The 57,393-nt window shown below is 67.8% G+C and carries 55 protein-coding genes and 2 CRISPR repeat arrays (2 of these 57 only partly in view); of the genes, 28 read left to right on the top strand and 27 right to left on the bottom strand.

Going from position 1 to position 57,393, the window contains the following annotated elements; genetic code table 11:
- The 5 genes in view from ABD808_RS30620 to ABD808_RS30600 are tightly spaced (at most 59 nt apart) and all read left to right on the top strand, a layout consistent with a single transcriptional unit that may run on beyond the window.
- Positions 1-354, top strand: the final stretch of a protein-coding gene (locus ABD808_RS30620) for an ABC transporter substrate-binding protein (RefSeq protein WP_344904065.1). Its footprint begins 1,047 nt before the window's first position; only the last 354 of its 1,401 coding nucleotides appear in the window; its start codon lies off the left edge, out of view; the stop codon is at positions 352-354.
- A 59-nt stretch (positions 355-413) separates the two neighbouring features.
- Positions 414-1,421, top strand: coding sequence for an ABC transporter permease (locus ABD808_RS30615; RefSeq protein WP_344904061.1), 1,008 nt, complete (start codon positions 414-416; stop codon positions 1,419-1,421).
- 21 nt (positions 1,422-1,442) lie between these two features.
- Complete coding sequence (locus ABD808_RS30610) at positions 1,443-2,318, top strand: ABC transporter permease (RefSeq protein ID WP_344904058.1); 876 nt, start codon at positions 1,443-1,445, stop codon at positions 2,316-2,318.
- Positions 2,315-4,105: an ABC transporter ATP-binding protein gene (locus ABD808_RS30605; protein WP_344904055.1), complete on the top strand. Its 1,791-nt coding sequence runs from the start codon at positions 2,315-2,317 to the stop codon at positions 4,103-4,105. The genes ABD808_RS30610 and ABD808_RS30605 overlap by 4 nt, the downstream gene beginning before the upstream one ends.
- Positions 4,102-4,665, top strand: coding sequence for a carboxymuconolactone decarboxylase family protein (locus tag ABD808_RS30600; RefSeq protein WP_344904052.1), 564 nt, complete (start codon positions 4,102-4,104; stop codon positions 4,663-4,665). The genes ABD808_RS30605 and ABD808_RS30600 overlap by 4 nt, the downstream gene beginning before the upstream one ends.
- A 608-nt stretch (positions 4,666-5,273) precedes the next feature.
- On the opposite strand, the gene ABD808_RS30595 is transcribed toward ABD808_RS30600, so the two are convergent.
- Both ABD808_RS30595 and ABD808_RS30590 read right to left on the bottom strand, forming a co-directional pair.
- The gene (locus tag ABD808_RS30595; RefSeq protein ID WP_344904049.1) at positions 5,274-6,077 is read right to left on the bottom strand and encodes a phosphotransferase family protein; all 804 of its coding nucleotides are present in this window, start codon (positions 6,075-6,077) and stop codon (positions 5,274-5,276) included.
- 351 nt (positions 6,078-6,428) lie between these two features.
- Entirely contained in the window at positions 6,429-6,791 is a 363-nt protein-coding gene (locus ABD808_RS30590) for a hypothetical protein (RefSeq protein WP_344904046.1), read from the bottom strand.
- 428 nt (positions 6,792-7,219) lie between these two features.
- Between ABD808_RS30590 and ABD808_RS30585 the strand changes: the two genes are divergently transcribed.
- Positions 7,220-7,735, top strand: a complete 516-nt coding sequence (locus ABD808_RS30585) for a hypothetical protein (protein WP_344904043.1) — start codon at positions 7,220-7,222, stop codon at positions 7,733-7,735.
- Between the two features lie 106 nt (positions 7,736-7,841).
- Here ABD808_RS30585 and ABD808_RS30580 read toward each other — a convergent pair whose 3' ends face one another.
- Complete coding sequence (locus ABD808_RS30580; RefSeq protein ID WP_344904040.1) at positions 7,842-9,134, bottom strand: helix-turn-helix domain-containing protein; 1,293 nt, start codon at positions 9,132-9,134, stop codon at positions 7,842-7,844.
- A 172-nt stretch (positions 9,135-9,306) separates the two neighbouring features.
- Between ABD808_RS30580 and ABD808_RS30575 the strand changes: the two genes are divergently transcribed.
- The 5 genes from ABD808_RS30575 to ABD808_RS30555 all read left to right on the top strand — a co-directional run bounded on the left by ABD808_RS30575 (position 9,307) and on the right by ABD808_RS30555 (position 13,019).
- Positions 9,307-9,438, top strand: coding sequence for a hypothetical protein (locus tag ABD808_RS30575; RefSeq protein WP_344904037.1), 132 nt, complete (start codon positions 9,307-9,309; stop codon positions 9,436-9,438).
- Positions 9,439-9,510: 72 nt separating this feature from the next.
- Positions 9,511-11,013 carry an MBL fold metallo-hydrolase gene (locus tag ABD808_RS30570; RefSeq protein ID WP_344904034.1) on the top strand — a complete coding sequence of 501 codons (1,503 nt, stop codon included), beginning with the start codon at positions 9,511-9,513 and terminating at the stop codon, positions 11,011-11,013.
- Positions 11,010-11,894 (top strand): hypothetical protein, encoded by an 885-nt coding sequence (locus tag ABD808_RS30565; protein ID WP_344904031.1) that lies wholly within the window; start codon positions 11,010-11,012, stop codon positions 11,892-11,894. The genes ABD808_RS30570 and ABD808_RS30565 overlap by 4 nt, the downstream gene beginning before the upstream one ends.
- 74 nt (positions 11,895-11,968) lie before the next feature.
- Entirely contained in the window at positions 11,969-12,331 is a 363-nt protein-coding gene (locus ABD808_RS30560) for a VOC family protein (RefSeq protein WP_344904028.1), read from the top strand.
- A 19-nt stretch (positions 12,332-12,350) separates the two neighbouring features.
- Entirely contained in the window at positions 12,351-13,019 is a 669-nt protein-coding gene (locus ABD808_RS30555; protein WP_344904025.1) for a GNAT family N-acetyltransferase, read from the top strand.
- Between the two features lie 35 nt (positions 13,020-13,054).
- Here ABD808_RS30555 and ABD808_RS30550 read toward each other — a convergent pair whose 3' ends face one another.
- From ABD808_RS30550 to ABD808_RS30515, 8 genes are all read right to left on the bottom strand, one after another.
- A complete protein-coding gene (locus ABD808_RS30550; protein WP_344904022.1) occupies positions 13,055-13,846 on the bottom strand; it encodes an SDR family oxidoreductase in 792 nt (263 codons plus the stop codon).
- 28 nt (positions 13,847-13,874) lie between these two features.
- Entirely contained in the window at positions 13,875-14,978 is a 1,104-nt protein-coding gene (locus ABD808_RS30545; RefSeq protein WP_344904019.1) for an ABC transporter substrate-binding protein, read from the bottom strand.
- Positions 14,979-15,040: 62 nt separating this feature from the next.
- Positions 15,041-16,201, bottom strand: coding sequence for an acyl-CoA dehydrogenase family protein (locus ABD808_RS30540; protein ID WP_344904016.1), 1,161 nt, complete (start codon positions 16,199-16,201; stop codon positions 15,041-15,043).
- Entirely contained in the window at positions 16,201-18,294 is a 2,094-nt protein-coding gene (locus tag ABD808_RS30535) for an acetate--CoA ligase family protein (RefSeq protein ID WP_344904013.1), read from the bottom strand. Before ABD808_RS30535 ends, ABD808_RS30540 begins: the two co-directional genes overlap by 1 nt.
- Positions 18,291-19,079, bottom strand: coding sequence for an enoyl-CoA hydratase/isomerase family protein (locus ABD808_RS30530; RefSeq protein WP_344904010.1), 789 nt, complete (start codon positions 19,077-19,079; stop codon positions 18,291-18,293). Before ABD808_RS30530 ends, ABD808_RS30535 begins: the two co-directional genes overlap by 4 nt.
- A 99-nt stretch (positions 19,080-19,178) precedes the next feature.
- Complete coding sequence (locus tag ABD808_RS30525) at positions 19,179-20,321, bottom strand: ABC transporter ATP-binding protein (protein WP_344904007.1); 1,143 nt, start codon at positions 20,319-20,321, stop codon at positions 19,179-19,181.
- Entirely contained in the window at positions 20,318-21,214 is an 897-nt protein-coding gene (locus ABD808_RS30520; protein ID WP_344904004.1) for an ABC transporter permease, read from the bottom strand. Before ABD808_RS30520 ends, ABD808_RS30525 begins: the two co-directional genes overlap by 4 nt.
- Complete coding sequence (locus ABD808_RS30515; protein ID WP_344904001.1) at positions 21,211-22,107, bottom strand: ABC transporter permease; 897 nt, start codon at positions 22,105-22,107, stop codon at positions 21,211-21,213. The genes ABD808_RS30520 and ABD808_RS30515 overlap by 4 nt, the downstream gene beginning before the upstream one ends.
- Positions 22,108-22,354: 247 nt before the next feature.
- On the opposite strand from ABD808_RS30515, the gene ABD808_RS30510 reads away from it, so the two are divergent.
- From ABD808_RS30510 to ABD808_RS30460, 11 genes are all read left to right on the top strand, one after another.
- Entirely contained in the window at positions 22,355-23,641 is a 1,287-nt protein-coding gene (locus ABD808_RS30510; RefSeq protein ID WP_344903998.1) for a PucR family transcriptional regulator, read from the top strand.
- Positions 23,642-23,763: 122 nt separating this feature from the next.
- Positions 23,764-25,215, top strand: a complete 1,452-nt coding sequence (locus ABD808_RS30505) for an aldehyde dehydrogenase family protein (RefSeq protein WP_344903995.1) — start codon at positions 23,764-23,766, stop codon at positions 25,213-25,215.
- Positions 25,216-25,226: 11 nt separating this feature from the next.
- On the top strand, positions 25,227-26,876 hold the full coding sequence (locus ABD808_RS30500) for a thiamine pyrophosphate-binding protein (RefSeq protein WP_344903992.1): 1,650 nt from the start codon (positions 25,227-25,229) through the stop codon (positions 26,874-26,876).
- Between the two features lie 75 nt (positions 26,877-26,951).
- Positions 26,952-27,581: a PadR family transcriptional regulator gene (locus ABD808_RS30495; protein ID WP_344903989.1), complete on the top strand. Its 630-nt coding sequence runs from the start codon at positions 26,952-26,954 to the stop codon at positions 27,579-27,581.
- Between the two features lie 46 nt (positions 27,582-27,627).
- Positions 27,628-29,250, top strand: a complete 1,623-nt coding sequence (locus ABD808_RS30490) for a urocanate hydratase (RefSeq protein WP_344903986.1) — start codon at positions 27,628-27,630, stop codon at positions 29,248-29,250.
- Positions 29,247-30,410 carry a CaiB/BaiF CoA transferase family protein gene (locus tag ABD808_RS30485; protein WP_344903983.1) on the top strand — a complete coding sequence of 388 codons (1,164 nt, stop codon included), beginning with the start codon at positions 29,247-29,249 and terminating at the stop codon, positions 30,408-30,410. The genes ABD808_RS30490 and ABD808_RS30485 overlap by 4 nt, the downstream gene beginning before the upstream one ends.
- Positions 30,411-30,415: 5 nt before the next feature.
- On the top strand, positions 30,416-31,567 hold the full coding sequence (locus ABD808_RS30480) for a GDSL-type esterase/lipase family protein (RefSeq protein WP_344903980.1): 1,152 nt from the start codon (positions 30,416-30,418) through the stop codon (positions 31,565-31,567).
- A complete protein-coding gene (locus ABD808_RS30475; protein WP_344903977.1) occupies positions 31,564-32,787 on the top strand; it encodes a M20 family metallopeptidase in 1,224 nt (407 codons plus the stop codon). The genes ABD808_RS30480 and ABD808_RS30475 overlap by 4 nt, the downstream gene beginning before the upstream one ends.
- The gene (locus tag ABD808_RS30470; RefSeq protein ID WP_344903974.1) at positions 32,780-34,048 is read left to right on the top strand and encodes a M20/M25/M40 family metallo-hydrolase; all 1,269 of its coding nucleotides are present in this window, start codon (positions 32,780-32,782) and stop codon (positions 34,046-34,048) included. The genes ABD808_RS30475 and ABD808_RS30470 overlap by 8 nt, the downstream gene beginning before the upstream one ends.
- Entirely contained in the window at positions 34,045-35,508 is a 1,464-nt protein-coding gene (locus tag ABD808_RS30465; RefSeq protein ID WP_344903971.1) for a flavin-containing monooxygenase, read from the top strand. The genes ABD808_RS30470 and ABD808_RS30465 overlap by 4 nt, the downstream gene beginning before the upstream one ends.
- The gene (locus ABD808_RS30460) at positions 35,505-36,188 is read left to right on the top strand and encodes a carboxymuconolactone decarboxylase family protein (RefSeq protein ID WP_344903968.1); all 684 of its coding nucleotides are present in this window, start codon (positions 35,505-35,507) and stop codon (positions 36,186-36,188) included. The genes ABD808_RS30465 and ABD808_RS30460 overlap by 4 nt, the downstream gene beginning before the upstream one ends.
- On the opposite strand, the gene ABD808_RS30455 is transcribed toward ABD808_RS30460, so the two are convergent.
- Positions 36,168-37,733, bottom strand: a complete 1,566-nt coding sequence (locus ABD808_RS30455; protein ID WP_344903964.1) for a bis-aminopropyl spermidine synthase family protein — start codon at positions 37,731-37,733, stop codon at positions 36,168-36,170. The genes ABD808_RS30460 and ABD808_RS30455 overlap by 21 nt on opposite strands.
- A 288-nt stretch (positions 37,734-38,021) precedes the next feature.
- Between ABD808_RS30455 and ABD808_RS30450 the strand changes: the two genes are divergently transcribed.
- Together ABD808_RS30450 and ABD808_RS30445 are read left to right on the top strand one after the other, a co-directional pair.
- Positions 38,022-38,483, top strand: coding sequence for a hypothetical protein (locus ABD808_RS30450; RefSeq protein WP_344903961.1), 462 nt, complete (start codon positions 38,022-38,024; stop codon positions 38,481-38,483).
- A gap of 139 nt (positions 38,484-38,622) precedes the next feature.
- On the top strand, positions 38,623-39,249 hold the full coding sequence (locus ABD808_RS30445; RefSeq protein WP_344903958.1) for a hypothetical protein: 627 nt from the start codon (positions 38,623-38,625) through the stop codon (positions 39,247-39,249).
- 78 nt (positions 39,250-39,327) lie between these two features.
- On the opposite strand, the gene ABD808_RS30440 is transcribed toward ABD808_RS30445, so the two are convergent.
- The 3 genes from ABD808_RS30440 to ABD808_RS30430 all read right to left on the bottom strand — a co-directional run bounded on the left by ABD808_RS30440 (position 39,328) and on the right by ABD808_RS30430 (position 40,414).
- On the bottom strand, positions 39,328-39,636 hold the full coding sequence (locus tag ABD808_RS30440) for a hypothetical protein (RefSeq protein ID WP_344903955.1): 309 nt from the start codon (positions 39,634-39,636) through the stop codon (positions 39,328-39,330).
- Between the two features lie 251 nt (positions 39,637-39,887).
- Positions 39,888-40,151 (bottom strand): hypothetical protein, encoded by a 264-nt coding sequence (locus ABD808_RS30435; protein ID WP_344903952.1) that lies wholly within the window; start codon positions 40,149-40,151, stop codon positions 39,888-39,890.
- The gene (locus tag ABD808_RS30430) at positions 40,139-40,414 is read right to left on the bottom strand and encodes a hypothetical protein (protein ID WP_344903949.1); all 276 of its coding nucleotides are present in this window, start codon (positions 40,412-40,414) and stop codon (positions 40,139-40,141) included. The genes ABD808_RS30435 and ABD808_RS30430 overlap by 13 nt, the downstream gene beginning before the upstream one ends.
- A gap of 156 nt (positions 40,415-40,570) precedes the next feature.
- Here ABD808_RS30430 and ABD808_RS30425 point away from each other — a divergent pair, with 156 nt between their 5' ends.
- Entirely contained in the window at positions 40,571-41,377 is an 807-nt protein-coding gene (locus ABD808_RS30425; protein WP_344903946.1) for a helix-turn-helix domain-containing protein, read from the top strand.
- A complete protein-coding gene (locus ABD808_RS30420) occupies positions 41,374-41,565 on the top strand; it encodes a DUF397 domain-containing protein (RefSeq protein ID WP_344903943.1) in 192 nt (63 codons plus the stop codon). The genes ABD808_RS30425 and ABD808_RS30420 overlap by 4 nt, the downstream gene beginning before the upstream one ends.
- A 222-nt stretch (positions 41,566-41,787) precedes the next feature.
- A CRISPR array of direct repeats spans positions 41,788-43,035; the repeat unit is 29 nt; unit sequence CGGTTCACCCCCACGGGCGTGGGGAGCAC.
- 18 nt (positions 43,036-43,053) lie between these two features.
- On the opposite strand, the gene ABD808_RS30415 is transcribed toward ABD808_RS30420, so the two are convergent.
- The 5 genes from ABD808_RS30415 to ABD808_RS30395 form a co-directional block, all read right to left on the bottom strand.
- A complete protein-coding gene (locus ABD808_RS30415) occupies positions 43,054-43,260 on the bottom strand; it encodes a type I-E CRISPR-associated endoribonuclease Cas2 (RefSeq protein ID WP_344903940.1) in 207 nt (68 codons plus the stop codon).
- Complete coding sequence (cyaB, locus tag ABD808_RS30410) at positions 43,254-43,811, bottom strand: class IV adenylate cyclase (protein ID WP_344903937.1); 558 nt, start codon at positions 43,809-43,811, stop codon at positions 43,254-43,256. The genes ABD808_RS30415 and cyaB overlap by 7 nt, the downstream gene beginning before the upstream one ends.
- Before the next feature lie 6 nt (positions 43,812-43,817).
- Positions 43,818-44,954 (bottom strand): aldo/keto reductase, encoded by a 1,137-nt coding sequence (locus tag ABD808_RS30405; protein ID WP_344903934.1) that lies wholly within the window; start codon positions 44,952-44,954, stop codon positions 43,818-43,820.
- A gap of 134 nt (positions 44,955-45,088) precedes the next feature.
- Positions 45,089-47,104 carry a B12-binding domain-containing radical SAM protein gene (locus ABD808_RS30400; protein ID WP_344903931.1) on the bottom strand — a complete coding sequence of 672 codons (2,016 nt, stop codon included), beginning with the start codon at positions 47,102-47,104 and terminating at the stop codon, positions 45,089-45,091.
- Between the two features lie 58 nt (positions 47,105-47,162).
- A complete protein-coding gene (locus ABD808_RS30395; protein ID WP_344903928.1) occupies positions 47,163-47,480 on the bottom strand; it encodes a hypothetical protein in 318 nt (105 codons plus the stop codon).
- Between the two features lie 171 nt (positions 47,481-47,651).
- On the opposite strand from ABD808_RS30395, the gene ABD808_RS30385 reads away from it, so the two are divergent.
- Entirely contained in the window at positions 47,652-48,983 is a 1,332-nt protein-coding gene (locus tag ABD808_RS30385; protein WP_486303660.1) for an NsdA family TPR-like regulatory protein, read from the top strand.
- A gap of 9 nt (positions 48,984-48,992) precedes the next feature.
- Positions 48,993-49,373 (top strand): hypothetical protein, encoded by a 381-nt coding sequence (locus ABD808_RS30380; RefSeq protein WP_344903925.1) that lies wholly within the window; start codon positions 48,993-48,995, stop codon positions 49,371-49,373.
- Between the two features lie 191 nt (positions 49,374-49,564).
- Positions 49,565-49,838: direct repeats of the CRISPR family, unit length 30 nt; unit sequence CCGGTCCACCCCCACGGGCGTGGGGAGCAC.
- Positions 49,839-49,856: 18 nt separating this feature from the next.
- Here ABD808_RS30380 and ABD808_RS30375 read toward each other — a convergent pair.
- The 7 genes from ABD808_RS30375 to cas3 all read right to left on the bottom strand — a co-directional run.
- Positions 49,857-50,420, bottom strand: coding sequence for a type I-E CRISPR-associated endoribonuclease Cas2 (locus ABD808_RS30375; RefSeq protein ID WP_344903922.1), 564 nt, complete (start codon positions 50,418-50,420; stop codon positions 49,857-49,859).
- Positions 50,417-51,052: a type I-E CRISPR-associated protein Cas6/Cse3/CasE gene (gene cas6e, locus ABD808_RS30370; protein ID WP_344903919.1), complete on the bottom strand. Its 636-nt coding sequence runs from the start codon at positions 51,050-51,052 to the stop codon at positions 50,417-50,419. Before cas6e ends, ABD808_RS30375 begins: the two co-directional genes overlap by 4 nt.
- Positions 51,049-51,798: a type I-E CRISPR-associated protein Cas5/CasD gene (gene cas5e / locus ABD808_RS30365; RefSeq protein WP_344904568.1), complete on the bottom strand. Its 750-nt coding sequence runs from the start codon at positions 51,796-51,798 to the stop codon at positions 51,049-51,051. Before cas5e ends, cas6e begins: the two co-directional genes overlap by 4 nt.
- Entirely contained in the window at positions 51,798-52,952 is a 1,155-nt protein-coding gene (gene cas7e / locus ABD808_RS30360; RefSeq protein WP_344903914.1) for a type I-E CRISPR-associated protein Cas7/Cse4/CasC, read from the bottom strand. The genes cas5e and cas7e overlap by 1 nt, the downstream gene beginning before the upstream one ends.
- On the bottom strand, positions 52,949-53,602 hold the full coding sequence (casB, locus tag ABD808_RS30355; protein WP_344903911.1) for a type I-E CRISPR-associated protein Cse2/CasB: 654 nt from the start codon (positions 53,600-53,602) through the stop codon (positions 52,949-52,951). The genes cas7e and casB overlap by 4 nt, the downstream gene beginning before the upstream one ends.
- Complete coding sequence (casA, locus tag ABD808_RS30350; protein WP_344903908.1) at positions 53,599-55,146, bottom strand: type I-E CRISPR-associated protein Cse1/CasA; 1,548 nt, start codon at positions 55,144-55,146, stop codon at positions 53,599-53,601. Before casA ends, casB begins: the two co-directional genes overlap by 4 nt.
- 161 nt (positions 55,147-55,307) lie before the next feature.
- Positions 55,308-57,393 carry the 3' portion of a CRISPR-associated helicase Cas3' gene (gene cas3, locus ABD808_RS30345; protein ID WP_344903905.1) on the bottom strand. Its footprint extends 848 nt past the window's final position, so only the last 2,086 of its 2,934 coding nucleotides appear in the window; its start codon lies off the right edge, out of view — the gene reads right to left on this strand; the stop codon is at positions 55,308-55,310.

Here is a 57,393-nt window from a genome sequence, read left to right as displayed (position 1 = left end):
GAGCTGGGCGCCTACCTGGAGAAGTGGGGCAAGCGGACGTTCTACACCGGCTATGACACGCGCCCCTACCTGGAGGGCGTCCCGGAGATCATCAGCAAGGACGACGTGCTCAACCACACGCACTGGCACGACCCGGAGTTCGAGGCGCTGGCCAAGAAGCTCTACGCCACGTCCGACAAGCAGGAGCAGTGCGAGACCGAGAAGAAGATGAAGGCGATCGAGTACGAGCGCGGCGCCAGCATCCTCACGGCGACGAACCCCACGGTGAGCGTGTACTCCTCGAAGGTGCACGGGCTCGTCCCGGAGTTCCCCTCGGGGAACCTGTACGACTTCACCAAGGTCACCATCAGCTGAGGAACGGATAGGGCGGTGTCACCCGAGGACGACCGGCCACGTTGAACGGGATTGTTGCGATGGCTATTGAGACGACTACCGACAACGCGGTCAAGGCCGCCCCGACACCGAAACCGTCCCGGCGGGCCACCCTCGCGTGGCCCATCGCGCGGCGCGCGCTGACGGGCCTGGTGACCCTGTGGTGCATCTCCGTCATCGTCTTCGTGGCGACACAGGCGATGCCCGGCGACGTCGCGCACATCATCCTCGGGCCCGGGGGGACCGCCGACCAGGTGGCCCAGCTGAACAAGAACCTCGGTCTCGACCAACCGCTGGTCAGCCAGTACTGGGACTGGCTGACCAGCGTCCTCACCGGGGACATGGGCAACTCGCTGGTCAGCGGTCAACCCGTGTCCGAACTCCTGTCCGAACGCATCTTCAACTCCGCGACGCTGACCGTGATGGCGATGGTGCTGATCCTCCCGCTGTCACTCCTGGTCGGCCTGCTCGCGGCCGTCTTCCGCGACCGGTTCCTGGACCGGACCTACCTGGGCACCTCGCTCATCGTGACGGCGACGCCGGACTTCGTCCTCGGCAGCCTCGTGATCGCCCTGTTCGGCACCGTCGTCTTCAAGGTCCTTCCGCCCGTCTCGCTGCTTCCGCCGGGGGACGAGCCCTGGCAGCATCCGCGGCAGCTCGTGATGCCGCTCGCGGTCATGACGCTCGTCGGCGTCACCTACCTCTCGCGCCTCGTGCGGGTCTCCTTCATCGACGTGCTGGAGAGCGAGTACGTCCAGCTCGCGATCATCAAGGGCCTGTCGATGCGCCGGATACTGTTCCGGCACGCGCTGCCGAACGCGCTCGCGCCCAGCATCCCGGCGGCGAGCATCATGGCCGCCTACACCATCGCGGGCTCGGTCGTGATCGAGTACCTGTTCGCGTATCCGGGCATCGGGTCGGCGCTCGTGGACGCCGTCGCCGGCCACGACCTGCCGATGATCCAGGCGATCATCATGCTCATGGCGGCCGCGTTCTTCTGCTTCAACCAACTCGCCGACGTTCTCGGAACCCTGAACAAGTCCCGCTGACAAACAAAGGAGCGTGCGGCCGTGATCCGAACGCGCCCCACGGAGCAGGGGGACCAGGCTCCACCCAGTAACCTCACCCGCCGCGTGCTGACGTCCCGGCAGACCCGGCTCGGACTGATCATGCTGATGGCGATGATCCTGTTCGCGGTCATCGGCCCGTTCCTCACGCCGCACTCGCCGACCGCGATCATCGCGAAGCCCTACGCGTCGCCGGGCGACGGCCTGCTGCTCGGCGCCGACTCGCTGGGCAGGGACATCGTCTCGCGCATCCTCAGCGGCGGGATCAACCTCACCTGGATGGGCCTCGCCGCCACGGCGCTCGGCGTGACGCTCGGCACCACCATCGGCCTGGTCGCGGCCTTCGCGGGCGGGATCGTCGAGACGCTCCTGATGCGGGTCGTGGACGTCCTCCTGACGTTCCCCACGATCATCATGGCGATCCTGTTCATCTCCATGGTCGGCCCGAGCCGGCCGATCCTGGTCATCCTCGTGGCCATCGGCCTCACCCCCGGAATGGCGCGCGTGATGCGCGGCGCGGCACGTCCCGTGATGCGACGCGAGCACGTCATGTGGGCGCGGACGATCGGGCTGCCGTCCCGCCACATCCTCATGCGCGAAGTGTTGCCGAGCGTGACGTCCCCGCTCATGGTGGAGATCGGCCTGCGACTCATGTGGTCGGTCGTCGGCCTCGCCTCGCTGAGCTTCCTCGGCTTCGGCGTCCAGCCGCCCGCCTCCGACTGGGGCCTCATGGTCAGCGAGAACAAGGACGGCCTCGCCATCCAGCCGCTCGCCGTCCTCATCCCCGCCGCCTGCGTCGCCCTCTTCACGATCGGCGGCAACCTCTTCGCCGAGGGCGCCGCCCGCGTCATCGCCCGCACCGAAGGGACCCGCAAATGAAGGCGGTCGAAGTCACCGGGCTCACCGTCGCGCTCGACGACGGCAGCGTGATCGCCGACGGCGTGTCGTTCAGCCTGGAGAGCGGCCAGGTCATGGGCCTCGTCGGCGAGTCGGGCTCGGGTAAGAGCACGGTCGCGCTCGCGCTGCTCGGCTTCGCCAAGAAGGGCGCCAACATCACCGGCGGCAAGGTCGTGGTGGGCGGCGTCGACCTGCTCGCGCTCGCCCCGAACGACCTGCGCGAGGCGCGCAAGAAGCTCATCGGCTTCGTGCCCCAGGACCCGGCGACGGCGCTGAACCCGGCGATGCGGATCGGCACCCAGATGGCCGAGGGGCTGCTCGGCGCCACCAAGAAGAACCTGCCGAGAATCCGCGAAGTCCTCGAAGCCGTAGGCCTGCCCTCAGACGACGCCTTCCTTCGACGCCACCCCCAGGAACTCTCGGGCGGCCAGCAACAACGAGTGGCGATCGCCATGGCGGTCGCCAAGGGACCGAAGCTGATCGTCTTCGACGAGCCCACCACCGGCTTGGACGTCTCCACCCAGGCGAGGGTCCTGGAAATGGTCGCCCGCCTCTGCGCGGACAACGGCATGGCCGCCGTCTTCGTCTCCCACGACCTGGCGGTAGTCGGCGCCGTCGGCGACCTGGTGACCGTGATGTACGCGGGCCAAATCCTGGAAACCGGCACCCGCGAAGAAGTGTTGCTCTCCGCCGCACACCCCTACTCGATCGCACTACTCGAATCGGTACCGTCAACCCGCCAACGGCTACCCCTGGTCTCCATTCCCGGCCGGACACCAGCCCCCGGAGCCAAGTTCGACGGCTGCGTCTTCGCGGACCGCTGCGCGTTCGTCGAGGACGCTTGCCGCGAATCAGCGCCCCCGCTGGTCACCACGCCCACGGGCAGCACGGCACGCTGCGTCCGCGTCGACCACGTCCGCCAGAACCAGACATGCCTGGTCAAGGAACCCCTGCACCACGCCGAAAACAGAGCGGCAGACACCAAGCCCGTCCTCAGCGTGCAAAACCTGGACGCCTCCTACGACCAAACCCAGGTCCTGTTCGACCTCTCCTTCGACGTCGCACCGGGCGAGTGCCTGGCGGTCGTAGGCGAATCAGGCAGCGGCAAAACAACCATGTCCCGCTGCCTGATCGGCCTCCACGAAAACCAAACCGGCAATTACGAACTGGATGGAAAACCACTCCCCCCACAACTACGGGACCGCTCCAAGCCGGTCAAGCAACAGATGCAGTACGTCTTCCAAAACCCGTACGGCTCACTGAACCCCCGCGACACGATCTCAACCGCGGTGACAGTCCCGCTGAAGCACTTCTACGGCCTGAGAGGCAAAGCCGCCCGCGAAAAGGCGAAAGAAGCCCTAGAACGCGTAGAAATTCCCTGGCGCCTAGCCGACCGCTACCCAGCCGAACTCTCAGGCGGCCAACGCCAACGCGTAGCCATCGCCCGCGCCCTCGCCTGCGACCCGTCCCTCCTGATCTGCGACGAGGTCACCTCGGGCCTGGACGTCTCCGTCCAGGCCTCCGTGGTCGAACTCCTCCGCACACTCCAGGACGAGGGCCTGAGCATGGTCTTCATCACCCACGACCTGGCCGTCGTCCGCAGCATCGGCGACCGCGTCATCGTCCTGAGCCAGGGCCACGTAGTCGAATCAGGCGCCGTCGAAGAAGTCCTCACCACACCCCAACACCCCTACACCCAAGGCCTCCTGGCCGACACCCTGGAAGTAGACCGCGAGGTCCGAACGAGCACCAAGGAAAGCGCGTCATGACCGAGCCCCGCATCGCCCCCCTCGACGTCGACGCCTACCACCAGCTGGAACGCGACCTGTTCGGCCCCGAGGCCCTGACCGGCGACTGGCACGTCTCCCGCACCTGGGCGAACAGCCCCGGCCTGACCAAGGCACAACGCCCCCTCCAGAACTACCTGCTGGGCGAGTCCCCACTCCCCCCACGCGACCGCGAACTGGCCATCCTCCGCGTCGCCTGGCGCGGCCACTGCGAATACGCCTTCGGCCAACACGTCCGCATGGGCGCCGCCGCGGGCCTCACCTCCGACGAGATCAACCGCGTCCCCCAGGGCCCCACCGCCGACGCCTGGACGCCCTTCCAGTCAACCGTCCTACAAGCCGTAGACGAGCTCTACGACACCGGCCACCTGACCAACGAAACCTGGTCAGCCCTAGCCACCGAGTACAACAAGGCCCAACTCCTAGACCTCATCGCCGTAGTAGGCCGCTACTGGACCGTAGCCGCCATGCTCAACACCGTCCGCGTAAACCCAGAACCCGACCTCCCCACCTTCCCCACCAGGACCAACAAAGACCGCTAGGCCCCCCTCCCCACGACCAGCGACCAGCGACCAGCGACCAACGACCAGCGACCAGCGACCAGCGACCAGCGACCAGTACAACGAACGCCCCTTCGTATCGCCCCACTATGGGGATATCGCAGGCGGCCTGATCCCCCGCAACAACCCAGCCCCCGGCCTCGTCCTCGGCCGGGGCTTGTCTCGCGTCTTGGGCTAGTTTCTTACATGTCCGCTAGGTGTGCAGCGGCCTTGCCGATGTGCTCCCTGGGGAAGGTAATCGAGATCCAGCGCTCGGGGTCACTGTCCTTGACGACCGGTAGCAGTCTCCAGTCATCCGGATCTCCCAGAGACCCACAGAGGTCGAGAAACCTGGGCCGTCCTCTCGTCTGACGATGAGCCAAGCCCGCCCCATCAGCCGAGCCGAAGCTCGTGGGCAGTCGGCCTTGGCGGTCCGGGTTCCACCTTCCCGGACGGCTTCCCCGACGTCCTGGCACGCGACCTTGGTCTGGAATCCGAGCCGCCACAGCTCTTGGACGAGGGGAACCATCTCAAGGTCGATGTTGGCCACTCGTCCGTCCGGGGTCGTGAGCGTTTGTGTGGGTGGTGTTGCGTCCAGTCCGTCATGAGAGCTACCGCCTCAGCCGGTACGCCGCCCAGCGCGCGGTCAGGTCAGCGTGCAGCCGGACCCAGGAGTCTTCACGCTTGTCGCTGGCCGTTCGCCACTGATTGGCGAACGCTGCGGTGAACATGTCGATTTCGGTTGCGGGTGCCTCGGCCCACGAGGGGAACTGAGAGATCCACTCGTCTGCGGCCTGCGGCGCGTGCCCCGCCTTGAGCAGCCACGGAATCAGCAGGCCCAGTTCCAGCCATGCGACGCCCCGTGACACGAACGCCCAGTCCACCACGTAGGCGCGACCGTCCGGGGTGATGATGAAGTTGTCCTCGTTCAGGTCGGTATGGAGCAGCGCGTTGCCCGAGAGCCCGGAGATGTCGTCGGTGTATCGCTGCCAACGTCGTTCGACCAGCAGCCGTACCGCGTCGGGACATGAGGCGTTCTGAATCGAGTGGATGGTCTTGGCCAGCACGTCAAGGTCGGGTGATGCCGGAGAGAAGTCGGCGGGGCGGCCTTCCACGTGGTCGAATCCGAGTGCGAGCCACTCCCCGGCCTCGGCTTGCCACTGAAGCCGGGGAGCAAATTCGGACACGACGGGGTTGACGGAGGCTTCGCGGCGCAGCGACATGACCTCGGGCCCGTCCCTGTCCTCCAGCTTGCGGGCGGCCTTGACGAAGACTCGGCCGTTCGCGGCGTGGAGGGTGGACGCGACGTCCGCGTGGTTGCCCTTGGGGGCCGGTTCGATGCGCTCGATCTGACCTGTTTTGGCCTCGATCCCGCTTCGCAGTCCCTCAGGCAGGTCGGTCCAGTCGGTACGCACTCGCGCCTCTCTCGACGTCAGATGCGGATGCTGATCGGTGTGCCCTGGGGGACGAACTCACTCCAGTCCACCAGGGAGCGCCAGTCTCGGCCGCTCTGGTCATTGCATTCGGGTGGGATCGAGTACGCGAAACAGCGACGACGGGCTCCGAGCCGCCTTAAGCCTCGATCCACGAATGATTGATCACGCAGGTCCCGGAAGTGCAAAAGGGATGCCCCGTGGCCTGCGATGACGGCTTGTCTAGAGTCCGGCAAGGCAGGAACAACGAGGCATCCCGTAAGTGCAGTCCTCTCATGCGGTCTCGGCGGTTGGTGTCACGTCGATGAACCGGGCCTGAACCCGGCGGTCGTCTTACAGGTATTCGAGCAGCCAGCCGACTGGGGCGTTGTCGACTATGTCTCCGCCGTTCTTCTTCACCCGCCCGATGCTGACCTTCTGGATTCCCGCGGGGAGCTTCTCGGCGAGCCGGCCGTCGCCTGCGATGATGTCCCAGTTCTTGACGACGGACCAGGTGGTGCCATTGTGCAGGGCCACCCGCAGGCGCACGTCGGCCCAGTCGGAGCCGAAGCTGAGGTAGCCGTCGCCCCAGACGGTACCGTTGCCCTGGTTGGGGTTCGGGATGGCTAGGACGATGGCGTGCTTGTAGTGGATGAGACCGCCCGACTCGTTGAAGGCGAACCCGTGGGGGACCTTGCCGTTCTGGAAGACGGACATCGTGCTCTCCTTTGGTCTGGTGCAGTGCCATCAAGCGACGGCACGCTGACACCTGGGGGCGCGGTAACCGTTGGCCGGCCACGGACTCGTGGTCCTCGCCCAGCCACACATCAAACGTAGTCAAGCGACTACACAAAGTCTCGACATGGGGCCGTACCTGGCAGGACTCGCCAGGTATCTGTCACCTATGAGCCAGCGGCGCGGAAACCCAACGAACCAGACCTCGCCGTCACTCCAGATCGGAGCCCCGCCAGGTCGGCCTTCTGGCTTTCGGCGAGCCTGGGACCGGCGAAGAGTGGCGGGTCTTCCCACACACCACGAGTGACCGGTACGCGGAGTTGGAGTCGCACCTCATCAGAACACCATTCCTGGGGCGACCCCGAGGTGATATGCACAGGGATCGGCAGCGGTTCACCCGCGTACCTGGTGTGACTCAGATTCGTCCCGATCTGCGGGTGGAGTACCTGCGCGGGAACGTGAACTCGCGGCTGGGCAGATTGGACGCGGGCGAGGAGTTCGACGCGATCGTCCTGGCTCGGGCCGGCCTGGAGCGACTCGGGGTCGAGCGACTAGGCGAAACTCTCGACATCGTCCCGGCTGTGGGTTCGGGGGTGCTGGCAGTGGACTGCCGCCGCGCTGACTCCGATGTCGTTGAACTGGTGCGGTCGCTGGACCACAAACAGACCCGGCAGTGCGTGAGCGCGGAACGGATGATGTTGCATGGGCTTCAAGGGCACTGCAACAGTCCGATCGCCGGGCACGCCCGGATCGAGCGCGATGGGCAGCTGAGCCTGCGGGGGATGGTGTTCACTCGGGACGGTTCGCAGTTCGTCCACTCACAGGAGTGGGCGCCGCCGGAGCGGGGCGAGGATCTCGGCGCGTACGTGGCCGATGATCTGCTGCGCAAGGGCGCCCGCGACCTGATCGGGGAGATTCCGCATTGACGGAACCCGCCCCGGACAGGGGAGAGGATCTCGGCGCGTACGCGCCGGGTGATCTCCTACACAAGGGCGCGTTCATGCGCGAGATCGACCGAGCTCTGCTGGCACCTCAGACGGTGATGATCAGCGCGAGCCGATCGGCTCCACGCGTTCGCGGATGTTGGTGCACGACCTGTTGCGCCAGAGCGTGGATGCTCGGGCGACGGATCTCGGCGGCGGAATGCTGGTGGGCAGCCAATAGCGCGGCTGCGGTCTGGTCTGGTTTGCCTGCCTGCCACCAAACCCGGCTGAGGTCGGTATAGAGCCGTGCCCGGCGTTCCCGTGTGTCGAACTGGGTTGCGCGCAGAGTCCTACCGACCCGCATTGCCTCGCCGAGGTCGTCGAGCGCCCAGCGAACGCCGAGTTCATAAAGCCGGACCTGAGCGGGGCTGACGGGGAAGCGGTTGGGACGGGCCAGGGCACGCGGGGCGACGCGCCGGGCGGCGCGTTCGGCTTCCTTGATCAGGGCAAGGGCGGTGTCAGCGTCACCTGCCTGGGCGGCGCTGTAGGCGCTGGTGCAGTAGATCTGCGCCAAGGCGTTAGCGGCGTCGGGGGCGGAAGCGCCGCTGCCATCGAGGTGGAGCGCGGCTTTCATCGTGATCTGCTCGGCAAGCGTCTTGCGGCCTTCGTGGCGCAACACGATGCCCAGCGACCGGGCTGCCATGGCCATCGCGGCGGGATCCTGCGACAGTTTGGCGTAGGTGGTGGCACGGTCGGCGGTGATCCGGCTGCTGGCGTGCTGTCCCACCTTGTGCAACACCTCTGACCCAAGATCGTAGGCCGCGGCGAGCGTGACGGCGTTGCGCGGGTCGTCGGGACGCGCGGCGAACGCCTCATGCGCCGTGGACAGTAGGTGGGGCAGCCCTTTGAGTATCGGCCCGAGTTGCCCGGCGGAGAACTGCTGCTGGGAGCGCGCCAACGTGGTGGCGACGGTCGAAGGCGGGGCCTGTGCGGGCGGCATCAACGCGAGCGCATCATCGATTCGGGTGAACGCGGTCGCGGGGAAAACGGCACCCGCGACTCCCAAGAATTCGCGTCGCCGCACTGGATCATCCTCTCCGCCTTCACCGCCTGCACCTTCTCTCACACTACGAGCACGAACCGTCTGGGGCATCCCTTCGGGACGAACCAAATGCCGTGGCGTCGCCGAGGAGCCTGACTGGTCGGAGGCGAGGCCGAGCCGGGCGGGAGGAATGTCCAGAATATCGGCAAGGGCGCGGAGCAGGGTGATGTCGGTAAGCGGGGTCTTCCCGCGTTCCAGACGACTGATCTGGGCTGCGGAGTAGCCGCACAGTTCCCCGAGGTCCACCAGCCGCATCTGCCGGGCTTGGCGAGCCGCTCGCACGATCTGACCAGCATTCATCGGATGGCTCCGAGCAGGCGGGAGGACCAATTGTAGCTCCCCGGCGTCAAGCAGCTTCGCCCGTTTGCATGACTTGTAAACCGTTTACAGCCCCTACAAACGGGCTCCTCTCGGGCAGGCGGGCGAGGCGATGGTGGGTGGGACAGACACCCAAACCCGAGGGAGCAGCACCATGACCCAGCCCAAGTGCAAGAGCGCAGCCGTGGCGAAGGTCTTGACCACAGCCAACGTGGCGGCGCTCCAGAAGCGCCTGCCCAAGGGGAGCGGGACGACCGCCAAGACCCCGACGACCTACCACTACTGAGAATTTCCCTGCGGGCGGGCTCGCCTCAGGCGGCCCGCCCGGCCTCCTCTTCTCGCCTGGAAGGAACCGTCTGTGAGCACCAAAGCAATGCACCTGACGTTCGTCGGTCACCAGACCTGGCACATCAGCGACGGGCACAACGTCGTCCTACTCGACCCGGTCGTGTGCCGGGCGTTCGGGCCAACCGGCGTGCCATTCGAGATCTGGCCGCCCCGCGACGTCGACACCACCGCGATGCCGACCCCAACCGCGCTGATCCTTTCTCACGAGCACCTGGACCACTTCCACCTGCCCTCGCTGGCCCGCCTGGACCGCGATATCCCCCTGTACACCGGCATGACCGCCCCGGCAGCCGTGACCGAGGCGATCGAAGCCCTTGGCTTCGTCACCCATCGCCGCGACTTCACCGAGCCACTGCTGATCGGCGACCTGGAGATCACGCTCTACCCGGCCGGCGCCACCACCATGTTCTGGGAGAGCCGCGTCGTTCAGCCCCTAGTCCGGCTCGCCGGATCCAGCAGCGGCGGGGTCTTCATTGGCGTGGACGCCGACCTGTCGGACACCTACCTGACGCACCTGGAGCACGGCACCGTGCCCCTGCCGGACATGGCGATCGTGTCGAACAACTCCCAGTCGGTCCCCTATGGGGCGCCCAGCACCGACTCCAACCTGTTGCCCGGCCTGGACGGCCCGCATCAGCGGGCCACTGGGTTGCACGTCCTGCACAGCCTGCTGGAGGTCTACTTGGCCCCGCTGACCGGCGTGCCGCACGTGGCGTTGTGCGGGAACGGGTTCACCGCGCCGCTCGCGCCGCACGGCCCGTTCCTTTACGGCGACCACCCCGCCCTGGCCGGGCACGCCAACGCCCTGCAGCACGTGTTCACCGTGCACGGTCCCAGGCCCGGTGTCATGCTGACGCTGGCCGCCGACGGGACGGTGGCCCACTCGACTGCCCCATGGATCACCGCCGATCTGGAAGCCGAAGCCGTCCTGCGGGAAAAGCTGGCTGTGTTCCTGGCCGAGGGCTCGCAGCAGGTCGCCCCGGTCGCCACCACCGCCGCCCTGGGCCGGGACACCTGGGACCAGGTCGACCAACTGCTGGCCGACGAACTGCCGCGTTTGGCCCGGGCCCTGCTCACCACCCGCACCGGGACCCTGGCGGTGGGGATGAACGACTACCTGGCCGGGGAGCCGCTGGGCAGAGAGCGCCTGGCGCTGCGGCTACTGGACCCGCCCGGTCGCCCCGGCGAGGCCGAGGTGTGGATGTGGGACATCACCGGCCCCACCTTCACCCGGCAGAACGAACCGACCAACCGCGAGCAGGACATGGCCCGCGTCCCATTCGGTCTGGAGCTCTTCCACCAGGACATGATCGCCCTACTTGAGGGTCGCGCCCAGATCTGGGACATCATGGGCGGCTCCTCCCAGGGCTGGCACGTCGGCGACCCCCTGGATTCGCCGGTGTATGCGTTCCTCGGCGCCTATGGTGAGCATCAGCGACCCGACCTGGCGGCGGCCTGCTATGCCCGCAGTCTCGTCGAGCTCGGCGTGACCAGCACACCCTGTTCGGCATGACCATCCAACCTGCTGGGCTGTCCGGTGGGCCGTTGAGCGGCGCGTGCACCCCACGGCCCGCTGGATGGCTGCCCGACCCGCTGACCACCGACCCCGCCGAGGCCACCCGCCAGGCGCACCTCCTCCTGACCGCCCACCACACCGGTATCGCCGGGCCCCTGCGGTGCCTCAACGCCCGCTACCGCACGGCGGTGTTCGCGGTCGGCGACCCGCCGGCCCAGATCCTCAAACGGCATGCCGACCTCGACGCCTACAACGCCGAGGTGGTCGCCTACCAACTGCTGGCGGGACGGGCCGTTCTGCCCGAGCTACTCGACGTCTGCGACGGCGGCCGGACGCTGGTGACCACCTACCTACCCCGTCAAGCGAACCTGGCGGCCCCGGCCGTCTTCAACGAGTTGCTGGACTTGGTCGCCCGCGCCCACACGGTCCCGGTCACCTGGCCGCCCCAGATCGCCGCCATCATGCAGCCCTACACCCTTCAGGCGGCGTTGGCCGGGCCCGCCCCCGAGTGGATCGCCGACGCCACGGCGTGGCGGGCGGTCTTGGAGCTGACGGCGGGCGCCCACGGCCCCGGCCACGTCCCGCTCGGTGGGTTCGACCTGGCACCTCGTCATACCCGCCGCGACGCCGCAGGCACGATGACGATCATCGACGGCGAGACCATGCGCCTGGACTGGACCGGCCTGCCCGACGTGATCACCCTGGCCTACGTCGCCGCCGAAGTAGCATCACTGCTCACCCCTCGGCAGATCCGCCGCACCTACCTGCGGCACGCCCGCGACCACGGCGCCCGGTGGACTGATGCGACCCTGACCCGCGCCCTGACCCTGTGGGCCAAGGCCACCGGCCTGCATTCCCTGCACGGTCTTACCGACTGAATACTCCCGGATACACCCCGCCGCACGCGACGCGCGTGAGAAAGGATGGTGAGACACCAACCAAGGAGAGCGCGATGTTCACCGCCTGCACCCGAATCATGATCTTCTCCAAGGATCCCGAGAAGTCCGCAAACTGGTGGGGCGACATCCTGGACGCGTCGGTGCACCTGAACGTCAAGGGCACCTCGGTATTCGCCTGGTTCACCATTGGCGGCTTCGAAGTGGGCTTCCACATGCTGGACGAGAGGAACAACCCGCGCGGCGGTGGTTTGGTCCCCTACTTCGCCGTCGGCGACCTCGACGCCGCGTTGAGCGAACTGTTGGCCGTCGGCTGCACCCGCCATCGCGGTCCCTATACCCCGGCCGACGGCACTGGACATCGCATCGCTCAGATCGTGGACCCGTTCGGCAACATCATCGGACTTGACGGCCCCTAACCCCTGTACGGAGGCGACAGTGCGGCACTGGCCCCTCACCCAGCTGACCATCACCACACCCGACCTGGTCCTCCGCGTCCCCGACGATCAGCTCCTGGACAAGCTCGCCCACCTCGCCGGACAAGGCGTTCATCCGCCCGAGATGACTGTTTTCGCCCAGCCGTGGACCACGGGCACCCCGGAAGAGGTCGCCCGCAACGTGCTCCGCAACCATTGGTGGGCACGGGCCGACTGGCGCGGCGACAACTGGCGACTCCACCTCACCGCCGTGAATCGCGACGGTCACGTGGTCGGGCAGCAGAATCTGTCGGCCCGCGACTTCGCCACCACCCGTGAAGCCCGTACCGGTTTCTGGGTCGGTCGACGCCACCACAACCGCGGCTACGGAACCCAGATGCGCGCCGCCGCCCTGCACCTCGCCTTCGCCCTGGGCGCCGAACGCGTCATCTCCACAGCCTTCGCCCACAACGGACCGTCCCGCGCGATCTCCGCCAAGTTCGGGTCCGTCCCTAACGGCATCCGGCGGATCGCCGTCGACGGTCAGCTCATCCACGTGCACGAGTTCGTCATCACCCGCGACCAGTCGGCGGCCCAGGTGCAACCAGGCATTAGCGTCCAGGGCCTCGACGCCTGCCGAACGATGTTCGATCTTCCATCAAGCCGCTGCGTAAGGGCGCCCGTGACCTGATCGGGGGGATTCCGTATTGACGGAACCCGGCCCGGTCAGTGGGTTGGGAGGGGTGGGCCGTAGATTTGGCGGCCTAGCCATTGGCCGCCGTCGGCTGTTAGGACTTCGCCGGTTACGTAGGCGGTGCGGTCGCTTAGGAGGAGGCCCACCAGGTCACCGATTTCTGGGGGTGCTGCGAAGCGGTTCAGGGGGACTGAGGAGAGGACTCGGTCTCGGTCTTCTGGTGAGGCCCAGAGGGCGCCGCCTGCGCCGTCTGTTTCGGTTGGGCCGGGGGCTATGCAGTTTAGGCGGATGCCGTATTTGGCCCATTCTACGGCTAGGGTTCTGGTCATTGCTACTACGCCTGCTTTGGCGGCGGCGCTGTGGACGGTGCCGGGGTGGCCTGTCCAGGCGTAGGTGGCTATTACGCTTACTATTGCGCCGGGGCGGTCTGCGTCTATTAGGCGGCGGGCCACTGCGGATGTGCAGTTCCAGGTGCCGTTGAGGACGATGTCCACCACTGCGCGCCAGCCGTTTGGGGATAGTTTTTCGGCTGGGGTTACGAAGTTGCCTGCGGCGTTGTTCACCAGGCCGTCTATGCGGCCGAATTTTTCTATTGTTGCGTCTACTGCGGCTTCTACTGCCTCTGGGTCGCGGACGTCGGTGGGGTGCGCCAGGGCTTTGCCGCCCTGGCGCTCCACCTCGGCGACCACCGCGTCCAAGGGGTCCTTGCGGCGTCCCACAACGGTCACCGACGCACCGAGTCGGGCTAGGTGGAGTGCGGTGGCCGCGCCTATTCCGGTGCCGCCTCCGGTGACCAGGTAGGCGCGGTCTGCCAGTGATTCCACTGCGTTCTCCTCGGTGCGTCGGTCTAGCTCAGGACTTCGCGAATTCCTGGAAACGCTTCAGGACGGCGTCACGGTTCTTGCCCCACCATTCGCTGTCCTGGAGGAACTGCACCTCCACGTTCTGCGGGTGGGAGGGCAGGGTCTTCGCGAACTCCTTGTCCATCAGTTCGAGGGCCTTGGAGTTCGACGGGCCGTTCGGGTACTTGCTCCAGACGCTCGCCTGGATGTCGGGCCGGACGGAGAACTCCATCAGCTTGAAGGCGTTCTCCTTGTTCGGCGCGCCCTTCACGACCGACCAGGCGGCGAGCTGGAACATGCCGCCGTTCCAGGTGAAGTCGAGCGGCGCGCCCTTCTTCTTCAGTTCGCCGATACGGCCGGAGAAGATGCTGGACGCCCCGACCTGCTTGCTGACGAGCATCTGGCCGGGCTGGGCGCCGGACGTCCACCACTGCGGCACGTGCGACTTGAGCTTGTCGAAGCTGCGGAACGCGCGGTCGACGTCGATCGGGTAGATCGACTTCATGTCGACGCCGTCGGCGAGGACGGCGAACTCCATGTCCGGCGGAACGCCGTTGTCGGCGCCGCGCAGCGACCTGCGTCCGGGGAACTTCTCGGTGTCCCAGAAGTCCTTCCAGCCCGTCAACTTCTTCCCGGAGCCGACGACCGAGGTGTTCCAGGCCGCGACGATCGAGAACAAGTAGTAGGTGAGCCAGTTCTTGTCCACGTAGGACGGGTCGATGCCGGGAATGTTGAGCAGCTTGTCCGGCAGTTCCTCGAAGTACTTGCGGCCGATCGGCAGGACCGTGCTGGGGCCTCCGGCGATCAGGTCCCATTCGATGTTGCCGGTCTCGACCATCGCCTTGATCTTCGCGGGGGTCGGGGGTCCGGCGACGACGACCTCGATCCCGGTCTCCTTGCTGAACGGCTCGAAGATGTACTTCTTCTCGGCCTCGACGAGCGCGCCGCCCCAGTCAGCGACGACGACCTTCTTGCTGTCGCCGCCCCCGCTGCCGGAGTCGCCGCAGGCAGTGAGCAGCGGGGCCGCCGCGACCCCGCCCGCGAGCAGGACGCCGCCGCGCAGGATGTCGCGGCGCGACGGCGAGAAACTCTGTGATCTTCCGGGGATTTTCATGGAATCGTCCTTTTGTGAGGGTGGGCGCGGTAATCGAAGTGGTGACCTGGTCGATGCTCGGATCAGCGGAACATTCCTCGCTTGAGCAGGTTGCGGGCGATGATGATGCGCTGGATCTCGGACGTGCCTTCCCAGATGCGCTCGATACGGGCGTTCCGGTAGGCGCGTTCGACGTACGTCTCGTTCATGTAGCCGGTGCCGCCGAAGATCTGGAGGACGCGGTCGGCGACCCGGCCGAGCGCCTCACTGGCGAACAGCTTGGCCGCCGACGCCTTCGCGTGAACGATCTTGGGTGCCTCGCCCTGGTCGGCCGCCCACGCCGCCTCGTACGTCATGAGCCTGGAGGCGTGCAGGTCGGTGGCGCAGTCGGCGAGCATGAACTGGATGGCCTGGTAGTCGGCGATCGGACGGCCGAACTGGACACGCTGTTTCGACCAGTCGATCCCGTCGTCGATGAGCCGGGCCATGGGGCCGAGGCAGCGGGCGGCGGTCATGATCCGTCCGGCGCTGAGGGCGCCGTGGCCCAGGTTGAAGCCGCGGCCCGGTTCCCCGAGGACGTTGGCCTCCGGGACGGCGCAGTCGTCGAAGACCAGTTCCGCCTGGCGGTAGCCGCGGTGTCCCATGGTCTTGTGGAGTTGCCCGACGGAGAAGCCGGGCGTGCCCTTCTCCACGAGGAACGCGGTGATGCGGTCCTGTTCGCGGTCGGGGTGGGTGAGCGCGAAGACGATGGCGAAGTCGGCGGTGTCACCGTGGCTGATGAACCGTTTCCGGCCGTTGATGACCCACGAGCCGTCGCGGAGTTCCGCGCGGGTGCGGATGCCCGCGGCGTCTGAACCGGTGTCGGGTTCGGTGAGCGCGAAACACCATTGGAGGGCGCCGCGCACGCACGGGATCAGGAACCGTTCGCGCTGCTCGTCGTTGCACGCCAGCAGGACGCTCGGCGTCGTCGGCACGACCTCGGCGAGGCCGCCGAGCGCGCGGAACAGCTCCTCGGTGACGAGGACCTGGCTGAGCACGTCCATGCCCGCGCCGCCGACGTCCTCGGGCATGCCCATCGAGTTCAGCCCGGTGGCGATGGCCCGTTCGCGGATGCGCCGCTCAACGTCCTCGGGGAGGCCGTCGTGCTCCTCCACGTAGTCCTCGTGCGGGATCAGCTCGGTCTCGGCGAACTTGCGGACCGTCGCGCGGAACTCCACGAGGTGGTCGGGAATCGCGAAGTCCATCAGGCAGTCCTTTCCTGGACGATCAGGGCGTCGAGCGCGATGCAGCCCTCGCCTTCCGGTCGGCACAGCAGCGGGTTGACGTCGATCTCGGTGATGCGCGGGAAGTCGGCGAGCAGCCGTCCGACCCGGATCGCGGCGTCGGCGAGCGCGTCCACGTCGGCGGGTGGACGGCCGCGCACGCCGCCGAGCAGCGTACTGATCTTGAGCCCGTCGAGCGCGGCCCGGACGTCGTCCGGACCGAACGGCCAGAGCAGCGCGGCCGCGTCGCCGAGCAGTTCGGTGAGGACACCGCCCGCGCCGATCACCACGAGGGATCCGGCGACGTCGTTGCGGCCGCCGATGATCAGCTCGACGCCCGGCCCGGCCATCGCCTCCACGAGCACGTCGTGGTCGCCGGTGCGGTGCTTGATGCGGGCCACGGCGTCGCGCAGCGCCTTCTCGTCGGTCAGGCCGACTTCCACGCCGCCTATGTCGGACTTGTGAGCGATCTCCGGGGCGTGGACCTTGCACACCACCGGGTAGCCGATCCGGGCGGCGATCTCCGCGGCCGCGTTGGCGTCCGCCGCCACCTCACCGGGAGGCGACGCCACGCCGTATAGCGACAGCAGGCGCTTCGACTCGGCCTCGGACATCGGGCCGTCGAGGATCTCGGTGGCCTGGGTCAGGGTCGCGGGGTCTGTGGTGGGCTCGTCGTGCTCGCTTGAGGGTGGACGCGGCGCACCCGCGAGTGCGATGGCGCGTAGGGCAGGGCGCGTCCCGGCGAGGAGCACGACGCCGTTCTGCCTGGCCAGGTCGGTCAGGCCGGGGACGAGGTCGGTGGTCGTCGTCATCATCACGACCGGGACGTCCAGTTTCACGGCCGCCTCGCCCGTGCCGCCGATCATCTCCGTCCAGCCGACCTCGTCGAGCGGGTCGGCGTGCGCGGGGGCGTCGCCCGCGAAGACGACGACGTCGACGTTCGGGGACTCGCCCATCGCGCGGGCGGCGGCGCGGTAGACGTCCTGGTCGCCCCAGGCAGCAGCGCCCAGGTCGAGCGGGTTGTGCACCCCCATGAACGGGGGCAGGACGGAGGCGAGCGCGGTCTCGGCGGCCTCGTCGAACGCGGCCAGCGGGACGCCGGTGTCGTCGGCGAGGTCGGCGATCAGCCCGCATTCGCCGCCGGAGCTGGCGAACACGCCGGTCCTGGCGCCGCGCGGACGGCGCGGCGCGGCGAGCAGCGCGCAGAGGGCGATCATCTCGTCCAGGTCGTGGACGCGGTGCACCCCGGTCTGCCGAAACAGCGCGTCGTAGGCGGCGTCGCGTCCGGCGAGGGTGCCGGTGTGCGCGATGGTCGCGGCCTCGCCGACCGCCGACCGGCCCATCTTCAGCGCGATGACGGAGACGTCCTGGGCCGCCGCCCGCTCCGCCAGAATCCGGAAGCGCGGCAGGTCGGACAGGCCCTCCATGACGAGGCAGACGACCTTCACGGCAGGGTCGCTGAGGAAGTAGTCCAGGCAGTCGGTCAGGTTGAGATCGGCCTGGTTACCGGCCGAAACCCCGTACGCGACCGAAGGAAGCCGTCCCGACAGCATCGTCGTCAGAGCCATGTTCCCGCTCTGCGCGGCCAACGCCACCACACCGTCGCCGCCCGCGTGCACGTACGGCATCTCGATGCCCCACAGCGCGGCGCGTCCCCGGTAGCTGGCGAGGCCCAGGCAGTTCGGGCCGATCAGCGGCAGCCGCCCGTCGGCGGCGGCGATCAGGTCGGCCTGGCGACGGCGGCCCTCCTCGTCGCGTTCGGCGAACCCGGCGCCGTAGACGACCATGCCGCCCGCGCCGAGCCGGGCCGCCTCCGCCGCCAGCGCCGGAACGCCGGGCGCCGGGATCGCGGCGGCCACCGCGTCCGGCACCTCGGGCAGGTCGCTCAGCGACGGGTACGCCCGCACGCCGCCGACCTCCGTCCGGGACGGGTGGACGGCGTACACCCGTCCGCCGAACCCGACGCCCTCCAGGTTCCGCAGTGTGCGCAGGCCATACCCGCCCTTGGGCGAAGCCCCGACGACGGCGACGCTCGCGGGACGAAACAGCCGGTCGAGCCGATGCGCGGCCATCATCGCCCCACGAACACGGGACGGCGCTTCTCGATCGCGGCCGCGAGGCCCTCGACCTTGTCCTCGGTGTTGACGCAGATCAGCGCGCCGCGCTGCTCGTTCCGCAGCGCCTCCTCGATGGACAGCGTGTGCCCCGCCCGGATGTTGCGCTTCGCCTCCCCGATCGCCACGGTCGGACCGGCGGCGAAGATCCGCGCCTGCTCCAGCGCCCGCTCCATCAGCTGTTCCGGCGGGACGACGTCGCTGACGACGCCGATGCGCAGCGCCTCGTCCGCGTCGATGATCCGCCCTGTGTAGATCAGCTCGGCGGCCCGGGTCTCCCCGACGATCCGGGGAAGCAGATAGGAGCCTCCCGCGTCCGGACAGATGCCGCGCTGCGCGTAGACCTGGCCGAACCGGGCGGCCGTCGACCCGAACCGCATGTCGGCGGTGAGCGCGATGTCGAACCCCGACCCGGCCGCGACGCCGTTCACGGCCGCGATGACCGGCTTCGGGAGCCAGTACAGACGCGCGATCGTGCGGTGCATCTTCGCGGGCCAGGACTCCTCGTCCGCGTCGGCCCTCGCCGCCCACTCCTTGACGTCCGCGCCGGAGCAGAAGCCGCGCCCCGCGCCGGTGATCACCAGGGCGCGCACGGACGGCTCCTTGCCCGCCCGCATGATGACGCGGTCGAGCTCGTCGATGTCGGTGTTGGCGATCGCGTTGAGCCGCTCGGGCCGGTTCAGGGTGAGCACCCCGACGTCGCCGTCCATGTGCCATGTGCAGCACTTGAGTCCCGGCAGATCCATTGCGTCCCTTTCGTACGAATCGACGACATGACGACCTGAGGTCGTGGCGGGAGGCGAAATGTCCTGTGCGATGTATTAGGTCCTGTGCGATGTGTGCGGTCAGACCACCCGGGCCAGGAACCGGCAGTCGCCCGGCGTCCAGCTCAGCCAGTGCGACGACCCGGTGCCGTACTGGGCGCGCGCCTCCGCCGGGACCACCACCTGCATCTCGGCGCCCTCGGCCGTCCGCAGGTGCACCTCGATCTGTGGGCCGAGGTAGACGTGCGCGGCGACGGTGCAGGCCACGGCGTTGCGTTCGGCGGCGTCCGGCTTGTCGGCGGCGATCCGGATCCGTTCCGGACGGATCATGAACTCGCCGGTGGTGTCCGCCGAGCAGTTGTCCTTGTCGACCAGGACGCGCCCGGCCAGCCCCTCCACCTCCACGGTGACATGGCGGCCGTCGGCGTCCACCCGGGTCGCGGGCAGGCAGATCGACTGGCCGAGGAACTTCGCGACGAACGAGTTGACGGGCTTCTCGTACAGCTCGTCCGGCGGCGCGGTCTGCTGGAGGACGCCCCGGTGCATGACGCCGATCCGGTCGGACAGCGCGAGCGCCTCGTCCTGGTCGTGCGTGACGTACAGGACGGTCGCGCCGATCCGCTGCTGAAGGTTCTTCAGCTCAAGCCGCATGTGGTCGCGCAGGTTGCGGTCGAGCGCGCCGAGCGGCTCGTCCATCAGCAGGACGCTCGGGTCGAACACGAACGCGCGGGCGAGCGCGACGCGCTGCTGCTGGCCGCCCGAAAGCTGCCGAGGATAGCGGTCCTTGTACTCGGTGAGCTGCGTCATCGTCAGCACCCGGTCGATCTCGCGCTGCGCCTCGGGCTTCTTCATCCGCCGCATCCGCAGCGGGAACGCGATGTTCTGCGCGACGGTCATGTGCGGGAACAGCGCGTAGTTCTGGAACACCAGGCCGATGTTGCGCTTCTCCGGGACGTCGTCGGTGACGGCGCGTCCGGCGAGGTAGACCTCGCCCGCGGTCGCCGACTCCAGGCCCGCGAGGATGCGCAGGTTGGTCGTCTTGCCGGAGCCGCTCGGCCCGAGCAGCGTGACGAACTCGCCCTTCGCGACGGCGAGGTTGAAGTCGTGGACGGCGGGCGAGTCGCCGTACCACTTGTGGATGCCGTCGAAGACCACCTGGTCGGCGGTCGTCGTCCCGCCGTCCGGCCCGGCGGGCCGCTCGTCGGTCTTCGTCTGGTCGGTCATCGGCGCTCCCGCCGTTCACGGAGGATCTTCATCAGCTCGGAGAGGAGGAACAGCCCGACGCAGACGGCGATGAGGATCGTGCCGGCGACGGCGAGCGTGGGCGTCAGGTCGTAGCGGACGGCGTCCCACAGCTTGCGCGGGAGCGTGACCGAGCCGCTGCCGGACACGAACAGGATGATCACGGCCTCGTCGAAGGCGATCACGAACGCGAACAGCGCGCCCGCCGAGATCGCCGAGGTCAGCGAGGGAAGCGTGATCCGCAGCAGGGTCCGGGTCATGCCGGCGCCGAGCGTCCTGGCCGCGTTCTCGAGTTCGGGGTCGAACTGTTGCAGCGCGTTCGACACCGCCACGAGGACGTACGGGATGCCCATCACCGAATACGCCACGGAGATGAACTGCCACTGCCCGATCACCTTGTAGTCGGCGAACGTGAAGTAGTAGCTCATCGCGAGGACGATGATCGGGATCAGCAGCGGCGAGTAGAGAAGCGCGAACACCAGGCCCTTGCCGCGCGACTTGCTGCGCGCGAGCCCCCAGGCGGCGACGGTGCCGACCACCGTGGCGATCAGCGCGGACACCACGGCGATCCGCGCGCTGAGCAGCGTCGCGTCGACCCACGCGGAGTCGGCGAAGAACTGCCGGTAGTGCCGCAGCGACCAGCCTTCCAGCGGGAAGGACAGGTAGTCGACGCTGTTGAACGACTCCAGGATGACGATGACGATCGGCGTCACGAGGAAGCCGAGCACCAGCGTCACGACGCCGCGCAGGCCCCAGTGCAGCGCCCGTTCCAGGGGCGTCGTGGGCGAGCGCCGGTCGCGGCGCCGTCCCGGCGGCCGGGCCGGTCTCGTCTCGGCGCCGGGCGCGGCGGGCGCCGCCATGTCCACCGTGCTCACAGCGCCACCATGCCCTTCACCTTGGTGAGCCGCCGGACGATCATCGTGAGCGCGGTGGCGATCACCAGCAGCATCGTCGCGAGCGTCGCGGCCATGCCCCAGTCGAAGTTCACCTGGACGGCCTGCGCGATCACCACGGCGATCGTGCTCTGTTTCGGACCGCCGACGAGGGCGGGCGTCACGTAGAAGCCGAGGGCGATGACGAACACGAGCATTCCGCTGCTGACGATGGCGGGCACCGCGAGCGGCAGGTACACGTGGACGAACGCGCGCACCGGTCCGGCGCCGAGCGAACGGGCGGCGGGCGGCAGCGTGGCGTCGAGCTGGTCCAGCGTTCCCTTGATGATGAGAATCGGGAAGGGCAGCAGGATATGCGTCATCGCGATGATCACTGCGCTCTCGCTGTACAGCATTCCCTGCGCGTCCCCGGTCAACGGTTCGAGGATTTTCGTCACCAACCCGTTGTCACCGAGAAGGACGATCCAGGCGAAAGACCGTACCAGGATGCTGGTCCAGAACGGAATGATGACGAGAAGCACCAGGAAACGCGCCTTGCGTTTCGATGTTCGGGCCAGGAAATAGGCCACGGGAAAGCCTAGAACAACGGTGAGGACGGCCACTTCGGCGGACATCCGGACGGTGATCACAAGGACGTCCCAGATCGCGTCGTCGGTGAACGCCCGCCGGAAGTTCCCGAACCCGGGCTTGGGCTCGGTGAAGCTCTTCAGGAGCATCGCTCCCACGGGGTAGGCGTAGACGATCGCCATGAAGGCGACCGGTATCCCGAGCGCCATCGTGACGAAGTCGGGCCGCCGTCCACGCCGTCTGGGCGTGGGCCTGGCCGGTGTCTCACCGGCCGGTGGCAGGCTCGTCACGGACGTACTTGCCGTCACGATTCACCGTCCCTCCGTTGCCGCATGTTGGAACAGTCAACGTTTACGGGCTGCCATATGTCATGAGGCCAGGGTCACAAAACTCGGTGTGGGGGCCTGTGTCGAGGACACAGTCCACCACCCTCGGGGAGGCCCTCGGGGCGGGCATCATGCCGTTGACGTGGGATGAAATAGCGTGTTACATGTCGACAACCTGGGCGGGCCGGGTGGTGAAGTTCTCCCTGGCCCCGGGGCTGGGGAGGTGACCATGGCACCATCCGACACGTCAACCGCCGTGGCCGAACCGTTGGCCGTCGTGGGCCGAAATCTGCGATCCGCGTCCACGACGCTGGCGAACGAGTTCGTCCGGCAGTACGTATCGGCGGCCGAGACCGGCACCGTCGACCGGCAGGCGCCGGTCGAGGCGTTCGAGATGGCCGTGAACGTGATCGGGCTGTGCGCGTCCGGTATCGGGGGCGACGGGCCGGTCGGCGAGCTGCCGTCCGGGCGCGGCTCGCGCGTCGCGCTTCAGGGGCGGTCCGTGGTGGAGGCGGTCGAATGGCTGCGTCTGCTGGAACGGGTCGTCACCGATCATGTGCTGGCGCACGCGGGCGAGGGAGCGGACGGTCAGGAACACGGCATCGGCATGGACGACGTCCGCACCGTCCTCGGGCGCCTGGCCGAGCTGTTCGACGTCCTCTGCACGCGCGAGCTGGAGGACTACACGACCACCTACAACGAGCTGGCGGGCTGGCAGACGCGGGTCAGCACCGACCTGCTGAGCTGCCTGATCTCCGGGGCCGCGGTCGACGCCAGCACGGTGAACGACCAGGCCAGGACGCTGAACATCAACCCGCACCAGCCGTTCCGGGCGGTCGCCGTCTACCACGATCCGGCGCCGACGGCGCAGCAGTGGGCGCGGGTCCGCCGCCGGATCATGGAGGTGCTGTGGCGGCACGACCCGCGCCGCGAGATCCTCCTGCGGGAGCGGCGCGGCGTACTGCTCGCGCTGGTCCCGGTCGACCGGGGCGGGCCGGGGCTCGTCCCGCTGCTCAGCGAGATGCTGGACGGCGAGCCCGGCCGGTCGGTGTTCGTGTCGGCGGGCGAGCCGGGCGCGTCGCTGGCGGCGGCGGGGCACAGCTGCCGCCAGGCGCTGTCCGCGCTGGAGATCAGCATCTACCGCGACCAGCGCGGCCAGGTCACCCAGTGCACGGACGTGATCCTCGAAGTGCTGCTCGCCCACAACCGGTGGGTGTCGCAACGGCTCATCGAGACCCGCATCGGGCAGCTCGTGGAGAAACCGCATCTGCTCGACACCCTCCGGGTGTACATCAACTGCGATATGGCGTTGCAGCGGACGGCGGAGGAACTCCTCGTCCATCCGAACACCGTGGCCTACCGATTGCGGCAGATCGCCACGCTGACCGGACGGGATATGCGCCGCATCACCGACATCGGTGATCTCAATGTAGCGCTGATGGCCTACGACGCGATCCAGATGCGGCGCGACCGGGAAGAGGCCAGGACCGATCTCCGCGCGCGCTTGTTCGCGTGACCTGCGACCGCCATGTGCCGCGCTCATAATGACCGCCGGATTTCTTTGGTGGCTCAGCCTCAACCGGTTTCCGGCGATGGATTCTAGGCTTCGTTTCACCGAACACTTGTGAGCGGAGCGACATGGACCATCGTGCGGACACCTACATCGACGGGAAGTGGGTCGAGAACAACGGCGAGGACGTCATCGCCGTCATCGACCCCTCGACCGGGCAGTGCGTCGCCACGGTCCGCGAGTCGGCGACCGAGGACATGGACCGGGCCGTCGAGGCCGCGAACCGTGCCCGTCCCGTGCTGCGCGAGATGCCGCCGGAGGAACGCGCCGCGCTGCTGGAGCGCGTCGCCGACGAGGTGGAGGCGCGGCTGCCCGAGCTGGCCGAGCTGATCTCCAGCGAGATGGGCATGCCGGTCAAGCACTGCGCGAACTACCAGGTCCGCACGGCGATCGGAACGTTCCGGAACACCGCGAACGCCATCGCCGACGTGGACTTCGTCGCGCCGCTGCGCGGGTCCGCGCCGAACGGACGCTCGACGGTGTTGCGCGAGCCGGTCGGCGTGGTGGCCGCGATGACACCGTGGAACTTCCCGGTGTTGCAGACCGCCGCGAAGATCGGCCCGGCGCTGGCCGCGGGTTGCCCGGTGGTGTTGAAGCCCAGCGAGGTCGCGCCGATGGACGCCTTCCTGCTGGCCGACGCTTTCGACGCGGCGGGCGCGCCTCCCGGTTCGTTCAATGTGCTGTTCGGCAACGGCTTGCACGTCGGCGAGTACCTGGCCCGCCACCCCGGAGTCTCGATGGTCTCGCTGACCGGCTCGACCCGGGCGGGACGCCGCGTCGCGGAGGTCGCCGCCGGGTCGGTCAAGCGGGTGACTCTTGAGCTGGGCGGCAAGTCGGCGGCGGTCGTGCTCCCGGACGGCGACCTCGCCGGTGCGGTCGAGCGGGTCGTCCGGACGGTCCTCATCAACACCGGGCAGACGTGCACCGCGCTGTCGCGGCTGCTCGTGCCGTTCCAGTCGCTGCCGGAGGTGGAGGAGCTGGTCGCGGCGGCGATGGCGTCCTACCGGGTCGGCCCGTCCGTGGACCCGGACGCCGACCTCGGCCCGCTCGCGAGCTGGAACCAGAAGCACCGGGTGACCGAGCACGTGGAGCGCGCCCTGCTCGACGGCGCCCGGACGATCTGGTCGCATCCCGACGCGGAGCTGCCGAAGGACGGGTTCTTCTTCGCCCCCACCGCGTTCGCGGTCAGCGACCCGCGCATCGCGCTCGCCCAGCAGGAGGTCTTCGGCCCCGTGCTCGCGGTGATCCCGTACGTGGAGGAGGACGAGGCGCTGTCGATCGCCAACGGCACCCCGTACGGGTTGGCGGGCGCGGTCTGGTCCGAGGACGAGGAGCACGCCCTCCGGTTCGCGGAGGGGATGGAGGCGGGCAGCATCGAGATCAACGGCGCCCCGTTCAACGGGCTCGCACCGTTCGGCGGCTACAAGCAGTCCGGCTACGGCCGCGAGCTGGGCGCCTCCGGGATCATCCAGTTCACCGAACTCAAGGCGATCCAGCGGCACAAGGCGGGCACGCGTTGAGCGGGCGCGCGGTGAGCGAGCGCACTGGTGGGGACCTGGTCGTTGAGGCGCTCCAGGCCCTTGGGGTCGAGGTCCTGTTCGGGGTCGCGAGCGTCCACAACCTGCCCATCCTGGACGCGGTCAGGCGGCACGACGGCATCGAGGCCGTCAACGTCCGGCACGAGCAGGCGGCGGTGCACGCGGCCGACGGCTACGCCCGGGTGACCGGACGGCTCGGCGTCGCACTAGCGTCCACCGGCCCCGGCACGGCGAACACCATGGGCGGGCTTTTCGAGGCCCAGTTCGCCGGTTCCCGCGTGCTGGTCATCACGGGCCAGATCGAGAGCCGGTTCCTGGGGAGCAACAAGGGTTACCTGCACGAGGCGGAACAGCAGCTCGCCATGCTGCGCACCCTGACCCGCGAGGCGTGGTCGGTGCGACGTGCCGAGGACATCGCCGAGGCGGTCGTCGAGGCTGGACGCGCCACGTCCCGGGGTTGGCCGCGTCCGACCGCCGTGGAGATCCCGGTGGATCTTCAGTACGCGACCGTCCCGGCGGAACTGACCGTCCCCGAGCCCGCTCCGGAGCCGCGCACGGCGGCGCCCGTCGAGCGGGTGCGCGAGGCGGCCGACCTGCTCGCGGACGCGCGGCGCCCGCTCATCTGGGCGGGCGGCGGCGTGCTCAGCGCGGACGCGTGGCCCGAGCTGCGCCATCTGGTCGAGCGGCTGGAGATCCCCGTCGTCACCTCGGTGCAGGGGCGGGGCGCGCTGCCGGAGGACCATCCGCTGTGCCTCGGGGCGTTGGCGACCGTCCCGCCGCTGCGCGCGGTCGTCGAGAACGCCGACGTCGTCCTGGCCGTGGGCGCCCGTTTCCAGATGTACACGACCGACGCGTGGCGGCTGCGGCTCACCGACAAGCTGATCCACGCCAACGCCGACGCGAGCGTGTTCGGCCGGACGTATCCGCCCGCCGTGGCGCTGTTGGGCGACGCCCGCGAAACACTGCGCGCCCTGGACGCTCACGTCGCCACGACCAACGCCGAGGACGACTGGATCGCGACCACCCGCAAGGCCGCGGCCGAGGCCCGGGAGAACTCCCTTGAGGCTCTCGGCCCGGACCATCGGGCGATCGTCGCGGCGATCCGCCGTTCGCTGCCGCGCGGCGGGGCCGTCGTGCGCGACTCGACCGTCCCGGCCTACGCGTGGGGCGACCGGCTGCTGCCGATCCTGGAGCCGCGCACGTCGCTGAACCCGGCGTCCGCCGCCATCGGCCCCGGCCTGCCGCTGGCCCTCGGCGCCGCGATCGGCGGCGGGGAGCGGGCCGTGGTGATCCACGGCGACGGCGGGATCATGCTGTCGATCGGCGAGCTGTCCACGCTCGCGCAGGCGGGCGCGCCCGTCACGGTCTGTGTTTTCAACGACCGTGGATACGGCGTGCTGCGCGACGTCCAGCGCGCCACGTTCGACGGCGCCCGCAACGACGTCGACCTGCACACCCCCGACTTCGTCGCGCTGGCGGCGGCGATGGGCGTGCCCGGCGAGAAGGTGTCCGACGCCGCCGGGTTCGACCGGGCGTTCGCCCGTTCGGTCGAACGGGAGTCCGGGCCGTATCTGATCGAGATCGACCTGACGGCGCTTGCTCCGATGAAGCGCCGCGTGGGACGCCAGCAACTGCTGGGCTGAAAACACGACCGTCCGTCCGACCGGGGAGAGGAGCGTGCCCAGTGATAGTCCAGAATGGATGGTACAGTTCACAACATGGCGATCAACCTGTCGGCGAGCTCCTACCTCGTGCTGGGGCTGATCGGCCTGCGTGGACCGAGCTCGTCGTACCAGCTCAAGCGTGCCGTGGAGCGGTCGATCGGCTACTTCTGGCCGTTCCCGCACAGCCAGCTCTACGTGGAGCCCAAGCGGCTCGCGGAGGCCGGGCTCCTGGCCGAGTCGACCGAGAACGAGGGACGCCGCCGCCGCACGTACTCGCTGACCCCGCAGGGGCGCGAGGCGCTGCGGGCCTGGCTCGGCGACCCCGACACCGAGGTCTTCCAGGTGCGCAACGAGGCCGAGCTGAAGCTGTTCTTCAGCGAGCTGGGCGACGAGGGGACGGTGGAGCGGCTCGCCGATGCGCAGGTCCGCTACCACCAGGGCCGCCTGGAGGAGTTCCAGAAGATGCTGGAACGCCTGGTGGACGTCCCCGTCCTGGAGAAGCGGGTGGCGCCGCTCGTCCTCGGCGTCCGCATCGAAGAGGCGTGCCTGTCGTTCTGGCGCGACGTCCGCGAGACGGGCGTGCGCGGTGCGCTGGGCCGAACCGGGTTTCTCGGTGGCGACGCCGAGTTTCTGGCTGGCAACACCGAGTTTCTGGGTGGCAACGAGGGGCGTCACCCGGGCTGAGCAGGTCACGGCGCCCCAGGCGGGCGGGAAGGGGATCTTCATGGTGATGTCCGACAACGCCCTCCGGGAGCTGCGCTGCCGCGGCCCGCGTCAGGAGACGCTCCTGCGGATGCTGGAGAACACCCTCACGCACGCGGAGCGTCCCGACGAACTCATCGTGTACGCGGGTCTGGCGAAGGCCGCCCGCGACCACACGGCGCTGAAGCTCATGACCGAGGCGCTGCTGACGCTGGAGGAGCACGAAACACTCGTCGTCCAGTCCGGCAAGCCGGTCGGGGTGTTTCCGACCGGGACGCGGGCGCCGCTCGTCCTCATGGCCAACAGCAACCTGGTCGGACGGTGGGCGACCAGCGAGCACTTCTACGAGCTGGAACGCAAGGGCCTGATCGCGTGGGGCGGATACACCGCGGGCGACTGGCAGTACATCGGGTCGCAGGGCATCGTGCAGGGCACCTACCAGACCCTCACGGCCGTCGCCGACGCGCACTTCGGCGGCGACCTGGCCGGACGGCTCGTCGTCACGGCCGGGCTCGGCGGCATGGGCGGCGCGCAGCCGCTCGCGACCGTGATGGCGGGCGGTGTCGCGCTGTGCGTGGAGGTGGACGCCGACCGGATCGCGCGCCGAATCGACAGCGGCTACCTCGAACGCGGCACCGAGTCGATCGACGAGGCGATCACGTGGGCGCGGGAGGCGACCGCGTCCGGGACGGCGGCGTCGATCGGGCTGCTCGGCAATGCCGCCGACGTGCTTCCGGCGTTGCGCGAACGCGGCCTGGCGCCCGACGTCGTGACCGACCAGACGGCGGCGCACGACCTGATGTACGGGTACGTCCCGTCCGGGATGACGCCCGCCGAGGCCGTCGCGCTGCGCGAGAGCGACCCCGACGAGCTGACCCGCCGCGCCCGCGCCTCGATCGCGACGCATGTCGAGTGCATGCTGGCCTGGCAGGACGCGGGCTCGATCGTGTTCGAGTACGGCAACAACCTGCGGGCGCAGGCGGCGGAGAACGGCGTCGACGCCTTCCGCATCCCGATCTTCATCGAGAAGTACATCCGGCCGCTGTTCTGCCAGGGCATCGGCCCGTTCCGGTGGGTGGCGTCGTCCGGCGAGCAGGAGGACATCGACGCGATCGACGAGATCGTGGTTCGCGAGTTCCCTGACAACCAGCTCGTCCAGCGGTGGATTCCGATCGCGCAGAAGTACGTGCGGCAGGCCGGGTTGCCGTCCCGCATCTCGTGGCTCGCGCACGGGGAACGGACGAAACTCGCGCTGCTGGTGAACGAGGCAGTTCGGCAAGGCGCGCTGCGCGGTCCGGTCGCGTTCACCCGCGACCACCTCGACGCGGGCGGCGTCTCCCAGCCGTTGCGCGAAACAGAGAACATGCCGGACGGCTCGGACGCCGTATCCGACTGGCCGCTGCTGAACGCGCTGCTCAACTCCGGTTCCGGCGCCGACCTCGTGGCGATCCACGCGGGCGGCGGCGGATACGCGGGATACATGCAGAGCGCCGGGGTCACTTTGGTCGCGGACGGCACCGCGGCCGCCGACGAGCGGATCACCTCGGCCCTGACCGCCGACACCGGCATCGGGATCATGCGGTACGCGGACGCGGGATACGAGACGGCGGCCGACGCCGTCCGGTCGAGCGGCCTTCGGTGGTTCGGATGACCGCCGGTGCTTTGGAGGGCATTCGCGTCCTGGACCTGAGCCGCGTCCTGTCCGGCCCGCTGTGCGCGCGTAGCCTCGCCGACCTCGGCGCGGAGGTCATCAAGATCGAGTCGCCCGCGGGCGACGACGGCCGCCACTTCGGCCCGTTCGTGGACGGCGACAGCAGCTTCTACCGCCACCTGAACCGCAACAAGGTCGGCATCACCCTCGACCTGAAGAACCCGGCCGACCAGGAGCGGTTCGCCCGTCTCGTCGAGCGCTCCGACGTGCTGATCGAGAACTTCCGGCCCGGCGTCCTCGCCCGTCTCGGGTTCCCGCCGGACGAGCTGCTGCGCCTCAACCCGGGCCTGGTCGCGGTCAGCATCAGCGGTTTCGGCCAGTCCGGGCCGCTGGCCGACCGTCCGGCCTACGACCTGATCGTGCAGGCGATGTCCGGCCTGATGTCGGTGACCGGGCCCGACGGCGGCCCGGGTGTCCGCGTCGGGGTCAGCATCGGCGACATCGTGCCCGCCCTGTACGCGACGTCGGCAGTGCTGTCCGCCCTGTACCAGCGCGAGCGGACGGGACGCGGGCAGCACATCGACGTCTCCATGTTCGACGGGCTCGTGTCGATCCTGGAATCGGTGGCGATGCGGGCGCTGCATACCACCGAGGACGTCGGCCCCACGGGCGGCCACCACGCGATCAGCGCGCCGTATGGAACGTTTGAAACAAAGGACGGCCCGGTCGCCATCGCCGTCGCGAGCGACACCCTGTTCGCGCGGCTGGCGGGCGTGCTCGACCGTCCCGGCTGGCTCACCGACGAGCGGTACACGACCGACGCCGACCGCGGCCACAACCGCGAAGAGCTGTGCGTCGACGTTGAGGAGGCGCTCGCGCACCTGACCCGGGAAGAAGCCCTCGATCTGCTGGGCGGGGCGGGGGTGCCGTGCGGACCGGTGCTGTCCGTCCGGGAGGCGCTGTCGCATCCGCACGCGCTGGCCCGCGACCTGGTGCGCGACGAGCCGGACGGTTTCCGCACCCTCGCGGGCGGCTTCCGAACCACGGGAACCGTTGACGAGTTCCGCCCGGCACCCGGGCAGGGCGAACACGACGCACTGGTGGCGCGCTGGCTCGCCGAGGAGCCGCGTGGCACGTCCCGTCCGGAGCGAAGGGAGTAGGCACCGTGCAGAAGGTCGACCTCGTCGACGGACCCGTCACCATCGCAGGCGCCCTGGACGTGGAGCACACCGACACCGGGCTGATCCCGAGGCGGCTGCCCGCCTGGACGCGCCCGCAGATCACCGACTCCTACATGAAGCTGATGGTGCCGCGCCCCGCCGGTGTGCGCCTGGTGTTCCGCACCGACGCCGACAGCGTCGAGCTGGACGTCTTCGTGACCCGCTTCCGCAACGCCTACCATCCGCTGTTTCCCGTCGCGTTCGACGCGGTCGCCAGCTGGTGCCGCGTCGTCTCCCGCGAGGTGCGCGGCGGCGACATCGCCGTCGTCCGCGCAGGTCAGGTCGTCGAGACCGAACACGGCGAGGCCGAGACCCTCCGCTTCGACGGGCTCGGCGAACAGTGGAAGGACGTCCAGATCTGGCTGCCCCAGGCGGCCATCGTGGAACTACGGGAAATGCGCGCGGACGGAACCGTCGCCCCCGGACGCCTCCCCGGACGCCGTTGGATTCACTACGGCAGCTCGATCAGCCACTGCGCCGAGGCGGGCACCGCGACCGACGCCTGGCCGACCTGGGTGGCGCGCCGCGCCGGGCTCGACCTGACCTCGCTGGCGTTCGCCGGGAACTGCCATCTCGACCCGTTCGCCGCCCGCACGATCCGCGACGAGCCCGCCGACGTCATCACCCTCAAGGTCGGCATCAACGTGCAGAACCTCGACTCGCTCAAGGAACGCACGTTCGTCCCGGCGTTGCACGGGTTTCTCGACACGATCCGCGACGGCCATCCGAGCACCCCTCTCCTGGTGGTGTCGCCGATCATCTGCCCGACGTCCGAGGACCGGGCCGGGCCCACCGTCCAGGACGAAACAGGCCGATACAACGCGACGGGCGACCCGTCCGGCCTCACCCTCCGCCGGATCCGCGCGCTGATCGACGAGATCGTCACGGTGCGCATCCACCACGGCGACGCGCACCTGCGCTACCTCGACGGCCGCGAACTGTTCGGCCCCGACGACGCGACCGACCTCTACGACGGCCTCCATCCGAACGCGGCCGGATACCGCCGCATCGGTGAACGCTTCCACGCGCACGTGTTCGGCCCGTCCGGCATCTGGCCGGAACTGGGCGGCGCTAAGAACGAAGGGCGAGCACGATGACGACCGTATCGACACACGACCAGCACACGTCCCGCGTGATCAGCCTCATCGACGAGCACGAGCCGGAGATCGTCGCGTTCCTACGCGATTTCCTGCGCATCCCGAGCGTGTGGGGCGACGGCCCGAACCTGACCGCCGCCGCCGAACACCTCGCGATGGCGCTCGCCGACGCGGGCGTCGCGGTGGAGCTGCCCGGCTCGGGCACCGACGGGATGCCGAACGTCCTGGCCCGCGCGTCCAGCGGCCACAATCCAGACGAAGCGCTCATCTTCAACGGCCACATGGAGGTGTATCCGCCGTCCGAGTCGTGGCAGCGCGACCCGTTCGGCGGGGAGATCGACAACGGCTGTATCTACGGTGTCGGCGTCGCCGACATGAAGGCCGGGACCGCCGCGATGACGATGGCGACGGCGATGCTGGCCAAGGCCGGGGTGCCGCTGCCCCGCGACGTCGTGGTGCTGGCCGTCCCGAACCACTTCGAGGGCGGCGAGGGCACCCGGCAGGCGCTGCGGGACGGGCTGCGCGGCGCGTACGCGATCAACTGTGAGCCCAGCGACCTGATGGTGCTGACGGGCCAGCGCGGCATCGCCTACGTCACGGTGACCGTGCGCGGCCGGGCGTCGCACACAACCGCGCTGGACATCGGCGTGAACGCCGTCGCGCGGGCCGCCGAGGTCATCCGCGAGGTGCTGGCGATGCCGATCACCCGCGCGGACGGCACGCCCCTGGACGACGTGAAAATCTGCAACGCCGCGCAGATATCGGGCGGCGTGGCGCACAACCTCGTCCCGGAGAAGTGCGAGATCACGTTCGACTTCCGGTTCCCGGCGGCCCAGACACAGGACGACGTGCTGCGGGACGTCCGCGCCGCCGTGGAACGCGCCATCGACCGTCTCACCGAGTTCCCTGTGGACGTCGAGCTGGAGGCGACCTGCCTGAAGAACCCGCGCAGCTCGCTCCAGGTGCCGTCCGGCGAACGCCTCCTCACCGACGTCGCCGCCGCGCACCACCGCAGCACCGGGCAGGCCGCCGCGCACGACGTCCACCCGGCGTGGCCCGACACCCCGATCTTCTGGGAGTCGGGCATCAAGGCCGTCACCTACGGCCCCGGCTCGATGGACTGCTACTGGGACGACGAGTGGGTCGCGGTCGAGGACTACCTCGCCGCCGTCCGCACCTACGCCGTCGCGGCCCTGACGTTGGGCGGCGCGGATGCCTGACGTCGCGGAGATCTGCTCGGACCTCATCAGGTTCGACACGACCAACCCCGGCGGCACCGAGCGCAAGGCGGCCGAATACGTCGCCGCGCTCCTCTCAGGCATGGGCCTGGAACCAACGATCATCGAGGCGGAACCGGGCCGCACGAACCTCGTGGCCCGTATCGCGGGAACCGATTCGACCCTGCCCGCACTGCTCGTCCAAGGCCATCTCGACACCGTCCCCGCCGACGCCTCCGCCTGGTCGCGGCACCCTTTGAGCGGCGACATCGCGGACGGCCACGTCTGGGGCCGGGGCGCCGTCGACATGAAGAACGCGGTCGCGATGACCCTCGCGGCCGTCGAGGGCGCCCTGGCCGCGGGGCGTCGTCCGCGCCGCGACATCGTGCTGGCGTTTCTCGCCGACGAGGAAACGGGCGGGAAACTCGGCGCCGGGCACCTGGTGACCGAGCACCCCGACCTGTTCGAGGGATGCGGCGCGGCGGTCGGCGAGGTCGGCGGCTTCAACGTGCCCGTGTCCGGCGCGCCGCTGTTCGCCGTCTCGGTCGCCGACAAGGGTCTGCGCTGGTACGAGGTGCTGGAGCGGGGCGTCGCGGGACACGGCAGCATGATCCCCCGCGACAACCCGATCCCCCGCCTGGCGGAAACAACGCTGCGTCTGGCGTCGCCCGAGCGCGGCTACACGGTCATCGAGCCGATGCGGGTGCTGGCGTCCCGTATCGCTGGACGTGAGGTCACCGACCCCGACGACGTCGCGGACGTGCTCACCACCCAGACGGGCCCGTTCGGCCGGATGTTCGCCGCCGGTATCCGCACCACCGTCAACGTGACGAGGGTCGGCGCCGGATACAAGGAAAACGTCATCCCCGGCGAGGCGTGGGCGCGGTTCGACTGCCGCTACCTCCCCGGGCACGAAGACGAACTCGAAGAGCACATCACCTCCAGCCTCGCCGAGGGGACGGAGGTGACGCTGCTGCGCCGCAGCCAGGCCGTGTTGTCCGACCACGAAAGCGAATGGTTCGGTCGGCTCACCGAGGCACTCCGGCAGGAGAGCCCCGACTGCGCCGTCGCGCCATTCGTGTTCAGCGGCGGCACCGACAACAAATGGTTCCGCACCCTCGGCATGGAAACGTACGGATTCACGCCGATGCTGTTGCCGCCGGACTACGACTATCCGGCGATGTTCCACGGCGTCGACGAGCGCGTCCCGGTGGACGCCCTCAAGTTCGGCGTGCGAGCGATGGAGAGACTGATATCCCTATGAGTCGAACGCGAGGGCCCAGGGTAGCGATCATCGGCTGCGGATTCGGCGGCATCGCCACCGCCGTGAAGCTGAAGAAGAAGGGCCTCACCAACTTCACCGTCTTCGAGCAGTCGGACGGCCCCGGCGGCACCTGGTGGGACAACCGGTATCCCGGGTGTGAGGTCGACATCGCGTCCCATGCCTATTCCTTCTCCTTCCTGACCTACGACTGGACGCGCACCCACGCCGGTCAGGACGAACTCCAACGTTATGCCGAACACGTCATCGACCGTTTCGACGTGCGCCGCCACTGCCGCTTCGGCGTCCGCGTCGAATCGGCGACCTGGGACGAGGAGAAGGCCCGCTACGAACTGCGCCTAGGGTCCGGCGAACTGGAACCGTTCGACGTGGTGATCAGCTGCCTGGGCCTGCTCAACCAGCCGCGATACCCCGACTGGCCGGGCCTAGACGACTTCGAGGGCCCGAAGTTCCACACGGCCCGCTGGGAGTCCGAACACGACCTGACCGGAAAGCGCGTCGCCGTCGTCGGGACGGGTTCCACCGCCACCCAGATCGTCCCGGCCATCGCCGACACGGTCGAGAAGCTCCACGTCTTCCAGCGGCAACCGGGCTGGATCCTGCCCAAGGGCGAACGCGACTACACCGCGCGCGAGCGCGCCATTTTCCGTCGGCTGCCGTTCACCCAGAAGCTCCGTCGGCTGCGCCTGTTCTACCAGTTTCGGGTCTTGTACAAGGCGTACGACATCCATGGCAAACAGCAGCAGCAGAACCTTCAGAAATGCCGCGACTACATTCGGGAAACAATCAAGGACCCGAAGCTACGCGAGCAACTAACCCCCGACTACCCCTACGGTTGCAAGCGCCCGGTTCTGGCAACGGGCTTCTACCCGGCATTGAACCGGCCCAATGTGGAACTCGTCCCGCACGCGGTCACCCGGGTCACCCCGAAGGGCATCGTGGACGACACGGGCACCGAGCACGAGATCGACGTCCTAGTCATGGCCACGGGCTTCCACGCGACGAAGTTCCTGGCATCACTTGACGTACGCGGCACCGGCGGCGTCTCTATTCACGACACATGGAAGAACGATCCGAGAGCTTTCCTGGGCATCACCGTCCCCGGATACCCGAATTTCTTCATGCTCTACGGCCCCAACACCAACGGCGGCTTCTCGGTCATCGCCCAGTTGGAACGCCAGGCCGAGGTTGCGGCCCGGATGGTCGCCCGCATGCGCCGCAAACGCCTCCGCGCCATCGACACCCGTCCTTCGGCTGCCGACCGCTGGGTGCGGTGGGTCGACGAGCAGATCGCCAAGCACACCTCCGTGATGGAGGCGAACTGCACGAACTACTACCACTCCGAGTCGGGCCGCAACGTCACCCAATGGCCGAAACCCCACGGCGAGTACTATGTGGCGACGAAAACCCTCCCCTACGTCGGCTTCATAGAAGTCCGATGAAGACGCACGGCCTTGAGGCGCTCAAAGCCGCCGACCCGGAATTCTTCGCCGCCTGCGTCGAGCTGGTGAACGCCCCCCGCCACTCCACACTCGACGCCAAGACCCGCGAACTGGTGGCCCTGGCAGTCAACTCCGCCGTCACCCACCTGCACGAACCCGCCGTCCGCCGCCACATCCGAGCAGCCCTGGACGAAGGCGCGACCCGCGAAGAAATCCTGGAGACCTTCCAGCTGGTAGCCGTCCTGGGCATCCACGCCGCCAGCACCGGCTTCCCCCTCCTATGCGACCTGCCCCCGTCCCCCAAGACGGACACCGATCCGGACCGCGAGGCCATCAAGGCAGAGTTCATCCAACGACGCGGCTACTGGGACGCCTCCTGGGAGGACGTCCTCCAGCGAGCCCCCGCCTTTTTCGCGGCCTACCTGAACTTCTCCGCGATCCCCTGGGCCAGAAACGTCCTGGAACCCAAGGTCAAGGAACTGATCTACATAGCGATCGACGCATCCGCGACGCACATGTTCGTGGACGGCCTGAAAGTCCACATCCAGAACGCCACCAACCACGGAGCAACCCCGGACGAGATCGTCACCGTCCTGGAAATCGCCAGCACAATCGGCATCCAGACCCTGGAACTAGGCGTCCCCCTCCTCCAAGAGGAACTAGACCGCCGCTCCGGCTAGGCACTCCCGAACAGCCCCCGGCAGTTCCCTCAACCGATGCATGGGCAGTTCCAGAAGGCTGACGTCCAGGGCCCACGGCGCGGACTCAGCGATCAAGGCGCGCGCCTGCCGTTTGGTCAGGTCAGGCTGGACGCCGATCAGCGCGTCCCGCCAAACGTTCACCACCTTGCCGTGCGCCCGGTCCATCACCGCTCGCAGAACCAGGGAAACCAGATCGCCCCCACCGAACGACTTGCGGACGGCCTCGACCGCCCGTCCGTCCGCGTGCAGTTCATAAACGGGATCGAGCACCGTCGCGAGTTCGCGCACGTCAACGGGATCATCGGTAATGACCCGCACTCGCTCGGCCCGAGTCGCCAGCAGTACACGCGCCAGAGCCGCGTCCATTCCCTTGGGCAGGGCAACCCCGACCTGCCGCACCTTGGCCGCGTACGGCTTGGCCAACCAGGTACTCAACCGAACCCGAGGCACCCCGGGCAGCACATCGTTCGGCCACGTCCCGACCAGAACGTCCGCCCGCAGGTCTCCCAAGTCCTCAGCCGAAACAGGAACCTGCCCTGCGGCCTCCACCGCCTGCGGCCCCTGCGTATAAATGGCGGCACTGAACCGCTCGGCCCGCGCCCCAGCCGCCGGGAGGCTCTTGGACGTAGGACGCAGCACATACAAATCAGCAGCGGACCCGATGGCCTCAGCGCCGTGATACCGGTTGAAGTCCGGATAGACGGCTTCGGACACCAGATTCAAATCGAGCAGTGCCTTCTGCACTTTCAAGGCCAGCATCGGCGTCCGATCGCTGGCGCCATAGGCGAGCAGCACCCGCCCACTCCCCTGCTCACGCAACCCCTGAACGCCGCGAGCCACGAACAACCCGACCCCGTCCGGCGTATAGGGCGGATCGGTGACGACCACATCGGCGAAACTCTCCGCCGACGACGGCAACCCCAGCCGCAGATCAGCCCACCGCGTCCGCACTGGAACCCCAAGCTCGGCGGCCCGCTCATCTATATAAGCGAGAATCCGTTCATCCACGTCGACCACCATCGTCTCGACCTGCGGATGAATCATCGCGACAGCAAGCGACGTCAGGTCATGGTCGCCTACACACAACAACCGCGCGTCCTCAAGCCAGAACCGAGCCCCCAGAAGCAACGCCCGCCGCACCACCGTTTCCGCCGTAGCGGCCACATGATCTAGCACATGCCGCCCACGCGGCGCCCGAGCGATGAACTCTGCCAGCCGCTCAACAACTGCCGCGTGCTCCGACAGCAAATGCCCAACGGGATCGGCCGGAACAAACGGCCGCCATGCCCCCTCCAACAGCTCCCCGGCCCGCCGCGCCTGCTCACCAGTCAGCCGGAACCGTTCACCACCACGCTCCAACTCCAGCCCACCCAGCAGCATCTCCACAGACCGCCGAGGGGCCGCGCTCTCCCGAACAAGGTCGGCGAGCGTCCACCACTGCCCGTCCACCAGCAGACTCAACGCGGTGTGAACGCGCCGAGGGTCCATGCCATCAACAACCGGAAGCCCCGCCGTCCCGTCCACCCGCCAGACCCTATCGCCCCCTGGTCACGCCCTGTGGTCCCCGCCACGACCGGGCTGGACGTTGAAGCGCACGCCGCACAGCGATGTCACTTTCGCCCACACCCCGGCCACGATACGAGCTGCCGAATGAGCACTGGATCGAGGTCGACGTCCACATGAATTCCGGCGATGCACATATAAGGATTAGATTTGGCCACCGTCATGCAACACTAGCGATATGCATTAAATTGCTTGGCAAAATGCATTATCGGGGATATCCTGGGCGGGCTGCCGACCGAAGGTATGGCCATGGAGCCGTCATCGTCCAAGTTCGCGGACTTCGTAGCACTGATCGTTGTCGGCACCGCCATCTGCGTACTGGCGGCCAGCTTCTACTGGATGGTGTCCAACGGCAACAAGCTGGCGCTGGACAACATGCATAGGGCCGAAAAGAGGGCTCGGCAGACCAGCCGGGACATGTTCGGCGCGTTCGCGGCCCTGCCACCGTCCGCGTCAGAGGCCACCTTCCGAGACACGATCGCCGGACGTGCCGTCCAACTCCTCAACTTCGACTCCCGGTCCGGGCGGACCAAGCTGACGATCAAGGTCCATGAGTACGCGGACACCACCGGCGCACGAATCACGCACCTGGAGCTCTGCTTCGACTACACGTTGCTGCGGCCAGAGGCGGGAACCTCGACGTACCAGGAGGTGAAGTGCCCAGCCAAGGACGAATGGACCCGCTGGGACCTGTACTACCCAGGAGGCTAGCGAGCCGTCGTCCCCCCGGCCGTCGTTCGGAACCTGGTTTTCCGCCATTCGGAGGCGTCATGAGCACCCATCGGACCAGCGAGCGTCCGTCTCACCGGGCCACCGATGACCCGTCGGCCAGGCCTGTCGGAGCCCCAGAATGTTCGCTCTACGGCTGCTGATCGCGCTGTGCGCGGTGCCATTGGTCGCGGTCGCGTTCACCGGTGTCGGCTACCTGACCGTACGCGTCCACTCGCTGTACCTTCTGCTCAGCCTGGCCTGCGTCGCGCTGGCACTGATGGTCGTCTGGCACGTCGACCGCCTCTACGAAGATGAGGGTTCGGCCATCTGGGTGATCGGGACGGGTGCCGTCCTGGTCGTTGCCGTCTTCACCGGTTATGTGCTGACGATCGGCTGGATTGCTCCACGGCACACGTGCACCGTGGTCGAGGCAGGTACGTGGTCCCGGGTCACACCCGGCGGCGGGCAGGAGAACCACGAATATCGCCAATTTGTCTGCGACGACGGGCGCACCGACATGTTGGGAATGAAACCGGCTCCGCAGATGGACGACATCACCGACATCACCGACAGGTACAAAGGGAGCCGGACGCAGGTGGCTTACGACCCGAACGGACCGCTACCCTCCATGACCGTCCGCCACCGGATCCCCTACCTGCTCTTTGCCGCCATCGGAATGGCTTTTCTGGTGGTGTTCCACATAGTGGCCGTCCTCGACGATCAGGACCGGCGGCGATCCGGGAATTCTCTGCCCGCCGGGAAATAGTCCGTGCCGCATCGAGCACGGCGAACAGATCTGAGCAAAACAAGAGCGGCCCGCCGTGCTCGTGCACGTTCCGGCTGGTCAGCGGAGTTCGACGAAGGTGTTGGTGACCCTGTCCGGCGGGCAGTAGGTGGAGGATGTGCCGCCGACCGGCGCCCACGGTCCGTACCCCATGATGGTCCCCACGCCAGGGATGTGGTGGGTGTAGAAGCAGACGATCCGGTGCTCTCCGGTCCCGCCGAGGCAGGTGCTGGACGCGGTGCTGAAGTTGAAGGACACGCTGCACTGCGTCGGGCTGGCCGAAGCAGGCCCCGCCATCACGGGCACGGCCGTCAGCGCGCCGAGCGCCACAGCCGAAGCCACAGCGGCCTTACGCGAGAAGAACTTCACAGGTCCTCCTTGAGGGGGTGGGCGAACAGTTGCTCACCCCCCATTCGCCCAAGCCACCCCCATGGATGACCCCACCCCCACAAATTCCAAAAGAACAGGCTTTGTGTCCCACCCGCCGCTGGTTCGGCGGCGGGCGGGACACGGGACGCGAGACGGACGCCCGGGGGCAGAGCCCGCCGTCCAACGCCCCCTTCGCACGGGCCACCCCTCCCGCGCGGTCCGCCCCCTCCCGGACGGCTCCGAGAGGAATCTCACCTCTGACCGGGGCCGAACCAGCGGTGCGCGTGACCCGGAACGCCGTGAATCACGTCGCGACGCGAACCCGCCCGGCCGCCGCGCGTGGACGATGGCCCGGCGACGTGCCTACCCGGCCGACTTCTCCGGCGCGTCCCCCACAGCGCACCGAGCAGAAGCCCGAACAGAAGGAACGCGACGGCGACGATCCCGAACGCGCCCGCCATCCGGATCACGTCACCCGACGTCGTGTACATGCCGGTGGCGATCACGGACGGCATGCCGCGTCCCGCATCACGAGCCGGTGCCGGACCGCACCGAGCGTCTCCTCGATGTCCTCGACCGCCGCGATCGTGCCGTGGTCCATCGTCCACGCGAAGCGCGGAAGCCCGAGGTCGAGGACGACCGTCACGTCGGTCGCGTACCCCAACCGAACGTGACTGATCCTCGCGGACGTCTCCCCGTCCGGAAAGACAAGGAACGCCTTGAGATCGTCGGTGTCGTTCGCGGCGGCCGCGAGCTTGACGACATTCTCCGTCCGCACCTCCGGATGAATCCTTGATTTGGGGCTTTTTTCGTTTTTGGCGCACATTGCCGTCATCACCTCGCAGGACAGATTTCTGTTTAACACTGCAAGTGTGCGCCGGGACGGGCTATCGTTTCTACGTTCGCGCAACTACCGAAACGTAAGGAGTAGAATATGGAAGACCCTCAAGCGCTCGCCCCAGATAGATCATTATGGGACTACATAGCCGTTGAGCTGCGCCGGATGCGCGAGGCTCGCGGCCTGTCCGGCAACAAACTCGCCCAACAACTCGGATGCGACCGCTCATACGTTTCGCGCGTGGAAAACGGACGCATGCCCCTGTCCCTGCGCTATGCCAGGGAGCTGGACCGCCTGTGGGAAACCACATTTGTCCGGCTCGTCCGATTGGCGCAGGCAAGCGACGACGGCGACTGGTTCACCGGCCTCACAGATCACGAGGCCCGCGCCACCCGACACCGCATGTGGTCCGCCCTGCTGGTCCCTGGCCTCCTCCAGACCCCGGACTACGTGAGGGCACTACTCCACGTAGGGGTGGACCGGGATATGGATGCCGATCTCGAGCAGCGTCTCGCTCGGCAGGCAACGGTGTGGAACAGTCCCAAACCGCCACTGGTGAGCGTCATCCTCAGTTGGACCGTCCTCTCACAGCCCGTGGGCAGCGTAGAGGTGATGCGCGCGCAGATCTCGCACCTGATGGAATTGGCGGAAGAACCGCACATCTCCATCCGGGTCATGGAGGCGGCCAGCGGAGCACACAACGGATTAGACGGGTCTTTCCGGCTCCTGACTGTCGGAGACCGAGAAGTCGCGTTCACAGACGCACCCGAACGAGGACGACTCGTGACAACCCCTTCGGACGTGATGAAGTACGCAGTACGCTACGACCGACTGGCCGACCTAGCGGCACCCGTCGGCACGTCGCGAACCATCCTCGGCGAGAGCATGGAGGCGTACCGATGACCGAATGGCGCAAGTCGTCCCACAGCGGCACGGGATCGCAGTCCGACTGCGTGGAACTGGCGGCCCTCCCCGGCACGGTCGGTATCCGAGACAGCAAGAACCCGAACGCCCCCGCGCTGGCACTCCCCGCCGCGAGCTTCCGCGACCTACTCACCACGATCAAGCGCGGAGACCTGGACCGGGCGTAACCGCACGCGACGGCCCGCCCCGGGAACCATCCCGGGGCGGGGTCGCTGCGCAGATTGGGCCCAGAGCTGGCTAGATGGACAACTAGATCACAGTGGCAGCGGTCCACCTCCACCGGCGTGGGAAGCACCACTTGGCGTCGCCCCGCCGCACGGGCGGACTCGGTCCACCCCCAACAGGCGTGGGGAGCACACGATCGCGGCCGGAGCCCCGTCGCCGTCCCACGGTCCACCCCCACGGGCGTGGGGAGCACATCAACAGGGGCAGATTGGCGAGGACGTATTCCGGTTCACCCCCACGGGCGTGGGGAGCACACCTACAACCTGTGCAAGGGCGGCCTGGACGGCGGTTCACCCCCACGGGCGTGGGGAGCACGGCGGCGAGTGGTGTTTGGCCGAGGGTGCCGTTGGTTCACCCCCATGGGCGTGGGGAGCACTTCGCCGTCATGGCGGCCGCGCCCTGGCACACCGGTTCACCCCCACGGGCGTGGGGAGCACGGGACGGAGAACTGCGCACCGCGCCGGACTCCGGTTCACCCCCACGGGCGTGGGGAGCACGACCGAATTGGCGAATCCGCTGATCACACGTCCGGTTCACCCCCATGGGCGTGGGGAGCACCAACAGGCCTGGACGATCGACCCGGCCGCGAGCGGTTCACCCCCACGGGCGTGGGGAGCACATCCTCTGGTGGCCGCTCGGCAGATGCAGATCCGGTTCACCCCCACGGGCGTGGGGAGCACCTGTGGGCGAGCGGGATGCTGGGCGCGGTGTGCGGTTCACCCCCACGGGCGTGGGGAGCACTTCAGAACGCCGGATTTCACGTGCCCGCTGATCGGTTCACCCCCACGGGCGTGGGGAGCACGACGACTCGGCCGTGTTGCTCACCCACGGGGCCGGTTCACCCCCACGGGCGTGGGGAGCACGTCCTCCGCAACATCCACGACCAGGTTCGCATCGGTTCACCCCCACGGGCGTGGGGAGCACAGTACATGACTCTCCAGGAGACGGCCGACTACCGGTTCACCCCCACGGGCGTGGGGAGCACTGTGATGACACAGTCACCAACAGGGGAGGAGTCGGTTCACCCCCACGGGCGTGGGGAGCACGGATTCGCGGTGACCGTGCCAGAGAAAAGGAAAGGTTCACCCCCACGGGCGTGGGGAGCACATGTTCTGCGACGCCAACGGCCCGCACGCCACCGGTTCACCCCCACGGGCGTGGGGAGCACTCTCCGTCCTGCTCGTGGTGGATGAGGCCGACCGGTTCACCCCCACGGGCGTGGGGAGCACCCCCCACCCTTCCCCGTCGTAATCGGAGTCCTCGGTTCACCCCCACGGGCGTGGGGAGCACCTCTGATCACCAGAACTGACGTTGTACGTTCCCGGTTCACCCCCACGGGCGTGGGGAGCACCAGCCACGTAACAGGGGCGTTGATGAAGCTCCGGGTTCACCCCCACGGGCGTGGGGAGCACACTTTGCGACCTGCGGGTTCACAAAGGCGCATGGGGTTCTGGTGATTGGCTGGGTCGGTCTGGGTCCGCTGTGGGGTCTTCGGTGTTCTGGGGGAGGAAGCGGACGAGTTGGAGGCCGTCGAAGTCTGCGATGCGGCGGCGGCGTTCTCCGGCGGTCTTGACGGTGAAGCCTTGTTCGGTCGTTGCCGGGTGGACGAGGACTGCGGCGCCCTCTCTTATCAACACTCCCGGCCGAGCAACATGTGAGGGTAACCCCGGTAGATTCGGTCGCCGAGGCGTATGTCAAGTCCGTCGATGAACTCTTGGAGACGTGCGATGGCCTCCTCGGCGCTCTCGGCGTCGCCCTTGAACTCGAATTCGACGAAATGCCCCGCGTCGGCCACGGTGTCGAACGCGATGACGGCCTCGCCCGGGACGGTCCATTCCTCGCGGGTCTTGTCCACGATGACGAGCTTTGCGAAGTCGAGGGCGAGCAGCGTCCGGCGCAGCGCCTCGATGTCCTCGACGGGCGTCTCGTACTCGTCGCAATGCGTCTTGATTTCGGTGTCCTCGGGAAGCCACCGCTTGTAGTTGATCGATGCTCCGGTGTCGGTCTCGCGCAGACGCAGCCACTCGGAGATCACGGCGGGGGCGAGAAAGTCCCGGTGTGGAGTGTTGTAGTAGGTGTCCACCTGCCGGACGGCCGATCCGCGCTTGCCGCCGCGTGCCTCAAGCTCCCGCTTGAGCTCGTCCGGCTCGTTAAGCGCGAACTTCTGCTCGACCTCGATGTATTTCACTGTCGATCACTCCTTGATGGTGGGTGCACCCATCCCAGAGGGCAGCCTACGGACGCTGGGGCATGGTGCGTGGCTTTTCGCCATCCGGGCGGTGAACGCGTCACGGAGTGGGGCGAGCAATTGGTGCAACCAGGTGATTTCGGCGGTGGTCAGCGCTTCGCCGAGACTCGTGATCGTAGTGTTGATCTGCTCGGCGTCTCGGAAGCCGACCAAGACGGGAGCGGCAGGGTCACGGGCGAGGGCGTAACGCAGGGCGACACGTGCCAGATCCGACACGGCTTCGCCGAAATGTTCCCGGACGGACGCGAGGCCGTGGTGCACCTCGTGGAGCGCCTCGGGAGTGAACATTGGGTCTTGGCGACGGTGGTCGCCTTGACGGAACGCGCGCATACGGTCCGGGCAGTGGGTACCGAGCAGGACGCCTTGTCCGAGGGCCTGTTTGATGATGACGCCGACGCCTTGTGACTCGGCGAGGTCAAACACATCGGTCTCGTCAGGCGTGTAGAGGGGGGATAGCAAGTTGTGCCGGACGGTCAGGACGTCGGGCCGGATCTCCTCGTACAAGTGCAGAAACCGTGCGGCCTCGTGTGTGCAGCGCTCATGGCTCGGGCCGGTTGCCCATTCGAGCGCGAATGTGTGCGGGGCCCGCATCCCGACAGCGCGTACGAGGCCATGTTCGACCAACGCACGCATCTGCTTGATAGCTCCGGGTAGGTACTGGTCGCCCTCACCAAAGTCGGTGGAATGGAAGAAATAGACGTCCAGGTAGTTAGTTCCAAGGTTGGCGAGCGTGCATTCGAGCTGGCGCCTCATCTGTCCGTCCGCGTAGGGATGGGCGGCCGAGGCGAGGTAGCCGACCTTGCTTGAGATCACGAGGTCACTGCGGCGGACGAGAGAGAGTAGACGGCCAAGGAGCCGCTCTGAGCGGCCGAGGCCGTACACATCGGCGGTGTCGTAAAGGGTCACGCCCAAGTCGTGAGCATGTAGCAGCCCAGCGAAAGCGCGACCGCTGTCTACGTGGTCCCAACCGATCGGTACACCGCGGTTTGTGGCCGGCCCTCCAATCGTCCAGCAGCCTGCGCCGAGGGCAGAGACGGAGCGGCCGAGGCCGCGCAGGTGACGGGTTTCCAAGTTCGTGCACATGGGACGCCTCGTCGGTCAGGTTCCGCAGGAGTCGGCAGCGTTGATCAGACGCCATGTATCGGTGCTGCTCCAGCGGGCGTGTTCGGCCAACAGGACCCCGGCCTCGACCGGGGGGAGGGCGTGAGCGAGGTCGGTCACAGCGTCGTCCACGGGGTACGGAGCCGTCTGATGAGGATGTCGGCGAGCTCCGCGCACGCTTCGTCCAGCCCCTCATGGTGGCCGGGGTCGGCATCGGTGCGGTCCAGAAGGGCGAGCATCCCGCCGAATAGGTCGTAACCCGCGCGCTTGAAAGTCACGCGCATGTCCCGGATTGCGCTGCGCCTATCTCCATCTGCCAGCTTCTCCAACGACTTAAGCGTGTAGTCGAGTGCGAAATTGCGATCGACCCACAGTTGCGCCCGTCGTGAGAGGACACCAATGCGCCAGTCAGCGAACCGAGCATCGACGCGCCCCATAGACGGACGTACGGCATCGGTCAACCCAGCCGCCTCGGCGGCGCGAGTGTAGGCCGCACCGATGAGACATTCCATCGATACCAGCGTGTAGCTGACTGCCTCGTGGAAGGGCTGGCCAGCAGCATGCTCGGCCACGAATCCTTCGTCGTGCACGCCGTCGATGATCTCGGCGACGCTCAGGTGTGAGAGGGGACGGAGGATCAAGTCCATGCGGCCCTGGAACGCGTAGGTCGCGTGCAGTTCCTCGGCGTTCATCAGATGATCGAAAGTGATGTAGGTGAAGCGAGTCGGCACACCCAAAGCCGACAGGGTTCTCAGGGCTAGGACGTTCTGTTCTCCGGTGGTCCCCTTGTTGAAGCGATCGAGGATCGAGGTAACGCCGGACTCGACGCCGAACAGGCAGCGACGTAACCCGCGCTCGGTCAGTCCCCGCCACATCCGCCCTCGCTCGAGATGCCACTCCCGGTCACGGTCGAGCCGTACGGCCTGATCCACACGGCACGAGGTCTCCCATCCGAAGCCGCGCGAGTGAAGCATGTCGGCGACGGCCAGGGCACGCGGGACGGCACCCTCGTCTCGGCCAACGAACTCCTCATCGACCAGGTACAGCGTCCGCGAAATGTCGGGGCGTTCGTCGAAGACCTCCGCGAACGCGTCCAGGACCCAGCCGAGCGCCTCGGGAGCGGAGCCAGCCCAAGTGCCCTTATGTCCACGTGGGCAGAAGGAGCAGAAGTTCGTACAGCCTCGTGAGGTCTCAAGCTGGGCGACCCCCCGATAATCGAACGTACGGGGGAGGAGATCCAATTCGGGCCAAATGTCGGGACGCGTGCGGTTGGCGACCGTTGCGGTGCGGCGCGCGCTCCCGATGGTCAGAGTTCCCTCACCGCGTTCCACGCCTCGGTAGCCGATGCCGCGAATATGGTCACGAACAAGGTCTCCGTGCCAGTGCGCGAGTACGTCCGCGATGGTCGTCTCGCCCGCGCCGCGCGCTACGAGTAGATCAGGGTAGCGGTCCAGAAGTAGCCGTTCGTTCCGTACGGTCAGGCTTCCTCCGACCACGACCAGCGGACCATCCACGTCGGAGGTGATCTCATCGAGAACCGACATCATCAGGTCGTGCTGGCCGAAGGTCGCCGAGATCCCCACGATGTCCGGCCTATCGGTCGTGATCCGCTCGATGATGTCGCGAAGACCGACGCCGAGTTGCATGTCCATTAACTCGACACGCCCGAGCAACGTCGCCCGTGCGGCGCGGGCGAGATCGGAGATTCCCAGCGGGAAGCGGGGCAGCGGGAAGTACTCGGGGTGGTACAGCGCGGCCAGGAGCAGCCGAGGCCGCATGAGCCGATGCAGCCCCGCCGGGGTGATGCGCATACTCGAGATCCACGAGGTCGGCTGATCCGGCGTCAAGGCGGCCTCGGCCCAGGTCGGCCACTCTCGGGTCTTGTGAGGCGCCCCGGACAGGTCAGCCACCGTCCATCCGGTGTGTCCAGCGTTCTCGACGAATACGAGGCGGCGTTCCAAGGTTCCGGTGACGACCGCACTAACGCCGACCCATCGCTGTAGGGCCTCGGTCAGCGCGCCAGGGTCGGTCAGGCACGCCGCGCCGAGATCGACCTTCGCGCCCGTGGCGTACTCGACCGCGAATCTCAGCCGCTCACGGGGATCGGCCATGGTCGGGACCGAGCTGGTCACGAGCGTGCCCCACTGACTTCGATAACTTGATGCGGCACTTCCTGGGCGGCGATACCGGTCATGACCGCGCCGTGAGGACGCGTTCGATCGCGGTCACGGCGCCCTCGATGTCGTCGGCCGGGCCGAGCACGTCGCCCCATGACCACATCAGCGACCATCGCTCGTCGAGCAGGTCGCACCCGACGTCTTCCTTAAGGTCCGGCGCGGTGGGATTGACGATGCGCAGAACAGCCGGGCCGAATCGCGTCGCCTCCCTCACCTGCGCACGGAGATTCGTCCCGGCTTCAATGGCTTCGCCGAGCCGTTCAAGACGCCTGCGGCGCGGGCCAGCCGGTCGGGGCGTGCCTGCCACAGGGGCGAAACGAGCGGTGTGCATGACGGAGGTGTCCTTCCTGGGGTTCTGACGAACGGTTCTCTTCTAGAGAAGCTGGACGGACGCCTTCGCCCCAGAGCATCCGTGGCGCGGTGCTGGTGCAGTCGGGAGGCATCTCTGGTGCATTGGCGCTGCACCGCCGATTCACGCCTTACGCTGACATCGGCGAACCCAATGACGACGAGTCGGGCTTCATCGCACGGAGGACCTTCGATGACGGCAGGACGACGGCCCCGGCTGGCCAAGCGCCGGAGCATGCGCGGGTTCAGTCAAGAAGCGCTCGCCACCGCCCTCGGGGCTGACCGGTCCACGGTTGCCCGATGGGAACGCGGACAATGTGACCCCCAGCCCCACCACCGGTCAAAGCTCTGCGGGCTCCTTCAGACCAGTCCGGACGAGCTGGACGAACTATTGACGATCGACGCGACAGGGACACAGGTCCAGGGGGCGGCTACTCAGAGACGGGTACTCCACGGCCGCGTCATCGCTCCCACGGTGGTCACTCCCGACGTCGGCTCTGATGAACTGGAGGACATGAACCGTCGGGAGTTGCTTCGCCTGCTGAGCACCGCGGGAACGCTGATTGCGGTACCTGACATCGTCGTCGATGGGCATGCCGACGACTTAGAACAGATCAGCCAGTACGAGCAACTGAACTCCCACCTGTGGCAGGTTTATGCCCTGTCGGAGTCCAAGCGGACCGTTTATCCCGTCGTCAGGCAACAACTCGACTTGCTGACCCGACGCCTCGATCGTTCGCATTCCTCCGCCACACACAAGCGAATCTGTGCCGCAACCAGTGATCTACTTCAACTCACCGGAGAAATTTTCTTTGACGCCAACCGGTATACCGATGCCACACATTGCTACAAGCTCGCGGCCGACGCCAGCAAAGAGGGCGAGGCTTTCGACCTGTGGGCATGCGCCTTGACTCGACTCGCCTACCTCAGCATGTACGAACGCCGGTTCGACGACGTGACGCCGATCTTGGAGGGGGCCGCTCGCGTCGCCCGGCATGGTGACGGTCAACTGGCCACTCGGCATTGGGTCGCCGCGGTTCAGGCGGAGGCGCACGCCGGTCGGAGGGATCTTGAAGCATGCGAACGCGCCCTCGACAAAGCAGAGCTGGTGAGAGCGCTGACCTGGCCTGTGATGCCGGGCGGTTGGCTCCGCTTTGACGGCTCGCGATTGGCCGAAGAACGCGGTACCTGTTACTCCGCTTTGGGACGGGCCGACTTGGCCTCCGAAGCGCTGACCGAGGCACTCAACACGGCTACCTCGCCACGCCGACGCGGAAGCATCTTGACCGATCTTGCCGCCCTGGGTGTACAGACCAGGGACCTTGATCGGGTCCTTGATTGCGGGGGCCAAGCGGTCGAACTGGCGGAACGGACCCGATCGTCAGGATACATCGGGCGCAAGCTCCAAGGATTGCGTACCCAACTCACCCCTTTGTCGTCCGATAATCGGGCGGCCCAACTCAGCGACCGAATCGCCCAACTCTAAGGAGACGATATGCAGGCGCAGTCGGACGCCCAGCAGAGCGAACACGGCCGCATCTTCCGGGAAGCGTGGATCGCGGGAGTGCGCAAGCACTACCCGGGCGACCCCAAACCCGGATATATCGTCCCATGGGACGAGACCCCCAGGTGGGAACGCCAAGCCGCAAGCGCGGTCTACCGACAAGTGGCTGATTTCGTCACGGTTTCCGGCGGAGCAACAGCCAAGCTCACTCGCGAGCAGAAGGGCCGCTTTGTCGCACTGTGCTGGATAGCCCAAATTCACTATCACATCCCCGAGCCCAAACCGGCCTACGTCGCGGATTGGGACGCGCTTCCAGAGTGGCAACAGCAGACCGACATCGATATCTTCGAAGAGATCGAAAACCGCGCTTGATCTTCGCCGACGGCCAGATGAGGGCCTGACCTTTTCTTCATGTCCCGCCCGCCGCCGGTTGGGCGGTGGGCGGGACACAGGACGCGAGGCGGACTTCTGGGGCAGGGTCCGCCGTCCAGCGCCCTTCACACGGGCCGCCCCTCCCGCGCGGCGATCCCCTTACCCGGACGGCCCGATGGGAAATCCGGCGTTCGGTCCACCCCCACGGGCGTGGGGAGCACACCTGCCTGGCGTCGGGCGCCGCTGCGAGCACCGGCCCACCCCCACTGGCGTGGGGAGCACGCACGCAGCTCCTCGCCGTTGGCGTGGTACGCCGGTCCACCCCCACGGGCGTGGGGAGCACGACCGCTACCTACGGGCCCGCCGCAAGCACCCCGGTCCACCCCCACGGGCGTGGGGAGCACGGCTGGCCCAGCCAACCCGGGGACTTCTTCGCCGGTCCACCCCCACGGGCGTGGGGAGCACCCTTCGCGACCTGCGGCTTCACGAAGGAACATGAGGTTCTGGTGATTGGTTGGGTCGGGCTGGGTCGGCTGTTGGGTCTTCGGTGTTTTGGGGGAGGAAGCGGACGAGTTGGAGGCCGTCGAAGTCGGCGATGCGGCGGCGGCGTTCTCCGGCGGTCTTGACGGTGAAGCCTTGTTCGGTCGTTGCCGGGTGGACGAGGACGGCGGCGAGGCGCTGCTCGTCGTCCGCCCACGCTCGTGCCTGACGTTCCAGCCACGTGGTGGTGAGGGACGGTGGCAGGATGCCCGCATAGCTGCGAACGCCTCCCGCGCCGACGGCCACAAGGCTCGTGCCGTTCCGCGCGAAACTCGTGAGCGCGGGTTGAGTGATCGAGGTTCCCGGGCCGAGCAGGACGCAGCTCAAGGCAGCGGCGGGCAGGTAGACCCGTTCTGTGCCGCGTGGCGATTCGACCTGGGCGCAGATTCCGAGGTCGTCCTGGACGATCCGGACCGTCTCCAGGTAGAGGAACGACAGTGAGTCGGCGATGCGGGGCAGCATCGCGAGTGTCGGCGTGCCGAGGTCGCGGCGAGCGCGGGTGCTCATGCTGGGCCCGCCGGGGCGAGGCTGAGCATCCCGCAGCCGTGGGACTTGCCTCGTCCGATGCCCTCCAGGACGGCCGTGCGCAGTGCGTCGGGGGCGGTGACGACCGCGATGCCGTCAAAACGTCGGGCCGCGTGCAGGATCGGGTGACCGCCTTTGCGTCCGACGAGATCGGGGAGGGAGGTCGCCGTGGCGGTCCGCAGGACGAGTCCGGCTCGTGCGGCACGGTCGATCCACCATTGGTCCGCCGCCGGGCCGGTCAGCGCGGCGAGCTTGCCCTGATGTGGAGACGTCCGGCCGTGTCGCTTGGTCGGGTTGGCGACCAGCCTGTACCGGACGACCAGTCCCTTGTCCAAGAGCTCCAACAGTGGGTCGAGGCTGGTCACGGCAACGGTGCCGTAACCGGCGGGCAGCTTGTCCTCGGCGGGTCGGTGGGCCGTCTGGACGAGAAGCCGCGCCCCGCCCTGCGTCTGCTCGACCCGGTAGAGCACGCCTGCCTCGCGGCGGGCCTGCGCGCCGAGCCCGTCCGGGACGAGCAACATCACCCGGCGGTGCGCGCTGGCAGCGTCGCCGATGTCGCGGCGTACGGCATGGTGGCGGAGGTCGAGCGAAATCTGGGTCAGCCAGACGGTCACCGGGCCTCCTGGATGTAGTCGATCAGTGCGTCGTAGTAGGCGTTGGTGCTCTTCGCCCAGAGTTCCGTGGGGACGGGACGTGGGGCGACCGAGACCGTTCGGGTTCTGAACCGGCGGTCAAGGCGGGAGAACGTCTGCGGCACGTCGGTGAGCTGGGCGACCGATTCGGCGTCGTCGCGGGTCCCCTCGGTGACGAAGTCGAGTTCGTGGGGGGCGTCCGGCCTGGGTGGACGGGACGCCACGGGCACACGGTCCAGCAGGTGCTCGACGGGGTCGTCGACCTCGGCGCGCAGAAGAATCGGCTGGTCAGGCGGGCACGAACGGCGACCGAGGTACACGGGCCAGTACGGTGACTCCAGGGCCTGTGCGACGGCGCCGGTGCGTTCTTCCGGGCCCTCGACGGCGACGACGAAGACCGCGTCCGACCGGTAGTAGCGGTTGGTGAGGATCGTTTCGGAGCCGGGCTGCCGCCGCTTGCCCTCCGCGGTGGGCACGGTCAGTTCCCGTGGGTATCCGCCGCCAATGGTGTGGTAATCCCGCATGACGACGCCAGGCCGGTCGATCCGGACGGTAAGCCGCAAAGGGTCGTAGTCGTGCAACGGCGCGCCGCGCGGGCGTCCCTCTGCGGCGGCGAACATCCCGATCAATCCGGATCGGGTCGGGAACCGGAGTGTGTCCCGGTGCCCGAACACGCTGTGTTCACCCCAGGATTGCAGCGGACCGGCCAGGCGTAGGAGCAGTCCCATCACGCCCGCACTTCGGGGAAGGCGGCCCGAACCGCCGACGAGATCAGTTCCGGGTAGGAGTCGGTCGCGGTGCCGAGCCCGGTGAGCGGTTTTTCCTCCACGCCCGCATAGCCGTCGAAGACGATTCCGCCGGTCCCCCACAGTCGGCGAATCTTGGTGCTGTGGTCGGCGAGCCGACGGAAGGACGGGACCGCCCAGCCCTCGGCCTCGGCGCGGACCGGGCTCTCGAACGCCGGGGCCAGCGAGATCGGACGGTCGGACCGTACGGCCAGATACACCAGGTCGGGCAGGCTGTTCGCGGCGGTGGAGTTCTGCTTGCCGCTGGGAAGTGCGGACAGGAACGCGGCCAGGAACGAGCCGGTGAGCCGGGCGGCATACTCCAGGTCGTCCGCCGACGGGCCGGACACCTTGTCACCTGCCAGGCCGCGCGTTAGCCCGGCGATGTCGAGGCAGGCGTAACGGTAGAAGACGCCCGCGCTGAATTCGGCGCTGTTCATGTGACCGCTGCCGTGCTGGTCGGCCTTGTTGAGGTCGTCGACGGCGGTGAAGAAGTCGATCTCGGGGTCGGTGCCGTGGGTCGTGAAGGCGTGGGCGAACTGGACGTTGCCGTCGACGCCCGCGCCAGGGATCTCGGCGAGCATGCGGCCGAACAGGGTGATGCTGGCGTTCCGCTCGGTGATGAGCTCGTTGAGCCGGTCCTTGGGCAGGACGGCGTCGGGCTTCTTCTTCCCGGCCTCGGCGGCGATCGCGTCCCGGTGCTCCGCGGCGAGGTCGGCGAGATCGTCCAAGGCGCTGATCGGCAGGTAGAACAGGGCGGCGCTGCTGCCGTCCTTCTCGCCCTTGAGACCTGTCTCCTTCTCACCTGCCGAGCGAAGGATCTGCCTGCCTGCGGCGTCCGCGAGTTCCTTCGGCCAGCCGCGTTTCTGGAGGCGCTCGCTGACATGGCCGGGCACCCGCCGGGTCCGCGCGGCGGGCTCGCCGAGCTGGTCTTCGACCATCAGCCGCACCGGACGCTTCCACGCCTGGCTGGACACGCGCGTACGCGGCGTCCCCCCGTAGACCAGGGTCTTCGGCGAACCGAGATCATCCCGGTTGACGTTGTTGTAGGGAAGCGTCTGGAGGACGTGGACGTCTATGTACTTGGGGGTCATCATTGGCCCTCGCTCTTGTCGATCGGTGGGGAATTCTCGTCGGTCGGCTTCAGCCGGAAGTACGTGCGGTAGTAGTCCTGGAGCCATTCTTTGGCGACGTAGTCCGCGTCGGTGCCCCAACGAGACAGGTCGAAGGTGAGCCGCGACCAATCGACTGGGACACGGATCGTCTTCAGTTGGGAGACGATCCGCGGCAACTGGCGGTGGAGCCCGTCGACCCGCTGGCGGCAGAGCAGGTGCAGGCGGGCCTCGACCGTGTCGAACTTCAGCGGCGAACCGGGTAGCGCAACGGCTCGTCCGAGCGTCGCGCCGAGGCTCTGTGACTCCGGTTCTTCGACGCCGGTCGCAGCGTCCGGCTCCGTTTCGCCGTCTGGGACGTCGTCGTCCGAGTCTTCGTCCTGGGACTGGCGGGGCTGCGCCGCGATCAGCGCCGCCACCGCGTAGAAGGCGCGCTCGACGGCCTCGTCGCCTCCCGGTGGAATGTGGCGGGAGACGAGCGCGATGGCGTGGCGAGACTGCGGGTGCTCGGGGGTCCGGCCGACGGAACGGCGCAGAGCCGCCCGGTTTCCGGGACTCTTGGCGACCTGGGCGCTGACGCTCTCGACGAGCTTGTCCGCCGCCACGGCGACTCGCCTTCTTTCATCCGGTTTCATGATTCGTCCCTCGGGGTGGACTCGTTGAGCGCTCGGTAGATGAAGCCGCGGGCGCGCTCGATGGAGCGCTTCGCTCGCGGACGGTGCCCGGCGGGCTCGGTGACCTCGTCGAACACGGCGGTCGCGGTATTGACGAAACCGCGTGCCGCGTCGTCGAAGTCGCGGTGGCGGAGACGGCGCCAGAACACGGCCTCGGCCCGCGGCCAGTACCGTCCGGCGGCGGCCGAGGGCCAAGGGCCCTGCCCGATATCGCTCTCCCGGCGGACCGGGCGGCCGTCGCCGTTGGACGGGTCGTTGATCGCTACCCAGGCGTTACGCAAGGCCCGTTGGAGGTGCCATTCGGCGCGTTCGGCAGCGTCCCGGGCTCGGCTCAGCGCACCGGCGGTCTCGTGGTCGCCGAACAGGGTGCCGAGCACCGCCGGGGTCGTCGAGGTGAACCATTGCTGATCGCGTGTCTGACCGTCCTGGTGGAACCCGTAGGCGCGGACACGGAGCCCGTCGCGGATGTCGAACGGCAGGCACTCGGCCGCGTACCCGAAGACGGCGGGCCGTCTGCTCCCGCCGCCGCGGACACCGACGTCGTTGAGGAGAAGTGCGTCCAGGTCGCGCCACAGATCGCGCGCCGAGTCGGCGCGGCGCGCGTAGAACTCGCCCTCCTTGTTCGCCTGGTAGACGAGATACGGATCGTTGACCTCTGGGTGCGGTTGGCGCCAGCCCCACGTGAAGTAGGCGTCGACGACCTTCTTCCGGTCGGGGTCTGGTTCCAGGAGCAGAGCGTGCCGGAACAACCCGGTCAGGACGCCGCCGACCCCGACAGGCTCCGGTGGCACGCCGAGAGGGTCTTTCGGTAGTTCGTCATGCTCCCAGGGCGCGCGGTCGTCGCCATTCGTCCGCCCGAGGAAAGGGATTCCGATGACCAGCGACTCGAACAGGTTCCGGCCCAGCGGATGGAAGGAGATCACCCGACGCAACGGTCCAGCGGTCGTGTTCGCGTACTTCTTGCCGTTGACGGTTCGAGCAGTACACCGTCCCGAGGGCCCGTAGAAGAGCTGCGCCACGAGGTGGAACATGGCCGTCGTCAGGTCCAGCGGGCTGGCTTCGCCGTCGTGATGGTGGTCGAGCCAGACCTGGTTGTTCCCGGCCGGGCGCTCCAGCGTCAGCTTGTTGATACCCGACCGGCTGTCGCACTCGGCCGTCAACCGGGGGTCCTGAAGCCACGGCCGCTCTGGATGGAACAGGTCGAAACGGGCGCGGTAGCGGTCGAAGTACGCTGCCACCGCGCCGGGATCGAAGGCACCCCGCTCGAGCACGTCGTCTCGCCGGTCGAACCACTCGTCGGCGCCGCCGTCCTGCACGTCCAGCCCGGTGATGCGCGCCGCGAGTACGGTCAGGATGCGCCGGAAGCCAGCCGCTGCGGGCGGTACCGGTATGTCGATATCGAGCAGCTCATGTGCGCGATCCATCAGTTCGCGCAGGCCGACGCCATCAGACGGGTAGACCGGGATCAGTTCGTCAGTGGCCAGGTCGGACCCGGTGGAAACCATGACGTCCTTCTGAAAGTGGCGGACATAACGGTGCGGCGAAGCTCGCCACGACAAGGCGGAGCGATCTGGTTGCGTTCCCCGCCACGGTGAGGTCACAGAAAAAGCATCGAATGCACTGCAACCTTAGACACCCAGGTTGCAGTGGAATGGCAATTCCTGCATCAGCAGGTTAGACGCACGAGCCCCAACTCTGGCGACAGAACGAAGGAATTGGTCCCGAGTTCAGCTGGCCGCACTCGGCCATCAACGCCAACGGGATGTCTCAGCAAGAGGACGTCACGTAGATGGGCGTTCTCGCGCCATGCGACCGGGGGCAGGTCCTTGTCGTCCGGCCCTCGCACCCACGCGGCAGGGACGGGGATGACCCGCGCGAGAAGCGTTCTCACTTCGATCTTGGTGAACCGTCCTTTGTCCAAGCTCCCCCGTCCAGGGAGTTCGGCCGTCAGCGACGGATCGAGGAACATTTCCCCTGAGTGGGCCTGATAGCAGCAGATCACCCGCGCCGAATCGGCGCCGAGTCTGGTCCGGATAACCTGCTCGTCGATATCCGCGCTCGTCAGCGCATGAAGACTCTTGACATCGGCGGGCTCCGGAATGGCGACCTGCTGCGATATGAAGGTCTTGACCTGCTCGTCGGCGATGCGCTCGACATCGTCATCGGCCATACCGCGGTCTGGATCGAGGAAGTCCTCATCGTAGACGGTGTCGACGAGCGGCTGAATCTCGTCGGGGATCTGGATCGACCGAGCACCACGCTTCGTTAACTCCTCCCTGGTGCGGCGCAGAAGCGCGGCCGGATAGACGAATGGCCACGAATCCGGGACGGCAGGACGCCCGTCCGCCGAGACCGGCGACAAAACGGCCAGCCGGGCACGTGACGCCCAAGTCGGACGGGGATTGTGCAGATGTCGCCAACATCGGCCGGCACGTTGCAGAAGCAACGCGATCGGCGCGAGGTCGCTGATGAGAAAGTCGAAATCCAGGTCGATCGACTGTTCCACGACCTGAGTCGCAACAAGAATCGCACCAGTCGTCGGACGTTTGCCGCTCTCCTTCCCTTCCTTACCGAAACGATCGACGACCGCACGGGTGATCTCGGCCCGGTCTTCGGCAGGGAAGCGTGAGTGCAGTATCTGAAGCTGCGGCCGCTGTGAGCTGCCCGCAAAGATCTTCCCCAGCCATTCTTGAAGGCTCTCGAAAGTCTGCTGCGCCTCCGCCACGGTGTTGCAGATGATTCCCACGCACCCCGAGTTGGTCTCGACCAACGGCTTCAGGAGCTCTTGAAGGGCGACGCTCCGATCGGCTCGGCGGTCCTTCCCGATCGGAACCTCATGAACTTCCACGTCCAGCGACCGCGGCTCGGTGGTCAAAGCCTTGGCCGTGACTCGTCCACCCCCGGCGTCCGCGTACAGCCAACCCGGATAGCCCGCCGTCACCTCGATCGGCGAGCGGTGCCCCGCGCCGAGAAGGTACGCCTCGGCCAAGCGGCGACCGATCTGCCGTGGGAGCGTGGCCGACAACAAAACGACCGGCACGCCCATCCGCCCGAGCCAGGTCAGCAGACGACGCAGGAGCCCTTGCATGTAGGCGTCGTAGGCGTGGACCTCGTCGATGACGATGACCTTGCCCGACAAACCCATCAGCCGCAGCATGTTGTGCTTGCCGCACAGCGCGGCGAGCAGCGCCTGGTCGATCGTGCCAACAGAAAAGGGGGCCAGGACACCGCGGTTCCGCGCCTGGAGCCAGTCAGTGGCGGCGGTCCACGCACCGCGCGCGTCTTCCCCGGTCAAGATCTCAGGATCGGGCTCGCCGCTCGGCGAAACGTCCCGCGAGTACACCGGATTGAGCCACGCCATACTGTGCAACAAGGTCAACGGCGCCGGGTCGATCGCACGGCGCATCCCGTAATCCATCACGCGCTCGTAGATCTGATCGGCCGTCGCCATCGTCGGGAGCCCCACGAAGATCCCCGGCACACCGCAGGCCTCGCCCATGACCCGGGCCGAGTGCAGCGCGATCTCCGTCTTGCCGTCCCCCATGGGCGCCGTGATCAGCAGCAGACCGGGGCGCTCCCCGACCAGCGCGGGAAGTGCATCGGCCAGTGACCGCTGGAGATAGTTCGGTTCAAACGGAAACTCGTCCCCGAACGAGCCAGGTTGGAGCCTGAGCCGCCCCAGCCCAGCCTCTGTCAGCAACCCCGGCACCTGGCGGGTGCTCACCACCAGATGCGCCTTCAGGGAAGCCGCG

The sequence above is a fragment of the Actinomadura meridiana genome, from assembly GCF_039537545.1.
Lineage (GTDB): Bacteria > Actinomycetota > Actinomycetes > Streptosporangiales > Streptosporangiaceae > Spirillospora > Spirillospora meridiana.
The sequence above is the reverse complement of the archived record's forward strand: the minus strand, read 5'-3'. Positions and strand labels throughout refer to the sequence as shown.

Coding starts and splice junctions, on each gene's coding strand:
- ABD808_RS30465 (WP_344903971.1), top strand. CDS start 34,045: ATGAGTCGAACGCGAGGGCCCAGGGTAGCGATCATCGGCTGCGGATTC.
- ABD808_RS30580 (WP_344904040.1), bottom strand. CDS start 9,134: ATGAATGCTGGTCAGATCGTGCGAGCGGCTCGCCAAGCCCGGCAGATG.
- ABD808_RS30490 (WP_344903986.1), top strand. CDS start 27,628: ATGTCCGACAACGCCCTCCGGGAGCTGCGCTGCCGCGGCCCGCGTCAG.
- ABD808_RS30565 (WP_344904031.1), top strand. CDS start 11,010: ATGACCATCCAACCTGCTGGGCTGTCCGGTGGGCCGTTGAGCGGCGCG.
- ABD808_RS30525 (WP_344904007.1), bottom strand. CDS start 20,321: ATGACCGACCAGACGAAGACCGACGAGCGGCCCGCCGGGCCGGACGGC.
- ABD808_RS30470 (WP_344903974.1), top strand. CDS start 32,780: ATGCCTGACGTCGCGGAGATCTGCTCGGACCTCATCAGGTTCGACACG.
- casA (WP_344903908.1), bottom strand. CDS start 55,146: ATGGTTTCCACCGGGTCCGACCTGGCCACTGACGAACTGATCCCGGTC.
- ABD808_RS30380 (WP_344903925.1), top strand. CDS start 48,993: ATGCAGGCGCAGTCGGACGCCCAGCAGAGCGAACACGGCCGCATCTTC.
- ABD808_RS30545 (WP_344904019.1), bottom strand. CDS start 14,978: ATGAAAATCCCCGGAAGATCACAGAGTTTCTCGCCGTCGCGCCGCGAC.
- ABD808_RS30510 (WP_344903998.1), top strand. CDS start 22,355: ATGGCACCATCCGACACGTCAACCGCCGTGGCCGAACCGTTGGCCGTC.
- ABD808_RS30485 (WP_344903983.1), top strand. CDS start 29,247: ATGACCGCCGGTGCTTTGGAGGGCATTCGCGTCCTGGACCTGAGCCGC.
- ABD808_RS30385 (WP_486303660.1), top strand. CDS start 47,652: ATGACGACGAGTCGGGCTTCATCGCACGGAGGACCTTCGATGACGGCA.
- ABD808_RS30605 (WP_344904055.1), top strand. CDS start 2,315: ATGAAGGCGGTCGAAGTCACCGGGCTCACCGTCGCGCTCGACGACGGC.
- ABD808_RS30445 (WP_344903958.1), top strand. CDS start 38,623: ATGTTCGCTCTACGGCTGCTGATCGCGCTGTGCGCGGTGCCATTGGTC.
- ABD808_RS30425 (WP_344903946.1), top strand. CDS start 40,571: ATGGAAGACCCTCAAGCGCTCGCCCCAGATAGATCATTATGGGACTAC.
- ABD808_RS30560 (WP_344904028.1), top strand. CDS start 11,969: ATGTTCACCGCCTGCACCCGAATCATGATCTTCTCCAAGGATCCCGAG.
- ABD808_RS30450 (WP_344903961.1), top strand. CDS start 38,022: ATGGAGCCGTCATCGTCCAAGTTCGCGGACTTCGTAGCACTGATCGTT.
- ABD808_RS30475 (WP_344903977.1), top strand. CDS start 31,564: ATGACGACCGTATCGACACACGACCAGCACACGTCCCGCGTGATCAGC.
- ABD808_RS30375 (WP_344903922.1), bottom strand. CDS start 50,420: ATGAGCACCCGCGCTCGCCGCGACCTCGGCACGCCGACACTCGCGATG.
- ABD808_RS30405 (WP_344903934.1), bottom strand. CDS start 44,954: ATGTGCACGAACTTGGAAACCCGTCACCTGCGCGGCCTCGGCCGCTCC.
- ABD808_RS30575 (WP_344904037.1), top strand. CDS start 9,307: ATGACCCAGCCCAAGTGCAAGAGCGCAGCCGTGGCGAAGGTCTTGACC.
- ABD808_RS30540 (WP_344904016.1), bottom strand. CDS start 16,201: ATGGACTTCGCGATTCCCGACCACCTCGTGGAGTTCCGCGCGACGGTC.
- ABD808_RS30460 (WP_344903968.1), top strand. CDS start 35,505: ATGAAGACGCACGGCCTTGAGGCGCTCAAAGCCGCCGACCCGGAATTC.
- ABD808_RS30395 (WP_344903928.1), bottom strand. CDS start 47,480: ATGCACACCGCTCGTTTCGCCCCTGTGGCAGGCACGCCCCGACCGGCT.
- cas7e (WP_344903914.1), bottom strand. CDS start 52,952: ATGATGACCCCCAAGTACATAGACGTCCACGTCCTCCAGACGCTTCCC.
- ABD808_RS30530 (WP_344904010.1), bottom strand. CDS start 19,079: ATGGATCTGCCGGGACTCAAGTGCTGCACATGGCACATGGACGGCGAC.
- ABD808_RS30505 (WP_344903995.1), top strand. CDS start 23,764: ATGGACCATCGTGCGGACACCTACATCGACGGGAAGTGGGTCGAGAAC.
- ABD808_RS30495 (WP_344903989.1), top strand. CDS start 26,952: ATGGCGATCAACCTGTCGGCGAGCTCCTACCTCGTGCTGGGGCTGATC.
- ABD808_RS30615 (WP_344904061.1), top strand. CDS start 414: ATGGCTATTGAGACGACTACCGACAACGCGGTCAAGGCCGCCCCGACA.
- ABD808_RS30435 (WP_344903952.1), bottom strand. CDS start 40,151: ATGCCGTCCGTGATCGCCACCGGCATGTACACGACGTCGGGTGACGTG.
- ABD808_RS30535 (WP_344904013.1), bottom strand. CDS start 18,294: ATGATGGCCGCGCATCGGCTCGACCGGCTGTTTCGTCCCGCGAGCGTC.
- cas5e (WP_344904568.1), bottom strand. CDS start 51,798: ATGGGACTGCTCCTACGCCTGGCCGGTCCGCTGCAATCCTGGGGTGAA.
- ABD808_RS30590 (WP_344904046.1), bottom strand. CDS start 6,791: ATGTCCGTCTTCCAGAACGGCAAGGTCCCCCACGGGTTCGCCTTCAAC.
- ABD808_RS30600 (WP_344904052.1), top strand. CDS start 4,102: ATGACCGAGCCCCGCATCGCCCCCCTCGACGTCGACGCCTACCACCAG.
- casB (WP_344903911.1), bottom strand. CDS start 53,602: ATGAAACCGGATGAAAGAAGGCGAGTCGCCGTGGCGGCGGACAAGCTC.
- ABD808_RS30420 (WP_344903943.1), top strand. CDS start 41,374: ATGACCGAATGGCGCAAGTCGTCCCACAGCGGCACGGGATCGCAGTCC.